The organism is Chamaesiphon sp. (assembly GCF_041737865.1).
Lineage (GTDB): Bacteria > Cyanobacteriota > Cyanobacteriia > Cyanobacteriales > Chamaesiphonaceae > Chamaesiphon.
Genome location: NZ_JBGSQZ010000140.1, coordinates 57,672 through 114,221 on the forward strand (window position 1 = coordinate 57,672; position 56,550 = coordinate 114,221).

The window sequence follows — 56,550 nt, forward strand, 5'->3', positions numbered from 1 at the left end:
ATCTACTATATCAATCTGTCTGTATTCCAGTCAGCACCTGATAGTTGGGCGATCGATCAACTGTTCCCGATCATGCCAATTCATCGATTGGATGAAGAACCCACCCGACGCGGTATCCTCGCCGATCTCACCTGCGACAGCGACGGCAAAATCGACCAATTCATCGATCTCAAGGATGTCAAACACGTCCTCGAACTCCATCCCCTCGAAGCCGAAAAACCCTATTATTTAGGCTTATTTCTCGGCGGTGCGTACCAAGAGATCATGGGCAATCTCCACAACCTCTTTGGAGATACCAATGCCGTACACATCAAGCTCACCCCCAAAGGCTACAAGATCGAACACGTCGTCAAGGGCGATACGATGAAGGAAGTTGTTGGTTACGTTCAATACGATGTCGAAGACTTGATCGAGAGCATTCGCCAAAAAGCCGAACAAGCCCTCCTCGACAAACGCATCTCGATCTCCGAAGCCCAACGCCTATTACAAAACTACGAACATAGCCTATCCCAATACACCTACCTATCTCCATAAAAATCCTCTCCTCGAAGGGCACTCGTAAAAATCCCCTCCTCGGAGGGGATTTTTTATGGAGTACACGACCATCGATCGCGATCTTCGAGTGGAAGCGGAGGTGAGATATAATTGAGGATGAGCGATCGCCATGTAACTCTCTAGTCAGAGGCTGCATCGACGATACATCGCCACCTTCTCCTGTGCTGACTAAGCCAAAATCTATGAATCCCGACGGAACTGCAAAGCCCAAACCAGTCAGATCGTCCCCACAACCAGAAATAATTGATGTCCAAGTGGTGGAAATCTCGTCAGTACCGGAGCCACTTGAAGATGCCTGGGATAGTGACGAAGTTGCCGATCCTCAACCCACAGTGAAGGCGGAGGAATTAGAGTTAGAATCGATCGCCACCGAAACCCCCACACCGGAAGATAATTGGGCAATTTTGCTAGAGAAAATCAGTCAGGATTCAGAACCAGAGCCAAATATCGAGCCAGTGGTAAAGAGTCAATCAGTACGGATTGATGATGTCCAGCTCGAACCATTACTCCGCACCGAGGCAGAAATTCAGAGCCAAATCGCCACCCTCCAAGCTACCCAATCCCAACTTCAACAACAAATCGTCGCTACTCAGACAAGTTTCGGGCAAATTATCCAAACTTCGATCGGCGATCTCGAACAGCGTCGCCAAAAACTCCAACTCTCTGTCGAACAACTCGAACGTAAACGCGATCGCCTCAAAGAAGAAATTAACAAAAGCTTTGCTGGTGGCTCCCAAGACGTCGCCATCCGGCTCCAGGGATTCAAAGATTACCTCGTCGGTAGCCTCCAAGATTTAGTCGTCATCGCTGAAGAAATCGAATTTCCCCAACCGCCACCCGCCCAAATCCGCATTCAAACGCCCCTAGCCAAAACACCAATCACCACCCCTTCACCCAGAAACCAACCGCCCCAATTTACCGAACCTGCATTTAAAAGTACCGCTAGCAAAGTCCGCACCTCGATCGATCGCTATCGGAATGCACCCGATTATTACGCCCCCACTTGGCAACTTCGCCGTACCTTAGAAGCCGTTCATGCTGACAAGGTTTCGGACTGGTTTTTTAACAAAGATGGGCGGGGGGCGATTCGGACGATGGGGAGTCGCTTACAAAATATTTTAGTGGCTGCTGCGGCTGTATCTGCCTTACGAGAGCTGTATGGCGACTATCTCCGTACACTCGTCCTCGCCAACCTCCCCGAACGACTCGGTGACTGGCGTAGAGGCTTTCAGGACTGTTTGGGGCTGTCCAAGACCGATTTTGGTGCCAATGGGGGGATTATTTTATTTGAAGATCCTGAAGCTCTAGTATCGAAAGTCGATCGCATTGTCGCCAACCAGGAAATGCCCCTAATTATCATCGATAATTCTGAAGGGCAAATTAGTCTTTCGATCCTCCAGTACCCACTCTGGCTGGCATTTGCCCCAGATCCTAGTCAACAGATGGATGACTATCGGGAGTATCGGTAGAGGAGGCTTTAGGGTTTAGGGTTTAGGGTTTAGGGTTTAGCTTTGTATGGTGGGCAGATGTAGGGTGTCTTAGGCACAAGCCGTAACGCACCAGTATTTGACTAAGGATCTGATTTAGGCTTGCTATAGTTGACAGTTAACAGTTGACAGTTGACAGTTGACCGTTGACAGTTACAGTTAGTAAAAATAAGGAGCAAGTAGCGCAACCGACTGTTTGATTCTGACTGTGTGTACAACTCATCACTTCCATATGCTATCTAATATTATTATCGCTACAGGTATTTTTACAGTTGCCTATGTTTTTGGCTCGTTTCCGACTGGATATCTAGCTGGGAAATTGTTAAAGGGTATCGATATTCGCGAACATGGTTCGGGTTCGACAGGTGCGACGAATGTATTGCGAACATTAGGCAAAGTGCCAGGATCGATTGTTTTACTCATCGATGCGTTTAAAGGTGGATTAGCAGTCTCGATCGCAAATATTATCTTTACCATCACTTTATTCCCGACACTCCCCGCCGAATGGCAAGCTTATTTAGTGCCGTTAGCAGCAACAGGAGCGATTTTAGGACATAGTAAATCGATCTGGTTGAATTTCGGTGGTGGGAAGTCTGTTGCTACCAGCGTCGGTGTTTTACTGGCGATGTCGTGGCAAGTTGGACTCGCAACTATTGTTGTTTTTAGTATCGGGCTGGTGGTAAGTCGGATTGTGTCGGTTAGCTCGATCGCGGGAGCAGTTTCTGCTACGATTTGGATGCTAGTATTCGATCGACCTTTGCCATCAATTATTTTTGCGATCGTCGGCGGGATTTATGTAATTTGGCGACATAGTGCCAATATCCAACGGATTATCGCTGGTACCGAACCAAAATTAGGGCAGAAATTAGAATCGAGTACTTAGATTAGTCGAGAAATAATGCGGAATTAATCCGATGAGAGTTGTTGTATTTATAACTAGCAGCAAATACCTATGAAACCTAAAAAATCTCTAGTAAATATACCAACGCTAGCGGTTCTGACGATCGCTACTATAGTTAGTATCTATTCTGGATTACCAGCACAGGCTCAAGAAATATCTGGTAAAGCTTGTCGAGTTACAGATCCAACTGGTACACCGCTCAATGCGAGATTGCAACCCAACGGTAAAGTTGTCAATAGACTTAGAAATGGTAGAACTGTGTATGCCCAATCAATTTCTACAGATAATCAGGGCAAACCTTGGGTTTTAGTTGCAATCAAAAGTCAGGGTACTTACAAAATCATGGGATATGTATTAAGAGAATTTGTGAGCTGCTACTAGTCGATCGATCGTTGAGTTTCTACTTTAGGTAAATCAATCTAGACTAAAAGATGAATAGGTGGAAATATGCGATCGCAGCATTGTATTGCTGGCTATTAATTGTGAGTAATCGAGAAATTGCGATCGCTAAAAATCCGCCGCAGTCTCCATCCGATCCTCGTCAATGGACGGAAATATCTGGAGATAAACAGATCGATCTCGATTTCACTTATGCAACTACTAACAATTTTGTCAAGACCAAACTTTATCCATGCCCACGTTGTTTTCTCCGCACTGATGTCGCCATAGCAGTACGGCAAGCAAGTCAACAATTGCAACAACAAGGGTACGGTGGATTGAGACTATTTGATTGTTATCGTCCGCAACCGATTCAACAGAAAATGTGGAACATCAAACCCGATGAGCGATATGTCGCAAATCCGAACAAAGGCTCGGATCACAATCGTGGTATTGCTGTAGATCTGACAATTTTGGATCTGAATGGGAAACCGTTGGATCTGGGGACACCATTCGATGAATTTAGCCCCAAAGCTCACCATACTTATCGGGAATTATCGCCGCAAATCTTGAAAAATCGATCGCTATTGAAAAAGACAATGGCATCTGTCGGCTTTCATCATATCGATACCGAATGGTGGCACTATGCCTGGAATGGTAGTAAGCCAAATGTAGGCAAATGGGTATGGGATTGTCCAAAATAAACACACTATAGCAATCCTAAATGAGAAAATAGATTGAGGTAGGGTATGTTAGGCGACAGCCGCATGAGCACCACAATCGATACCAAAGGATGTGATTTAGGATTGCTATAGCTACTAGGTGCAGTCACAGGTAACTGTTGAGAAAAATCTAAATTTTGGCTCGGAATATGGTTGACAGTCTACAATGATCCTTAGCTTCTTCATCTGGAATTGACGATCGTGGAAAATACGCCAGACTTATCGATTGAACATCAAAATGTACCCGCCAATCATCAGGGTTTGCACGACTTTTTGTATAGTGCGGCTGACGAACATGCGGTAGCAACTAGCCAACCACAGTTAAATCTAGATAGCAACAGCGTTTTAACCCTGACAGATTGGCAAGCACTGGCGGAAAATGCTCGTGTTGCTGGGGTATATGCCGTTCTAAACAGTGCTAATCAAACTCAATACGTGGGATACTCTCGCAATGTTTTGACCTCACTCAGGGGGCATCTTGCCGAGCATGGCAGCGAGGTTTGCGCGCTGGTGCGGGTGCAACCATTTAAGTTTCCCAAACGGGAAGAGATGGAAAATTTGCGCGACAGTTGGATTGCTGAGTTGGACACAGTACCACCTGGAAATACTGGCATGGGTGGAGTTTGGGCAACCACTGTCGGTGAAATCGCTTCATCTGCGATGTCCGAGCAGGAAAAGGCTGTATATGAAGAGAAAAAGCTGAAACTGCGCCGTGCGATGGCGGATAGCGATCTGAGTCGAGAATTAGATGCTGCTGCTCTGAGCGATGAGAAAAAGCGCGATAATTTTATCGCAGCGATAACTGACGATAACTGGAGTGCAGTAATTCAAGCACAAACAGCAGAAACGATCTAGCAGCTCAGACGCAGATCCCCGACTTCTGTGAGAAGTCGGGGATCTGTCCCAAGCCATCATTAATAGTCGCTTTCAGCTACGCAGATACCTTTACATTTGATACCGTTACTGGCAGTACGTAGGCAGTGGGGACATAAGATCGGCTCATCCTTGGCTTCACTACGCGGCTGACGATTAGTCTCAGGTGTCAACTCTTCATTTTTGCGATCGCTACCGTCATCCTCCTGGGGAGACGTTGCGCGAACGGGATAGACTTCAAACGTCATAAATTACAGGCTTGAAAGATGTACGATGGGCGATCGTTCGCGAAGCGTGGGCTTTGCCCAATCGCTGTACATATCTTAACATATAGCAATTTTTAAATCGGTACCCTGGTGCGTTACGGCTTGCGCCTAACACACCCTACACTCACTTACTGCAACAAATCGCTTTTATAGCAGTCGCTCACGAGCGATTAAGATACTTTAGATCTTACTTAGTCCGCGTAGCGAAAAGTGCGTTCTTGGGGTTTCCCAACTGGGCGGGTGACCCGACCAGACAAGTGAAGCACCTTTTCAAGACAGGCGGACTTTGCTTCATGTGCGACGATTTCAATCGTTGTGCTGTCAACTGTTTAATCTACATCTGCGGTGATGACTGCTTTGACAGCATCTTTAGCTGTAGTGTGAAACTCGCGCACATTAACCCGATCGAGCAACTTAACCGCTACAATCATTGCTAGAGCTTGGAGACTAAATACTAACCCGTAAGCAACGACAATATTCGGGAAAATTGACTTGCCAATATCTAAGGCTACACCACCAAAAACTGTCGCCAACCCCTTGGCTAAAGCTTGCGACAAACCCCACGCACCGATAAATGTCCCCGCAGTTTCGGGAACGGTGAGATCCAACATCAGTGTAATTGCGCCAGTCGTCACCAATCCCGAACAGATCCCAAATAATAGCAGAGCCAGTTGGAGAAACACGGGATTGTGAGTAAAACCAGCAACAATCACCCATAGCATCGATGCCGCTACTAGCATACAACCCAATCGAGCCGTTTTCTGTTTACCCAGCTTGGGAATAAACCAAAATCCCGCCGCACTCAAACCCAGCAACGTGCCGCCGCCCCAAAAAGCGTTTAGTGCTGCTGTTTTGCCGACGGGAAGATCGAACACTTCACCACCATAAGTTTCGAGGATCGGATCTTGGATGAATAATCCTAGTGTCATCACTACCAAGAAGGTAAAAAATACCTGAGTTTGACGACTGGCTGTAAGAATGGATAATGCACGTCCTAATGATAAATGCGATCCCGTCTGCGTTCCTACCCGATTAGTAAACCGAGAATATTTCTTTTCGACTCCCCAAGTACTGACAAAAGTTAAGATCCAAACGATCGCCGGAATGATGATAAATAACCGATCGATTTGGGCTTGAACTTGAGCAATTGTCGCGTTAATTTCTAATGACTTGAGTAGTACACCGATCGTAATCGCCCCGACAATTGTACCGCCAATTAACATCGACCAATCGACTGCGACTAAGCGCGATCGATCTTCCTCGTCGGTAATATCTACTAGTAAAGTAGCAAATGGTGTCGAACACATACTCACCGACAAGCCATACAAGGCAAATACCAAACCGAGTAACCCCGCCCAGCCATAGGTAGTCACCGCCCACCCTACCTCCTTGAGGCTTGCGCCGAGTTGCCACATCACCTGTACGGCAATCCAAGCACTTGTTACCAGCCCAGCCGCTCCTAGCCAGATATAGCCAGTGCGATGATAACCAAATAACGGTTTGGTGTCGGAGAGTTGTCCAAAAATAATTCTCGCTGGAGCTACAAACAGTGTGAGGGCGAGTATTACAGTCGCGATCGTACTCGGTACCGCCAACTCTCTAATCAATACCCGATTTAGTACCCCAAATACCATCACCGACATCATCCCCAAGCCCATCTGAAAAAATCCCAGCCGGATCATCGTGGGTAACTTGACTTTAGGGAGGGGTTTACTGTGACTGGCTCGACTCAGTTCTGGACTAGATAAATCGCCAGTAGTCATAACATTTAAATATAAAAAATAGATCTAAGTCTGTCTAATTTAAACCACATATCTGAGAACTACCAATGACAGTGTTAATAAAACTTTAGATTTAGATTATTGACTAATAAGAGGATTTGTGCATTTGATGATTTGTCGATCGATAATACTTGAATAGCACAGCAGATCCCCGACTTCTTGAAGAAGTCGAGGATCTTTGATTTACACCCGCGCACACTTGACGATCGCACTAATCACACAATCCCAATCTTCATCGGACAAGTTAGAGCCAGAAGGCAAGCAGAGACCTCGATCGAATAGATCTTCCGCCACTTCACCCCCAAAGCAGTCGCAATCTTTGAAGATCGGCTGCATGTGCAGCGGTTTCCAGACGGGGCGGGCTTCGATCTGTTCTGCGGCAAGTGCTAATCGGATCTGTTCGCGATCCGCACCAAAAGCGGCAGAATCGATCGTCAGGCAAGTCAGCCAGCGGATAGCACTCCCCCAGGGAGCTTAGGGCATAAATTCGACCCCTGGTAGACTGCCCAGAGCTTTTTCATAGACTTCACAATTATGCCGTCTGGCGGCAACTCGATCGCTTAGGACGAGCAATTGTCCGCGCCCAATTCCGGCGAGAGTACCTCGGAGGATGAGATGGGGAGACGGATCGCGGGCTTGGGTTGCCAAAAACTTGGCTTTGGATGTGATGCTGGCATCTTCAGACGATTAGTGACAAGTTAAGCTTCAATCGCAATTGTCAAGCAGGTTTGACAATTTAACGATCGACCGTTTCATCGGACATTCAGCGATTGAATACATTAGCACTATCGATCGAGATTTTTGATATATAGCAGTCGCCAAGGCGATGAGGACAGCGATTGAAATCGCCGCTCAGAATGCAAAGTCCGCCTTCGCGGACTAATCTCCTAACCAATGTGGCGACTGCTATATGGTGCGATTTAACCGACAATTAAGCTACATATAGGTGTTGACATTCGATCGAAAACCTTAACTTGTCAGGAATCGGGGTACCCTACTGCAAGAGCGCGTCGCTGGTGCAAGATGTGAGTTAACTAGTTTAAGCTAAGTACTTAAACTAAATAGGGGTATACCCGAAGGCACACCCCTATTTTTGAAATAGATCGAAGACTAATCCTAAGCTGCGACTGGAACGGGATAAACGCTGATTTTTTTACCGTTTTTGCCTCTGCGCTCAAAGGTAACAACGCCATCAACTAGAGCATAGATGGTGTAGTCTTTACCCAAACCGACATTGTTACCAACGTGGAAAGAAGATCCGCGTTGACGTACGATGATGTTGCCAGCTCTGACTACTTCACCACCATACTTTTTGACACCCAATCTCTGGGCGTTTGAATCTCTGCCGTTTCTAGTACTACCTGTACCCTTCTTAGAAGCCATAATTACCTCGGATTACTAAAATTATTTTGCGATTGCTCCCCTCCAAGGAGGAGCTAGGGTGCGTTTCGGCTATGCTGCGACTGCTACAGCTTCAGTGGCGACAGCTTCAGCGATAATTGCACCATTGACACTGATAGAGTCGATCATCAGACGAGTCATTTCTTGACGGTGCCCGCGTTTTTTACGAGTTTTCTTTTTGGGCTGCATCTTGTAGACGATGATCTTGCGCGCCCGATAGTGACGCATGATGGTACCTTCAACGGTGACACCAGATACTAGTGGTTGACCGATTTGGATGCTGCCGTTATTTTCAAGTAGGAATACTTTATCGATCGATACGGTGCTTTCGACTTCACCAGGTAACAATTCGATATCATAAAAACGACCTGGCTCGACACGCATCTGCTTGCCACCAGTTTCAATAATTGCGTAAGTCATAGATTTTAGTGATGTGAAATGCCGTACGGGTAGTCTCAATTCATGTGCTGAGACATTTGTAAGCTTGCGACCCGATCCGAGCGTAGTTATAGACAGCCCCTTATTATGACAGATCGGACTCGATCGCGTCAATAATTTAATATCGATCGACCTGCATCTGAGCGGCATCAGAGAGTTGGGGAATTTCTGTATACTTACCCAATGCTGACATAACAATGCCATAAATAGCGATCGCCCACGTACCAAAGAACGCCGTGTTCATCAATACTTGAGTTACGGCTCCCGTGCCGAGAATGGGCAGCAATACGTATCGCAGCAATAATCCACACAAAGAGATCAAAATGCCGACCAGAATTGCCTGGAGCACATTAAACCGGATGAATCGACTAATCTTGGGATTGATTGCTACACCGAGGTATAGCCCAAAAAATAGCACGAAGCCGCCAATTTGATTATTATTTATCGCCAGCAATGGTGCTAATGGTTGATACAATTGCTCCACGATCGGAAATTGTTGAAAGACGAACGAACCAAAAAAGTATACATCAGCGATCGGGAGTAAGTAGACTAAACTCCCAAAAAATCTGTCTGCCGCTGCCTCTGAACCTTGCGAACTCATCCACTGATACTCCCAGATCTAACTACAACGCTCTCTTATCAAGCATACCGCACTTACTTCGACAGAACATTCCGAGGGAAAAATTCAGCCTTGGCAGAGAGCTTTTCTTTAGCCTTTGCGACTTGAGCGATATCTCCAGGATTGGTTGAAGTTTCTGATGCGCCCCCAGTACTATCGTATTTAGCCTGTAGCTCGACTTTGATACCCGCTAATGTTTTCCAGTTCATCGCTGGGTCTGTGTACGCAGTATTAGAGTTAAATTTACAAATATATTGAGGATTTGTCTCGGTTGCGTCTGTAGCTTGTGGATTAGTTACAGCTTCAGGTGGGGTTGTCGGTGAATAGCAGATGGGGTTTATTGTAGTAAGAGCAGTAGTGCTTGTTGCTACGGGATTGACACCAGTACCTGCTGGTTTAGGGTTAACGATTTGCTCTGTAGAATTAGTATAGGTTTTAGCTGAGACTATAAAGTTATCAATTTTTTTGGTTAGAGTTTTGGGAGCCGATCCGTTTATTGACAATTGAAAATTTCCTAGTTTACTTAGTGTATAAACTCTTTCTTCGATGACGTAAATTGGGCTACCGATCGGATACGCAACTTTTCTATTTTCATCGTTATTAGCTGTTGCAGTTGCGTTTAATCCCGTAGTATTAGTTATAATGCCATATTTTTTCGCAGTAGCAGTATTATTAGCATCCACTGTCTCGTTAGTTTGATTGAAAATCAGAAATTGCCCACTTAGATTGGATACAGCTACCCTTGTTACTTCTAAGGATGAACTATTACAAAAAGTATCAGTTGCACGGCTTATGTCGTCATAGGCAACAGTTGGATTAAGATCGTCGAGTTGGCAGCGGTAATCGCGGGCTTTTCTCAAAGCCCTGGGGAGAATGAGATCTAGAGTAGCCAGAGATGGCGATGGGACGGGATCTGTTGTCGCTGTTAGCGCATACTCTGTAGAAGGTCTAGCTGCAAATAATTTGCTCGATGAAGTTCCAACATCGCAATTAGCAGAAGATGTAACAATTGCTGGTGTATTATCAGCGACAATAAGTGAAAGCTTTGTGGTCGGATTTGCATTGGCAGGAATGCTCTCACACAAAGTTAATGGATCGATTACTGCTCTGCGGACGATGATTTTGGAAGATCCCATCTTCGGTCTAATGTCTTCAGTTAGGGCTATATCTTCAATAACCACTGTGTTGAATTCGATCGTCGGAAAGTTATTATCGCTGATGTTTTCGCCAGCTTGCTTGATATCATTACCAATCATATCTAAAATCACAGACATGTTTTGGTTAGACTCAATATTTCTCTTATCTTTACTGAAACCAGCATTAGCCTCAACCAAAGCATTCATGGCTAGACCGCTAACAATCAGCATAATTGATAGACCGACGATTAATTCTATTAGCGTAAAGCCTCGATCGGATTTACGTACTTTGCTGAAAATCTGTAAAGCTACCTTCAAGATCGTATACTTTAGTGCCATTATAAAATACCTCTACTTTGAATTGTCGATACTTATTAGAACAAACTGTCGGATCGGCTGGAATTGCTGGAATCGATCCGCGTGCAGGCGTTATAGCTAGTCCTTGGCAAAAAGTAACAGATGTGCGATACTGCCGTCCCATTGCTTGAGTGAGTATTCGCTCATCAGCAGTTATACTATTAAAATTATTGGGTGTGAGTAAAGGATTGGCAGTTGCGATCGGGGTAGCATTCACACAATTTTTAAAATCAACTACACTTCCATTGCTAGTATCTATTCGACCAAGACCTGCTGTAATAGAAAATTGACAGCTAACCAAATTATCATTATTGAATCCATCGGTTAATGGTAGATCGCTAATTTTTCGCGATCGAATATTATCAAATACTCGCTGAGACACAATTAAAGCACCCGTCCGAATCTCACTTTTAGAGTTATTAACCTTAGCGTATAAAAATAGCGGCATTGCATAGGCAAGGCAAACTCCCAGTGTTGTCAGGGCAATGACTGTTTCAAGTAAACTAAAGCCCTGTTCTGGGGGCTTTATTTTTACAAAGGTTTGACCTCGATATAATTTTAGGCTCATATACTTATTTTCTATATTTATTTTATAAGAAACTTAAATTTTAACTTACATATTAAACGTCACTAAAGTTATTAGTTTAATTACTATTAAAAGTCAGGATTACCTTGACTACTCAGGGGAATTAAAGTGAAAGTAGAAGGCGTACTCTCAGCATAAGTACTGATATCAATATTACCAACTTTAGTAATATCGAATGCTACTATTTTTGCTTTATTGTCGCCTCGAAAATCTTTGACAATTACTCTAGGAACAGTGTCATCAAGGATACCTCTATTGTCAAAACAAATACTCTTTCCAGTCCATTCCGACAAGGGATTTGTGATAGAACCTATTACAGGTAATGTAGTGGGTGTTTGTGGGATTCCGATATTTGGTGGCAAATCGAGATCGAGTTGTGATGCCATTTGCCAGCCATCAGTACCACCCGTAGCTGTTACCCTACAATTAGCTGCATATTCGACAGTAAAATTACGTGCGATCTCTCCTGCTGCAACAGCCTTAGGTCTGAGGCGATAAGCTTTGTTGCTAGAAATTGCTTTCGATCGAATCAGACTCAGTTGACTCTTGAACTGCAACGATCCGTCGCGGAGTGGTTTGTTTAGTGACAGCAACGAAGGTGTGGCAATTCCCATGATGATCCCAGCAACGGCGATGGTTACGATCATTTCGATTAAGGTAAAGCCTCGATCGCTATATTTAGGTAGTCGAATCGCCACAGTCAATGACTCCTCAAGAAAGTTAAGAATTTATAATTACCGATCGCATGGGCGAATGCACATTCAATACTCGATCGCCAGTATCACTACTAATATGCCCAGATATCGAGCATGAATTACTAATCGATCTTTATTTTTTTTAGATATTTTCTATCCAACCGACTATTTAGCAATAATGATAGATCGATCGATAGATTTAATCAGTGCAAACTCAATTTTAATACCTCAATCTGAAATTCAAGGTGACTGTCATCACTCAGTATTTTTACTTAGAAATGAGGATTAAATAACTTGCGTAGGTTGGGTTGCGGATGCAATCGCGCTGAGGTTTCCTCAGCGTGCGTTGCACCAAGCAGAGCCTCGAAACCCGACGCTCCAGGGATGTTGGGTTTCGAGGCTCAACCCAACCTACAAATATGTATATTATTAAATCCTTATTCCTCAGCCGATTTACTTATAAAGATAAAGTTCAGTAAATTCACGGACGATCGCATCTAAGTATAAATAACTAGTACAATCATCTTCGAGGATGAATATCGAGATTTAACATGATAAATTTAACTACTACTAATGAGTATCGGTGTCGAGTCGATCTCGATCTCTATAGTTCCCCAATTTGTCAGGGATTAGCTACTCAAGCTTCAGCGCATCGACATCTACGGATTGAATCTCTGACGCCAACGGAGCAGGCGATTCCGGTGCGATTGTGTGAGGATGATTATCCAGCTTGGTTGAAGCTTGCAGATGTCGAGCATCTGGAATTAGCTACAGATATTTATCAACCTGTAACGATCGATCGATCGACAATTGCCGCTAGCATCCCGCAAATTATCGCTTTTGCTCAAGCTGCCATGCAGGTGCCCAATCAGTACTTGTGGGGCGGTACTGTGGCACCTGATTACGATTGTTCGGGGTTGATGCAGGCGGCATTTCAGTCCCAAGGGATTTGGCTACCGCGTGACTCTTATCAGCAGGAAGCTTTTGTAGAGCAGGTGGCGATCGATAATATGTTACCTGGAGATCTGATATTTTTTGGTACACCCGAAAAAACCGATCATGTTGCGATTCATTTGGGTGACTTGTATTATATTCATAGTTCGGGGATGCAAATGGGTAGGAATGGGATTGGCATCGATATTTTGACCCCTCTGGCTGAAGATCCGGTAAGTTACGGTTATTATGCTAAGTTGCGTTGCTGTGGGCGAGTAATGAACAGCTTTAGGGGATCTTCTAGATAGGGGTACGCGGAAGAAGGGATTAGAACCCTACCTAGTCGATGATGATTTAGACTCTAGACAGGTATTAACTAAGGCAGGGATAATGATAAATGATGATAAGCTGCAAACACCTGCGACATTATCCGATCGAGAAATAGAAATAATCGAACTGGTAACGGCTGGCTTGACTAATAAAGACATTGCCGATCGATTGGAAATCAGCAAACGCACTGTGGACAACCACATTAGCAATATTCTCGAAAAGGCCGATGTCGATAATCGCGTGGCATTAGTCCGGTGGGCACTTCAGTGGGGTAAGGTTTGTCTACATGATATTAATTGTTGTTCGTTGCCAAATCGGGAATAGGGATTGGGTGTTAGGGGTGAGGCATTAGGGTAAGATCGTTAAAGCACGTTGAATGGGTATTTAAAGGCGAATGACGGCGATCGGTTCTTAATCAAGTTAAATACTTATGGATTTTAATAATTTAGTTACCCAGCTAAATGCTGGGGCGATTCTGCCAGAAGGAATCGTCATTATTACGCTGCTGGGAGTTCTGGTGGGAGACTTGATTTTGGGGCGGACGGCTGCCCGTAGTCTATCCTACTTCGCGGTGGGCGGTTTGTTGACTTCGATCGCCGCTCTAGTATTACAGTGGGACAATCCCAATCCCGTCGCATTTATCGGGGCGTATAGTAGCGATCCGCTCAGTGTAGTGTTTCGGGGAATTATTGCGCTGTCTGCTGCGGTGACAATTCTGATGTCGATTCGCTATGTGGAGCAGACTGGTACTGCTCTAGCTGAGTTTGTCACGATTCTATTGACAGCCACTTTGGGCGGGATGTTACTCTCTGGAGCAACCGAATTGGTGACAATTTTTGTGTCATTGGAGACTCTGAGTATCTCATCATATCTGATGACTGGGTACATGAAACGCGATCCGCGATCGAATGAAGCGGCGTTAAAATACCTGTTGATTGGTGCATCGAGTTCGGCGGTATTTCTCTATGGTGTATCCCTGTTGTATGGACTATCTGGCGGCGAAACTACCCTACCAGAAATCGCGATCGGCATTGCTAATGCTAATGGTAGTCTATCATTGGGCTTGGTCGTATCTTTAGTATTTGTCATTGCCGGAATTGCGTTTAAAATTTCGGCTGTACCCTTTCACCAGTGGGCACCCGATGTATATGAAGGTTCGCCAACTCCAGTAGTTGCGTTCCTCTCTGTCGGTTCCAAGGCTGCTGGATTTGCCTTAGCAATTCGACTATTAGTCACCGCTTTTCCACAGGTAATCGAGCAGTGGCATTTTGTATTTACTGCGCTGGCGATTTTGAGCATGATCTTGGGAAATGTCGTCGCGCTAGCTCAGACGAGTATGAAGCGGATGCTAGGATATTCCTCGATCGCTCAAGCTGGATTTGTGATGATTGGGATGGTAATCGGTACTGAAACTGGTTATGCCAGTATGGTATTTTACCTATTTGTCTATCTATTTATGAACTTAGGTGCATTTGCCTGTGTGATTTTATTCACACTGCGGACGGGTACCGATCGGATTAGCGATTATTCTGGTTTATATCAAAAAGATCCCTTTCTCACGCTCGCACTCAGTATCTGCTTGCTGTCGCTAGGTGGAATTCCCCCCTTGGCTGGTTTCTTCGGCAAAATCTACATCTTTTGGGCGGGCTGGAAGGCTGGTGCTTATGGTTTAGTATTGCTAGCACTAGTAACTAGTGTTGTATCGATCTACTACTATCTCCGCGTCGTCAAGATGATGGTAGTCAAAGAACCCAATGAAATGTCTGATGTTATCAAAAACTACCCCGTCACAAATTGGAATATTCCAGGAATGCGATCGCTCCAAGTCGCCACTCTAGCGACATTGATCGCGACTTCCCTCGCAGGTATCCTCTCCAATCCACTATTTACGATCGCCAATAACTCTGTGAGCAATACCCCGATGTTGCAAGCGAGTTTGGAGCGACAAGTGGCAATTAAATGAGGTATTAGGCTTTAGGTTTTAGGTTTTAGGGCTAAGAATTTAGGCTTTAGGCTGGAATGTGGGGGCTAAGTGGCGATAGCAGAATAGTTAGAAAGAAGTTGTCAACAACTTTCAGATTTCGGCTTATTTCTCAAAGCTTAATCCCTAGAGCCTAAAGTCTAAAACCTAAAGCCTTCCCCCTAACGCCTAACACCTAAAACCTAAAGCCTAAAGCCTTCCCCCATGCGAATCGTCTTCTTCGGTACTCCTCAATTTGCCGTCCCCACACTAGAAATCCTCCTCGCCGAAGCCCAGTTTCAGGTGGTGGGGGTGGTGACGCAGCCAGATAAAAATCGGGGGAGGGGCAATAAATTATCACCATCGCCGATCAAAGCAGTGGCGACGGTGCATCAATTGCCGATTTGGCAACCCGCACGGATCAAAAAAGATCCCGAAACGATCGCGGCATTACGCGATCTCGCGGCAGATATATTTGTAGTGGTAGCCTACGGACAGATTTTGTCTCAAGAGATTCTCGATCTCCCCAGATCCGGCTGTATCAATGTTCATGGTTCGCTGTTACCTCAGTATCGCGGGGCTGCACCGATTCAACGCTGCTTGACTGATGGGGTGACGCGCACGGGGATAACCACCATGTTGATGGATGCGGGGATGGATACTGGGGATATGCTCCTCAAGTATGAAACCCCTGTCAGTCTATGGGACAATGCCGATCGATTGATGGCAAAATTGGCTGTGGCGGGTGCTAATTTATTACTAAAGACAATCGTCGAACTCGATCGGATTACACCCATCCCCCAGGAGCATACAGCCGCCACTGCCGCACCACCGATTCAGAAATCAGAATACACGATCGACTGGACTCGATCGCAGATCCAATTACACAATCAAATTCGCGGCTTGTATCCCAACTGTGTCACTACCTTTCGCACACAGCCGCTCAAAATAATGGAGACAGTACCATTAGCTACTGAGCTGCAAGCGGAACTACCTATAGAAATTCACAAGTTGCTACCAGAAATAGCCAGTCTCGATCTCAGCACTAGCGTACCTGGTACCGTCGTCAAAATTGTCAAAGGTTTAGGCCCAATTGTTCTCACAGGCTCTGGTTGTCTACTCCTGCGGGAAGTGCAACTAGCTGGCAAACGTCCCCAATCTGGCACCGATCTTGTCAATGGGATGAGATTGGCGGAGGGTGAGGTATTGGGTTAGTGCAGATCTTAATGTAGACGTAGGGTGTGTTAGGCTGCTGCCGTAGCGCACCAGTATTCGATCCTCACGCAATCTGTAGATGTCGATCGAATAAGAGTATTTTTACCTGAATCCATATTCTTGATGCTAGTGTAGAGGGCTAGATGTCTGTGTCGCTGTGTACTGTAAGATGTGAGTAAATAGACTCTAAACCTCTGTCGATACCTGAAGATATCGACACCCCAAGAATTATGTCCCAACTGTGGAAATATGTCTCCCCAGGCATTCCCGATGAATTATTCGAGCGATTGCCTGGGATTCCGATGAGTCAGCGCGAGATTCGATTATTGCTGATTTCGGCATTGAGATTGGAAGCAAATTCAGTCGTGTGGGACATTGGGGCAGGAACGGGGACAATTCCGGTAGAAATTGGGTTACTATGCCCTCAAGGACAAATTATCGCGATCGAGCGTGATGAAGAAGTCGCGAATCTGATCCGACTCAATTGCGATCGCTTTGAAGTGAAAAATGTCCAAATCGTCACTGGGAGTGCGCCGGAATGCCTCAAGCAGATTGCGACAGTGCCACACCGAGTCTGTATTGAGGGCGGTCGATCGATTAAACCTATTTTGCAACAAGTTTGGGCATATTTACCATCCACAGGGCGGATCGTGGTGACAGCCGCTAGCCTTGAAGCTCTCTATGAAGTATCGGAGAGTTTTACGCACTTACAGGCCCGCAATGTCGAAGTCGTTCAAGCTGCTGTCAATCGTCTCGAAACCAGAGGGAATAGTCGCCGTTTGGTTGCTGTCGATCCTTTGTTTATTCTGAGTGCCGAAAAGTTAGTATAGACATTTACCAGTTTTATCCATTTATCCATCCAGAAATGTCTTTAGCCCGTTTGATTAGCACCATCGTAGCGATTGCCCTAGCCTTGGCGATGTTAGTGCTAGGTAGTTGGTACTTTACGCTCGGGATCTGTATCATTGTCTATCTGGGTCAAAGCGAGTATTTCAAGCTAGTGCGAGCCAAAGGCATCGAACCCGCCCAAAAAACTACCCTAGTCGTCAGTCAAATCATGCTAGTAGTGGGCGCAATTGGCAATGGTATCGACGATGCACTGTTTCCCATTGCAGGTACCCTAATTTGCTTTTACCTGCTGTTCCTGCCCAAAATTGCCTCGATCTCGGATATTTCTACTTCCTTATTCGGTCTATTTTATGGCGGTTACTTGCCTAGTTACTGGATTCGGCTACGATTGGGCGCAGATCCACTCGAGACAAATTCTTTTCCCTTTGCTACTGATTGGTCGAGAGTATTGCTAAATTTCGATCTGACGCTCTTACCGCCAGCTTTTACGATTACTTTACTCTCATTTATGTGTATTTGGGCGGTAGATATCGGCGGTTATTTGTTTGGCAAATGGTTGGGACGGACGCGATTGTCCGAAATCAGCCCCAAAAAGACGGTGGAAGGGGCGGTCTTCGGGCTGATGGGCAGTATTGGAGTGGCGATGACTGGTGGGTGGGCGTTACATTGGCATCATTGGTACATCAGTGGTGTGGCGTTGGGGAGTCTGATTGGATTGACGAGTATGTTGGGCGATCTCACCGAGTCGATGATGAAGCGCGATGCAGGGGTCAAGGATTCGGGGGAACTGATTCCTGGACACGGTGGTATGCTCGATCGCACGGATAGTTATATTTTCACTGCGCCGCTGGTTTACTATTTTGTCAAGTTAGTTTTACCATTGATTTAAGTAGCCGATGGGCGCATCTAGCGGTTGTGGGAGGGGTCAATTTGCCGGATAGAGACATGAGGGAATAAGGAATCAAAACGATGATTAACCCAATCAAGTCTCAAGTGAAGTAGATGATTGAAACCATCCTCACTCCAACGCATCCCAACCCCTTTAAATCGTTGTTGAATTAGCCATTTACAGGCACTTTCAATCATGCCACTACCAAGGGGACATTGCTGTCGTTTAAAGGAGTGGTAGCGAATATGGAGCTGATGAGTTTGAAAATAAGCTTGAACCTGTTGAACTGTCTCTAAATTCTCACCCTGGGCAAGATCGGAACTAGCCAGTGAAGCTAGAGAATCGAGCACAGTTTGGTGGTGTCCATGTCGCAGAAGAGAACGCCAACGTTTAAACCAGTGGATGGCATCAGGGGAATGACCATCAAACAGAGCAACAGTAGCACGCCACAGATGCCCAGCAGCATGGTAAAAGTCGAGGATGCCAATGGCACAATCGGCAAAACATTGACGATAGACCCGCCAAAAGCCACGCCCACCGTCACTGAGCCAAATCACTTGTGGCACACAGGCATAAGATTGAAGCTGTGCTTCCAATTGGATGCGGGTGATAAAAGTATCAATATCTCCCAATACAGCAACGAGTCGGCGACGACACAACCGAGTTACCTGTTTACCTGCACGAGTAATCCTGTGACCTAATCGGACTAGTAAACCAACCTTGACCTCACGCCATTGAATTTTACCTTTAGGCGTTTTGGGATTGGGTCTAAACGGCACCATGACTCCATCTGCGGCGATAGTTAGACGCAGCGCGGCTGTCACCTCATCTATACTTTCTCTTGGCATTGATTCGCCCTGAAGATATTGCTCTAGTTGCGCTTCTAATCGAGACTTGGATGAAGATCCATATCGCTCAACCCAGTTCCATAGAGTACTGGCACTAACCGCAATCCCCGTGCATTGCTGCAACATCCAACTTGATAGCTCGTAAGGCATGACAATACTGAGCAAGCATCCTAAGCGGATTAGTTCCTCACTACTAACTTGATTTGGTGTAATTCCTAATGCCTCATCCAACGGCACACTGAGACTGACTTTACAGGTTTTCGTTGTGCATTTTCCGACTCTTCGCTTTCATTTGATACACCCAATCAAAGTGGACATTTGGCGTGGACGGAATCCTTTTGACCGAACTTGTTTTTGACAGCCAGGGCACGATTGCCAATTCGTTCTTACTATGGCGCGGTTGCTCAGTTCTTGTTCCACTGCCAACCGGGCAAATAGCAATCCCAGTTGTAATGCCATCCAAACTAAGTCTGGCAGTGTAATTGCTTGCCTCAACTGTTCGCAACAAGATAACCATTCCGCTCGATCTGAATATAGGTGCTCTAGATGTTGTACAGTCATAGTCAATTTGTTTTTGTTGCGGATGGAGTAATTCTCTCATCCTTTTTTACTTTTTGACCCCTCCCACAACCACTAGATGCGCCCTGCGGAAACCATCGAGAATTTTCTTAACTTCATCCCTAGAGAATGCGGGGACTGGTTGCACTGGCACCGAGTCAAACCGCGTTGCTATCTCATCCCAAGGGTTTGGATCGGGCAATTGAAACTTATCTTTTCCCCAATCCCACGCGGCTTTAAGCAGCCATATTCTTTGTTTGGCGGTATCTGGCTTGAGTTTTTGGCAGACCAATGTGAAAGCATCGATCGTTTGTCGATCGACACTGGATGCCGGAATGTCCAAATGCTTCTCTAACATCACCTTCAAGTACTTGTACCGAGTATCGATCGATGCTTTGCTCAATGCTTTACGCGATCCCCCGTACTTCTGTTTGTACTGGGTGAAGCGATCGAATAGCTCTACTGTGGTTAATTCAGTCTTGTTCTTCCCAATGGTTTTGGGGCGGTACCTTACCAGGGTTGGATCGTATTCGCCGTGTTTGATGTCACTTTCGATTCGATCCTTTAACTTCGTTGGGTTTCGCCCGTCAGATGCTTCATTAACAGAAATAGATACGCGCTTCCGCGTCTGCGGACAAACCCATCTGAGTAGGTGTCCGGTTTTTTTAGTTTCGATCGTGACTTTCATGTGGTGGTAAAAAAGGTGGTAAAAACGTCATGTCTTAACACCCCTAATCACCCTTTTACGTTGCCTGAATGACAACAAAAGGGCTTCAGCAAGGTCTTGAAAACCTTACCGAAACCCTTTTCTAGTGCTGTTTTTTCCCCTAGTCGGGATGAGAGGATTTGAACCTCCGACCCCTGCTTCCCGAAAGCAGTGCGCTACCAAACTGCGCCACATCCCGTCGATCGCGATAGCTATGCTCAACATCTTACTGACAGATTATAACATTTTGCTAAAAAAGCTCCCACAAACTATGGGAGCTTTTTTACTTACAGCCGCTCTGAACACTGAGTAAGTGTCAACTAGCAGTATTCACAATCTTGGGTGCTCGGAGCAACTCACCCATAGCCACAGGATCGGATTGTTGGTGAGCGATGGTGGGTACGGAGTCGCGGAGATGTGCTGTCAGTGCAGTAGTAGTCGGATCGTAAATCTGAGTGAGCAGTTTGGGATAGAAACCGACCCCGATAATCGGTACCAATAGACAAGCGATGATAAATACCTCTCTGGGTTCGGCATCGACTAGTTCTTCATGTTCGACTAGCTCTTTATTTTCCGCACCATAGAAGATTTCTCGCAACATCGAGAGCAGATAAATCGGTGTCAGGACGACGCCGATCGCGGCAATCAGCACCATGATCGCTTTAAACTGAGGATTGTAGGCATCGCTAGTGACAAAGCCGACAAATACCATCAGTTCGGCAACAAAGCCGCTCATCCCTGGTAATGCTAGCGAAGCCATCGAACAGGCGACAAACATCGCAAAAATCTTTTTCATCTTTTGACCGACACCGCCCATCTCATCGAGCATCAAGGTGTGAGTGCGATCGTAAGTAGCCCCAACGAGGAAGAATAAACTCGCCCCAATCAAGCCGTGTGAAACCATTTGCAAGACTGCACCACTCATCCCGATATCGGTAAATGACGCAATCCCAATCAACACAAATCCCATGTGCGAAATTGAAGAATAAGCAATTTTCCGTTTGAGATTGCGTTGCGCGAAAGAAGTCAATGCCGCATAGACGATATTTACGACTCCTAGCACGATCAATACTGGTGCGAATGTAGCATGAGCATCGGGCAACATCCCTGCATTCATCCGAATCAGGGCATAACCACCCATCTTCAACAAAATTCCCGCCAGCAACATGTGTACGGGTGCAGTTGCCTCTCCATGTGCGTCTGGGAGCCAGGTATGGAGCGGGATAATCGGTAGTTTCACACCATAAGCAATCAACAACCCCGCATACATAAATAGCTGGAAATTGTGGGCATAATTTTTGGCAGCTAATGTCCGCATATCAAAGCTGATCGTCTCACCATAAAATCCCATCGCTAAGGCAGCGACCAGGATGAATAAGGAGCCACCAGCCGTATATAGGATAAATTTGGTCGAAGCGTACAATCGCTTCTTTCCGCCCCAAATTGACAAGAATAAATAGACTGGGATCAGTTCGAGTTCCCAGACGAGGAAAAATAGTAACATATCCTGTACGGCAAATACAGCTACTTGTCCGCCGTACATGACCAACATCAGGAAGTAAAATAGTTTGGGCTTGAAGGTCACAGGCCAAGCTGCTAAGATAGCCAACGTACTGATAAAGCCTGTGAGCAAAACTAGCGGCATAGAGAGACCATCTACGCCCACCGACCATCTCAGATCTAGCTGGGGTACCCACGCATAGCTCTCGACCAGTTGTAACCGATCGCTCTGCATGTCATAGTGATTGGCAAATGTATAGACAATCAAGATAAAATCGAGTAAGCCCACAATCAGGGCGTACCACCGCACTGTCCGCCCATCTTTGTCTGGAATGACCGGAATGGCGAGGGATGCGAGGACTGGAAATAAGATAATCGTTGTCAGCCAGGGAAAGCTATTCATAGGCATTTAAATCGGGATGCACCCGATAGATTAATTAATATATTTCGGGACGCTTGAAATGTAGGCGAATAGGTCGAAAATTCTCACAGACGTTGCCGCATGACAGACGATCCGCGATCGCGATTGCAACGATCGCCAATGGCAACATTAACTGTTAATCTAACAAATTATGCTGGCGATGCTCATCTCGATCGGTTACACCAATGATTTAATCCGGCGATCGATTATAGACAGCTACTTTGAGGCATCTCTCCTAGCCACTATATGCGATCCCCATCGGGTGGGACTGGGATCTCATAATTCCTTAACAAATTTTTTGGCTTGGTGATTGCGTTACCGCCTACCGCAACCCAACCAAAAAACCCGACTTCTGTTAAAGAAGTCGGGTTTTTTAGTAGACCCAACCGGAATAAAACTGGGTCTGTCAATCGCTGCTATGGCCAGCGTCGGACTCGACCATGTGGAAATAGGCTAAAACCTGCTATGCTTGGCAGTACTCAGTACAAATACGTATAAAATCACATGGCAGTCCCACAGATTGACCGAAAAGACCTTAGCTACGACGGAATGTCGGAAAGAAGACGACAAGGGCTGCTCAATAATATCACCAATATTAACGAGGATCTGAAGTATGAAGGATATAAAGTAACGCTACAAGTTAAGGGGAAGAATGTGAATATACGTTACGCTGTAGCACCTGGAAAATGGAAAGATCGGTCACCTAAAGATGTGGAAATGTCCGCCCATGGCATTGAAACAGCCAGACGTTTAGCCTTTAAGATTGGTAACGCTGTTCGGGATGGACTATATACAGAAGATTGGTATCAGTCGGAAATTATAGGCAAAATGCCAGATAGTGCTAAGCCTCTGACGTGGCAAGCTGTTATCGCTGGCTTTCCCGATCTGTGGCTGAAGTATCGGAGTGGGGACACTACCAGTACCGACAGGCAAAAAGCCGTCAGCCTGAAGCGATACACAGTGCAATTGCGGTTGATGGATGAACGCCACCCCTTAGAGCCTGACACTATATTTGATGGCAAGGCGATAAATACTCTACTGGCTTTGGATCCCGAAGGTACTGATAAGCGATTCCGGCTACGGGAAACTCTATCGATAGTCTGCACCATATACAACATCTCGTTTAACTTCAAAAATATCGGTAAGCGACCAAAGCCAGCGCGGCGGGAGATTCCCAGTGACGAACTAATCTTAGCCACTTACAAGTCGTTCGAGGGCATCTTGGCTCACCCTCGCAGTAACGACGCTACAGTACTAGGCTATCGCTGGCTGTTCGCAGTGCTAGCGAGTTACGGACTCAGACCACAAGAGCTGTTCGCAATCGATTTAGACAAAAGCTTTCGGGCTGACAAAAGCTACTGGCTGTGTCTGGATGAATCGCTTACTGATGGACTGAAAACTGGAGACAGGTGGGTAGCTCCCATTTTTGCCGACTGGGTGCAGTTGTTCGACCTGCCTAATGCAATGTACCCACCGCTCAAGTCCGACGCTCTCAGTCGGAAAGTTTCCGCTATTAGCGATTACTTCCGCTCTCACAAATTTCCGTTAACACCCTATTCCCTGCGCCATGCTTATGCTATCCGTGGTCGGATACTGGGGATAGAGCTAATGGATATGGCAGCATCGATGGGCCATGATATCGCAATGCACGTCAAAATCTACCAACGTTGGATCGGTGTGGATGAGCGGATTAAATCGATTGAATCTGCACTCACTCGCAACCGCTAGCATTTATCGGCGATAAATATAGGCGATAATTATCGCCTATAAATCAAATGCTTGAGAAGCCCACCAGTGACAACCATCACCAGTAGTATATGACCGCTATCACTACTACAATTTAAATGGGTCTAGGGTGGCTGATAATTAGTTTTAGGTGGGAATGTAAGGTGTTGCGGTTCAAGACTTGCTAGTGGAGGTATCACTCTCCTTTCGTGACCTTGCGCAACTTCCAGCCGTGATTTACGTCACAGCAAGCCTTTAGCCTTCAGTCTAGCAATCGTAGATCGAGTTGCCTGATAGCTCAGCCCCAACTGGGATGCTAGCCACTTGCGATCCACTGTGGCGATATCTACCTCTAACACCTGACAAGCTGCCAGCACATACCCACCACCTGTTAACAAGCCGCTAGTGCGCTGTTGCCTTAAATCTGCGAGTAAGTCTATGTCCATATATATAGTGTGCCCAAAAGGTCAATTTAAAAGCTTGATTGAGATCGCGTCAAAACTCGATCCATATCACATTCATTGTTCCCAATTCAGAACATAATGGACACATGGCAAGCAAAACACACCGACTGAGGCTTAGAGCTAGCGAGTGATGTGGAGCTTTCCAGTTAACCTTGCACAGTGATTATCATGATACTAAATAAAGCACAAGTCAAAGATAGGCTTTTAATGGGTAGACCAGTTTACGCAATGCTTTGGGCTAACAGCTTTTTCGCTGTTGACAACAAACCTACGAAAAAGCGGGTTATCGGCTTAAATGGTTCGTGGGTAAAAGTTATCGATATGGATAAAAAAATTCCTACTAATCACTTTGCCGAATATACAGACAATTAGCCAATAAAAAAGCGGTAAGGACACTAAGCCGCTACCACTCAATCAAAATAAACATTACCTCAATTATACCCAATGGCACACCTAACCACGTCAGAACAACAGCTAGTAGACTCACTCATCAAAATCAGCAGAGACAAATCCTACTCGCGTGAGTATCGGGGAATGGTTCTATGCTTGGTAGCCGATATAGTGCTGGGGGTAGCGCAATGAGTCTAGAGGACGCCTTAGATGAGCTAGACAACCGTACCAACCTACTGGAATGGATCGACAACTATCTAGCCAGTATTGAGTTTGAACAATTAGCAATCGATCTACAACTATCAGGAGAATCAAGTTAAATGACAGACTTACAAATCATTAGCGGAATATCAAAAGCGACGCGAATTAGTGAAATTGAATTTTTGCACGATAGCGGTGTGGGTGATGACGCCGACAGGCTAGCCGTGACAATCTCTCAAGCTGGGACAGTCTACCTCTACCGTGACTCTATTTGCATCATCAAAATTGGATATACGCCTCTCCACTTGAAACGGAATCACGACGACCTAATTAAGGTAATTATCCAATATTTAGATAAGTGGTAAACGAGATTTAGCTTGATTACCCAAAATATCCCACCTGCTCTTGATTGAATAGGTGGGGTATTTTTTATTTTGGCTCTGGCTGTGGGCTTCCCTTCATCTGCCTATTTATTGGCGATATTTATTGGCGATATTTATTGGCGATAAATTAAATGCTTGAGAGATTACGTGATTTATCGGCAATATTGTCTAAGCCAGAGTTCTGAATCCACCTTGCCAGCGGATGTTGAACTGCCTACCAGATATCCGGCTGAGGCGACCATTGCTATCCTGGTAATCGCTTCTCAGACTGCCATAGGGATCTTGCGCTAACCATTCCATCGAATCCGATAGCCATCCACACAACAGGATGATATGCCCACCTCTCGGAGCCTCTAACCTGCCTCTGTGCAAGATGTTCACCACAACAGGGATGCCGCTACAAACCAAGGATCTGAGGATATCTCGATCCTCCCGAATGTTTGCGACAACATTCCACACAGTATTCCATCCATAGGATTTAAGCGCGACGGTTTGGTTCTCATGATAGATAGTGTCTCCAACGCTTAGCACTTTTCGCAGATACCCATCATCCCCACCTAGCCTCTTGCCTGTTGTAGCCGCCATTAACCAATCAAGGTACATTGCGTTAGCCGAACTGTTGCAAGTACGGTGAGGCATCGTATAGTTATCACGCTGGCTAAAATACGTGGTAGTGGTATCCAAGTTTGCGAACGATGATGAGTAGTTATGTAATTTGTCAATCTGATACTGTAAGTCAAACATGTTTTATCCTCTTTGATATATGAGTGAATCGGTGGATGATGCTATTTTTTCCCAGTTTAATTTGTCTCCCTTTGATAAATCTCTCCAAGTGACAGGGAGATAATCATTCGATATTCTTACGTACCTTCCATTTCTTTTTTCCCCAGTATTATTAGAGTTATATGATTCAAACAATATTTGTCCGGCTGATTTATTTTGTTTGATTATCTTCATGTTGTACAAACGGTTTTATCTATCATTTCATAAACTACTTTACCAGTGGCAATGTCAATAATCCACCAAATTTCATACACGGTATTTCCATCGATAAAAACATGCCACGCTTCATACTGAGTATATCTATCGTATTCGTAGTATTCGGTTAAGGTATCAGCTTCCCACATAAACCATTCACTGGAACATGTAAGATATGTGAGAATTGAATCTATATCATATTCTTCAGTTTCTTCTACAGCCATTTTTTTAAATAGTTCATGGTTGTCGATTAAATATTGTCGCCTATTTGCAAAGGTCATTATTTCATTTTTCATCGCTTCATTCTCTCGCTTCATTTATTTGTTTCTCAATTAATGGTTTTACGTCCAATCCCAAATTCTTTATATTATCAACCTCCTTCTGTTTCTGAGCTACGATTTTATCCCTTGCTTCAGTCTCTGACTTTATCTCTTTGTCTACTTCCTCGCTTGTTTGAATTTCACTGGTAAGCTTTTGAATGTTTTCCTTTAAATCTGGATCGGTGGATGCCTTAGATTGTGCATCAACAAACTTATCCACTTTCTCGCTGTATTGATTCCAAGGGCTGTCAGGTGGAATAAGCCCACCTTCTTTCAAGGCATTGTTAGCGGTGCCCAGACTAAATGCCACTTCATCGATTTTGCTATTGGTGCCACGTCTACCGCTTTCTATTTTCTCTAGTAATTTAGTCATGCTTGTTAAATTGAGAATCCCTTGCGCGAACGCCGCTTTAGCTTGCTCATAATTTTCCTTACCAAATAATCCATAAGCAATACCATTGACAGTTTTTTTAATCTTGTCGGTGGATTTGGGATATCCGAATAGAGACAATCCTGCATCAGTCATGGACAGGTATGTGGTGACAATATTGTTGACATTAGTGAACATAGTGGTGACAGTTTGAAGCCAGTTAAGGGCTACAGTAAGGAACGATAAAGGCACTAGGACAGCTACCACTGCAATAATCGCTACCATACCCGTGATCGCTGCAAATAAGCTTGCTAGGCTGTTTATCTCCCCAGTGCCCTTCATTTTATCAATTGCATCCTTTAGGTTTTTAATCTCAGTTTTGGGAGCATTCTTCTTGTTAGCGGATTGCAACCTAATAGGAGTGGATGCAGCTAAATTAGAACTGATATCTAACGCTCTACCATCTCTAGCGATACTGTTGGCAGTTTTCAATACCCTACCATTCACGTCGAACAAAAGGGCTTTATTCCCCAATGTGCTATTAGGATTATTCGGATCGAAGTCATCATCAAAAGGAGATGGGGGAACTTGAAATTTAATTATAGTGTTTGTATAGTTACCCTCCCTTATATCTTGATTTTGATTCACCTTAGACTTGCTTAAATTACTCCCCTTAATCAATCCTCTCTCTGGAAATTTAAAAGGTATCTTTCTAGGTGATGACTTTAATTCTTTCGGCTTATTAGCAAATTTATTAAGTTGCAAAGATTCGCGATAATCAGCATCCCTACTTCCCTTAGCACATTGAGTATCCTGTCCTACTTTGCTTTCCTTATCAAGCTGACATTTTAAATCTTTTAAATCTTTAGTTTGTTTATCCTCTATCTCATCAAGTAGTTTGAAAGTAGCAGGGGGAAGTATTTGCCTAGCACTATTCAAAACCTCATTCATCAGATCGGGTAGATCTGGTATCTCTTTAGGCCGAGGTAAGAATTTCTTTAAAAGGGGTAGTATAGCCATATTACTTACTTATATATATTACTTACTTATCGTGTGTGTCTATAGGGTGTATTATCTCTCTTGCATAATGAAATACGTTATAGGTAATACATGATATAGATAGCTATACCATTAGTCTCTTGACCCATTCTCAATCATCACTCTAAAAATTTGGTTAACTTTCTTACCTTGTCTCTCGTGAATAGTGATTTTATAAACATATCCTTTTAATCCAGTTGTATCTACTTTAGGGGTATTTTTAGGTTTGCTAACAGTTAGAATATTATCTGCTATTTCTCCTTTTTGATGAGTAGTGGTGTCAGTGAATGGTAAGAATAAACTTATTAATTCAATTCCTTTTGCTTGAGTGCTTACATGTTCTAATCTTATTTCCTTACCATTATTGAAATTATAAGTGCAATAATTGTTACCGTAAATCATAAACACGTCCTTAAACGCTTTAGCTATAGATTCACTGTCTATTTTCGCTGGGTCGATATTGCTAATCTTTATCCTACGCTGTCCAATTGGTTTAAGCACTCCATCCACTTTTATATACCGTTCCTTAAATTTCAGATGAATCATCATCCAAGGGTACGCAATTCTATCTTTAGCCAATGGTTTATTTCTTAAATGTATTTTTTCCTCAAATACAGGAGTGAAGTTAGATAAGGTGAAAAAATAGGTTAACTGTTTAAACACCATTTCAGGCATTGTGTCCCAGTCTTGTATTTTGCAAGCATCCATTAAATCGGTGTTGTCACCATATCTCTCCACCACTTGTTGATTGAATAATTTAGTACCAATTCCCCTAGATAATGCTCTAATAGCGATTTTATTACTATCGTATGCTGTTTGAGTCATGGAGTGTATTTAATGTGAAACGATTTAAGTGTGATTTTATTAGTCATTAGGGTGTCAAATGTATTTGTATAAACCGTTAACCCTACAATCTCATCTCTGGATAAAGGGATAAAATTGAATAAATCATAACTAAGATTTATATTAGGCAGTTGAAATAACTGAATAAAAAATAATAGTGATTTAGCAAATTTAGGCTCATAACTATATTTAGTTAATATATTCAATTGTTGCGTTAGAGTGTAGGTTTGAGCATCAATGATTATTTTGGGAATATAATAAGATGCTACGTTTGGGTCAATCCAATTCATTAGAACGGGGGAATTATATCGCTAGCTAATAGGGTTGTAACGTCAAATTCTGTAAGAACTAGTGAATCAATTAAATTATTACCTTGAGAATGTTTGTTTTTATCCACTTTCAAGATTAGAGCAAAACTCAAGCTGCCATCATTTCTAACTTGATTGATATTGATTTGTAATTGATTGTCCACTGGTAAGTATTGAGTAGGTAGCATAGGTTAGCAAGGGGGTAAGGAATTGTTGGGGCGGTCTGGGGTTAGTGGTGATGTATTGCTGCTTGACGGTTCTGATAAGGCTCTGGCATCATTTGTGGTCTCGCTAAAAGTATTGGAAGGTGTTTCTACATTGTTGTTGCCGTTACTAACTAAACCTGAAATAGTGCTTGATACATCAGATTGATTGTCATTCATTACAACTCCCAGCGGCTCTCGTGGTGCGGGCTGTTGCCGTGCTTCATTGATTGTGTCTGCAATGTTATCAACTAATAAATTAAAATCGATGGGAGGTAAGAGGATTGGATCGGGTTTTTGCATCTCTGCTACTACCCAGTCAGAGAGATCGCTTAGTCCGCTAATTGTTGGCAACAGACGATATAAATCGGGATATGTTGTATATAGATTACTCAGGCAAGTGCCGATAATGCTACCCACCCTCACTATTGGGTCTATCTCGTAAGTGTAATCCCATCCCACCGTGCCAATTACCGCGCCTGTAAATGTGGCTGTGCCGCCTGTTGTTGTGGCGGTTGCCGGAACCACTTCACCTATGATTGGAGTGGCTATGTTCCGTGTACGCACCAATTCGCTAGCAAGTCGAGTGTAATTTAAATAGTTGTATAGCTGAATTAAATAGTTGCGTTTTTGTTGTAGCAGCAGCAGGTAGGCTAGACGTTTCTCTAACACTAAAATACCATTGGATAGATTAGTGGCAATTAGAGGCACCACTACAGGCGTTAATCCGGGCCTAGGGTCAAAACCCGCTACAGGCAAACCTAAGATATCGCTAAACATTGAGGCATTCTCGCTGTTAATAGCTCCTATTCGGCTAATTAGAGATGGTTTGGTGATTAGATAGCTTGATTCTGCCAGTGGCAACACTCCATTGATGGTGAGAAAGTCCCCATCGAATGAGAATGTAGTGGTTTGAGAATTGTCAGTGGTGAGTTGATTTTTATATAATGCCGCTCTTTCGTTGCCTGCCTGAAGCAGACAGGATGACAGCACTATCTGGGGAATTACGCCATTACAGTTATCAAAATAGGTGGAATCGTAGATCATGAATAATGTGGATTATCGGCGATAAGTGGGCAAGTTCAGAGATAATTGATTTATCGGCGATAATTATCGGCGATATTTATCGGCAATAATTCAAAAGGTAAAGGGAACCCCTTATTTCTCGTTCTTTTTTTTGCTGAAAATACGCTCTAGAGGATTGCGGGGATCTTTGGGTCTAGCGATTAGGTTGCCTACCAGAATACCTACGTTAATTTTGAGCGTGGTTAGGTGTGTCAGGATAGACCCTTTATCACTTTGATGACCGATACTCCGAATTTCCCCGTACCTATTCCACAGCGTCTTATAAACCATGGGGATACCCACACCACTCCACAATTCCCTCAATTCATGAGACATCACATACAGCAAATTAAAACTCTGCTTGCTGTTAAGCTGCATCTCGGTAATTTTGGCGTGAATGTCTAACAGCATTGCCAACTGGTTAGGATAGTAGTCAATCTTGTCCGTGGTAGGATTCCGTACTCTAATTTCAGTACCTTGTTGAATCCCCACAGACCTATTCACATGTTCAAAACACGCCTCGATCATCTGGGGAATATCCGCCACTTTATCCCAACTATCTCTACCGTTTGAATTAGAGAGATGTGGAGTCAATCGCCCAAATTTGCCGAATGAATTTTTAGAATATGCCTGCCTGTCATATTGAAGATTGTCAAAAATTTGGCGTAAATATTTAGATTCCTCCAGTTGGCTATCAATCCTACCATCGTCATCAAACCTCAACCCTAGCACTCTGGCGATATTTTCTACATACCATCCAATATTAGTGATTCGGTTATCATTTTTCTTAATGCGATTGTTAACAAAAGTGTCTCTACCCAACGCCTTCCACACCGACACTAATTTAGGATTATTAAGAATATACCAATCTAGTTTGTGTTGAGCGGGAGTTTCGGGATTTTGCGCTGTCCCAGTGCCGATATTTTCTGGCGTCTCCAATAAATATTGGCTAGCATTTAACGCTGTGTGTATTTCAATTGTGCGCGGGGAATCCATAATTAATGTACCTATTCCTTCGGTTTGTGGTGCAATATGCCAGTCATAGGCGCGAACATCATCAACTATAAACATCGGATGCAATGGATCGGGATTGACATCAACATTACTTGCTAAGTTCGCATTGTTCCATACGTCATTATTTGCAGCTATTTTATGCAATTGTCTAGATACGGGAACAAGGCTCAAGGCAGGTAAAGTTGTGTTTCTAGCATCATATAACGTCATCCAATAATCGAATAAGCTAGTGATAGATTGAGGTAGCAGATCTATCCAGTCGTAAGCCCCTGCCACGGGTGGAATCTGCACAAGGTCAGCTAAAGTTTGTGGATCGTCGCTGTATAAAGTTCCCAGCACACAATCATTAATAGGTAGAGTGTAAGGAATATTTTTAATCAAAGAACACTTATAACTCATCCAGCAAATAGATTTTAAATCAGGTATTGATTCTAATTTATTTTGGCGGTAATAACTAAGGGTTATCTCTTTTGACACGGAAGGTATAACAATGGGATTTTCTGGGATGATTCGATTATCTAGGCTATACCCACTCACTAAATCTCGATAACAAGGCGCGTCAATAATTCTATTACCAGGAGATCCGTAAACATCGGCACGAACTACAAAAGCTTGCTCGTAGTAATCGCCCCACGCTGGATCGATTTGATAAGGCACATTAAGAGACAGCCACGATCCTTCGTTAGCTTGCCCACCCTGAAATTGAAAAGTTACGCCACTACCAACATATACCAGCAAATATACAATCTCAGTTGGAATCATATATAAATCGGTATACCCAGATTTTCGCAAGCTGTAAGCGTAACTACTATTTATATCTGTGTAAACAGTAGGGGCAACTATTCGACCTTGTAATTGTCCTAAATTGGTCAAATATTGAGCATGGTTACCACCGACAAAAGGAGTGATGTAAGCTTGGGCAACGTCGATATCAAGCCCTGGGTAGGTAACGGGAACCCCACCAGCTAAAACTTGATAATTCCCGATAAACTGGTTGGCATCTGTCGTTACTGGCATGATAATTAAGGGTGCGCAATTGCAATCGCAGTAAAATCACACAGAATATTCCCTAGTGGACTAGCAGCTTCTACCGCTAAAAAATGTTGAAAAATAACGTTTTGATTATCCGAGAAAATTAAATCAGTGCAATATAAATCGTGTATTTGATAGTTATCGTATTGCTGTAGATCTGGCTTTGGTACTGGTGGGGCATAAGGATCGGGATTCCCAAATTGGTCTATGAGGTAATCTGATATTGGTTGTGTCATATGAAAAAAAGTAGGGCTATAAACCCTACTTTAAATTTAGTTAACTTGAAACAAGCCGATTGTTAGCCTAGGGAAATCATACGATCCTACTGTTAGGTCGGATTGCGTATACCCATAATCTAGGTTGGCTTGATTTAGGTAATTTAATACAATTTCAACCGCCGCAACGCTAAACCAAGTAGAGCCAATTAATGGAATGCTTCTCCATGCTGGATCATTGGTGCCACTAAAAAATAGTGCTACATCTGCCTCAGAAATCGCATAAGGAATCTGTTCGTTGTTCCGACCGTTAGTAATCCAAGCTTCTTGCTCAACTACATCAAGAGCGATTGCTTGTGCTAGTACTTGTTCTGGTGTCATTACGGTAACAGTTACGTTGGTCATCTTATCCAGTTGCAATGAATCTGATAATGGATCGAACCCAGCCATCGGGGCCATCGTCACTGCGATCCGTTTGCAGCTAATCATTGAGCCGTTAACATTGCGAACAACATCAGCAATGGTATGAGTGCAAAGTAGAGCATTTTTATACAAGAATTGCTCTAGAGTATCTGTAGCAAGATCGACCCCAAAGTACGAATATCCACTAGTACCAATAGGCGTAGCTAGAGTATCCAGCCATGCTGTTGCTTGAAGATTGCTAGGGGTAATTTCCCCGATTACCAGCTTGTTAGACCCAGCCAGACCGACGTTTTGCGCTGTGGGTAGCTCTACTACTACCGTTAGCTCTGTAGCAGATTGGGTAATCGTAATTGCATCCTCGTAACCCTTGACCGCCACTACAGCGGGAACAGTGATTGCAGCAACAGCAGGGACAGCCACAATAGCAGGCACAGCAGCAACCGCCGCGCTAGCTGGTTTTGCTGAAATAGCGGGAATAGCGGTGCCGATTGGGTAGGCTGGACTGTTGAGGTAGAGTGCCCCAAAAGCATAGCCTACGGTATTCGCACTGGCTAAGACAGGCGCGCTAGCTGCTCTTGCAGGCTTAGCGGTTTGTGCTACTACAGCGGGTTTAGCCACTACAGCAGGGACAGCGTCCCGAACTTTGATCGCTGGACTGTTGGTGGATGCCGCTAGTAATACGTGTGCTGCATACCACAATTTTTGAGCTGGGTTCGTGAATCGGATTGATTGCTGTAGCGTTAGGTTGGATTTCATTTAGCTTTGCCATTGAATACCCGCTAATGTAGCATCATATCCATAGGTGTGCAATAGCTATATTTATATTTTTTAGCTATGGATTTTGATAGCAGAGATTTTAAGCAAGGATTTTTTGACATCTATAGAGGCGAAAAAAATAGATGTTGACCTTTGCTAGAGCGGATTATAGATTGATTGCATCGGGACAAAAACCCACACCGCAAACATTCCACTTAATCAAAATAAGCATTTAAAATCATGGCAGCAGCTTTTGGCAACACTAAGTATTCAGAGTTCGACGGCGGTGACAGCATTCTAGTTGGTACATCGTTACTATCCGCTACAAATCAGGCAATTACGAGATATGGTAAAGCCCTAGTTTCGTACAATGCAGCTAACGCCGCGCTGCCTTTGCCGCTTTTAGACACTCTTAACGACCCAGAGGCTTCACTACGTACCAACACATTTACCTTGTTAGCGACTAAATCTTACAACGTTGCTACCAGTAAATTTGAAAGCATGTTCGCCACTTATGTGGAACCTTACGCCAACTGGGTTGTCCCAACTACTGGGAATCTCGCGGGCTGTCCTTCACTTGCTGAAGCCGTGCATCTCCTAGTCCATGCCTGCAAACTCGCTTACGACTTGTTACAACCTAACATTTTCCTAGCAGATCCTTCTGGTTTGGTATCCATCACCGACAACTCGGACGGTGGTATTGAGCACTCGCTCCAGTATTTGATGATTGAAAACCTCGATCCTATCACTGGTGAGACAACTTACAAAATCAATGACCTTCTGACCATTGTTGACGAACAACAAGGGGTATAAGTGATTTATCGGCGATAATTATCGCCTATATTTATCGCCGATAATCTACTTTAGAGGTATGGTTTACGCTTTCCATAAAAAATAAAGCAGTGGTCGCTTACATGAATACTGTATATAGGTTACAAAATGGCAGAATTAGGATTAGTAGTAATTGATAATACCGCGCCCGATCCAGCGGCGGAATTAAAGATTAAAAGAGACGCGGCATTTGCTAAGTTAGAGGCTAGAAAAGAGAAGGCAAATGCAGCGGGCTTCAGCCAACAAAAGCGAAAGAATCAAGCCCGCAAAGCGCAAGACGGTGCAATTGCCGCCACCGCCGTTCGTAAATATACCGCTTTCTCCTATGTCACCAAACTGAAAGGCGCCCGCCTAGTTTATATGACTCCCAAAACTGCTACACAATGCGGTATTGAGTTGATGGATAAACCATTTGCAATCCTAACAACAAATGGAAGGTTGCTAGGTGCAAAACAAATCAGTGACATGAAATGTAAGAAAATTTACGTTTCATACGGACGACAATTCCAAGATCGGCGTACCGCCACCGCTGGTAAAAAAACTGGGCGAACCGGACGTAGCCGCGCTCTAACTAAGGCGTTAGTGCAAAAATTCATTACAGTTAACGTGCCTCTGGATGCCAGTAATCTAGATATCCTAGGCTGGATCGCTACGTGGAAAAAAACACCGCAATTAGTGAAGATCGGACAACAGCTGTTTCCGCTAAGAGACAAAGCAGCAATCGCAGCTAGATAACAATGAACAATGACTGGCAACAATCTATCACTCGATCCTGTAGGGGTAATGCCAGTTATAAGTTTGAGGGTAAGGTGTTTGATTCGGACGTTTTGCGGCTAAAGATTGAAATATTTTTAGCTAATAAAGCAATTCAGACTCAAATACTTTCCCCTACTTTAACGGTGGTTTATAACGAGAATATTGATGATGACGTATTTGCCCTTAATATTGGTGACACTAAACCATCCCTCACTCTAATTGAAAACATTAAACCTTACCCGTTCAGTGTGCGATTAGATAATCCGAATAAATCACCAATTACCGCCTTACTGCAACTACCCAAACCTGCTAAGAAAATAAGCAAGATGTCAATTTATAACTCTTTAGATATCACTCCAATTGTGACCGCCGTGGTCGAGACAGGGACACCTGTGCCTAGAGTATTTCCAATTATTTCTAAGTCCAATGTGTTGATGAATCCTCAAGAGTTTTATCAATGTGTAGCTGCCAACGAATCAAACACTGGGATTATCCTTACCTCGGTCGTTGACGCGCCTGTCCACATTTGGTTAACTGAAAGCGAACCACCATCGTTTCCTTTTGATGTCTTTGGGACTAGTGAATGGTTCTCTGTATCTGGCTACAGTTATGCGATGACAGGGCTAAATAGTGTGGTCGAAATTCCCCGTGAGTTTGCGAGTTGTGCTGTGTGGGCAATCTCTAGCGCGTCCGCTGAATTGTCCGTAGTGGTTACCACTAATGGAGTTTTGACCCCACCAATGCCATCCTATATTGAGGCACCAACTCAGCCAATTGATAGTAGCGTAGCCGTATAACTCTACTATTTGATTTATCGGCGATAAATATAGGCGATAATTATCGCCGATAATTATTTTATCTCAGTTCACACTCCTTCCAATGTTTGAAAATTTTAAATCTATTCCGATTGACAAGCTGATAGTTCTCTCTATTTCAGGTGTAAATATTCTCGCCACTGGGTACGTTTTTAATCGTCCCAACTTAGAGGATAAGCTATTTGAACTATACACTGGATCGGTAATCGGCTTGTATAGTGGACGAGTGTTGCAGCAGAGATCGGAATCGAATTATCCACCAAGTAAACGAGAGAATGAAAGAGACGGGAACCTATGAAATACTCAGACGATCCAGCGACGGTTTTGCTACCAACACGAAAGCTATCTCGCAATGTTCACTTAGCATCAATTCTAGTCATTCTCTGCCTGTCCACCGCCTCGGTACAATCGATTAAATTAGCGATGACCGAATGGATTCAGCCAGTGCTGGCAGATGTATTGCGTTAGATTGCATTAATAAAATAAACCCCTACAGCCATTTAAGGTTATAGGGGTTTATTTTTGTAGCTTTATTTACTGGTTGCCATTGACTATCTCCCTTAAAATGCACTCGATTGTATACTCTTGGACTCCGAATCTACGCGCAATATCAGCGATTGAATTACCTTCAAGCCATAAGTTGTATAGTGATTCAATCAGTCTTTTTTGCCAGTGTTCGCTTACGTTTGTTTCTGTTAGTTTCACTTGTAAAATACTCTCTCAGCAATTGTTCTATTTCTTCGTAGTCAACATCATAATCAACAGATAATGAACCTAACGAATCACCAACCAACTCTAAACACATCTGATTTCTAATCTTCCTCCACTAATTCAATTAAATCAACAATTTCATCTAATAAATCATTCATCTTACTTGCCATTGTGTCATCCACACCTTCCAACTGGAAAGTAGTTTCAATCAATGACTCTACCAGTTTCAATTGGTCAATTGTCAAATACAAGCCGTGTTTAATCATTGTTAATTCTCTCCACTGCAAATAGCTCATTTACTTGTTTAGTTTTGCCTAACACTTCACAATAGGCAATTGCCGCTTTGCGGGTAACAAACAGCCCCTTAGTGTGTCGGTCTAGTTTCAACAATTCATCTGTAAAAAACTTAACTACTCTCCATCGATAATGACTCATTACATTAATGCCTCTCTAATGATGTATTCGATGTCTAACATGGGTATCTTATAAAGTTCGGTAAGTGAGTACATTGATTCCCCGTCTATAAAATCCCTTATTATTCTCGCTTTCCAATAAGCTGATAAAACATGACATATACTCATTCACGCAACATCCCGTAACCGTTATTCAATAGCAAAGCTAGCTCTTTTAATTCCCGTCGTAAACCCGTATGATTTGGGTCGCTGTTTGTTATGGCTGTTTGAATGCGAGTTTCTAACTCATCAATTTGAACAAGAATATAATCTCGCTCAGCTTTAAATCCCGTCAACAATTCATCATTTTTAATTGTCACGTTTCTCCCAAGTGCCCTTAATTAATCGATATCCCATCCCTTTCATGATGTCCGCTAGTTGTGGAGTGGTAAGGAGTGTGTCTAGATGCCCTTCTTTTTTCAACATCTCCAAGTGTCCATTTAACTTTTTCCCACTGAACATAATCGGTCTACCGTGCATTACGGAGGCGTTAATTTCCAGGTCGATGAATGCCTTAATTTCCCGAATAGTGGATGATTCCATATACTCGCGCTTCAATCCAATCCACTCCCAATACTTACCCACACATTCAATCGCTTCATCTGTGCCACTCCACACCCCAGTAGAGCAACCAGCAGCAAGTAGGGCACCTGATATTGCTGAATGGTGCGAGTGGAAGGGTAGCTTATTTTTAGATGCTCGATTTTCCAGGACGCGATAGCAGCGTGAAAAGTCATCACAATTACTATCTTCATGCCAAAAATCTTTTAGCTTAGAATGTAAACCACCCCAGCCAATAGAGTCTGGATTGAGGACACTGGCATTTCTCATTGCTATGGTTCGGATTGTCAGCATCCGCCGCCTCAACTCGCTAAATTCCGGTATCGAATCGAACGGGGTGACACTGCTAAATCCCCTTCCACCATAAACTCTAAACTCGATGTTCTTGCCTTCCTTATCAGCGATTTTAATAGTGTCCGCACCACGTTTATACCCAGCTTTAAGCAGAGCATAGAGGTAGGGGTTTAGCGTAAATTGATTCGGTAAAAGGTCGTCAAAAACTACGCCATGCACCACTTTCTCGTAAGCTGAATTTTCAGGATCTTCAAACTTGAAAGCTTTGATATCGTTGCGTAACGCCACCCCAGTTGTGTTGCTAGTGAGGATAGTTTTCAAATTCCAAACTACCTGTAACAATTGTAAAATCTGAGTTTTGCCAGACCCAGACGCTCCGTTACAAAATAGGATAGGGATAGTGTTAGTAAGCGCGGTAGGAACTGACATATACGCCGCTATTACGGGCACTTGCAGCTCTGCCTCTGGCAACAATACCAGTTGGTTTAGAATTGATTCCAAGAGCTTGCCAACGGGTAGAGAAGCGTCGAACAGCGATTGCCATGAATCTTGAGAGTCTAAGCGAAAATGGGTGAAATCCTTGTATTTTGGCGCGCTAGCGACGCGATACTTTTCAAGGTTGGCAGCATATTCGGTATCGTACGGAAGCCGCCGCGCCTTATCACACAGCGTATCAATAGCCTTATCTAACAATGCAATTTTAGCAGTCGAGACGGGACTAGGAGTGCTAGACAAATCTGATTTCAATACTTTGTAGCTCGCCTTAATCTCTGCCTCTGTAGCGGTGGTGGGTAGTGACAACAGTTGATAATAGTCGGTAAATTCTAGTTCGTTCATATTGCCGATAAGTGGGGTATGCTTTCAGATAAAATGATTATCGGCGATAAATATAGGCGATAATTATCGCCGATAAATCAAATGGTCTATCGAAGGATCGTTTTAATGAAGTCGTTAAACGTCATTCCCTGATCTACCCCTACTTCTTTGCTAATAGTGTTAATCGCCATAAAGCCTTCCAATAAATCCGCTGCATTTTTAATTTCACCTAGACTTTTAATGTAGGCAACGCGATCTGCGATAATCTCCACTTGCTTTTGTCCACCGCCACCGCCGTATCCTTTCCCACCGCCGGAACTTTTGGGAGCATCTCCTAAAGTGAACTCTCCTGTAAAGACATTTAATCCAAAGAATTTAACGCCTAGCCGATTCAAATCACCCTCGCCAGTGGATGCGAAAGCCAAAATATCAGGGCTTGCAGGTGCTATATCAATCTCACCGGACAGTTTAGCTGGTAGCTCAATTTTGGATTGTTCCACAAACCGCATCAATGCTTGAGTGGCATACAATATTTCTTTCTCTTTAGTTTCAGTTGCAAAAGTAAAATTGATTTTCATTGGATATTTATCCTTTGGAATGTCAATCCATTTTTCATCAACTTTCATTTTGATACCAACTGATGACGTGACATTAGCATATAAATTCAATCCTCCCTTATCATTTTTGCTTAACAAAGCTTGGTCAAAGTAAATGGTAAATGATTCCGCCTTGCTATAATAGCTCGAAAAAATACCGCCATTGTCATTAAGTAAGATTGCCATTTTGTCCTTCTGTCCTTTAGTAATTTAATTCGATTAATTTAGCAATCAGATCCCGCTCTCTAATCACCATTTTGTTACAGACCGCGCTTCTTAATATTGCGGGTACGGTTACATCACCGTTAGCCGTAACTATCAATGTGCGACTAAATTCGTCTGGTTGATGATATTCGAGCATCTGTAGCCGTAGTAAGAAACTATCAGTGCATAAACCTTTAGCCTCAATGTTTAGGTGTCCTAGTGATGGATTGGATTTGGAGTAGATACGAAAGTCAACACACCAATTGATGGGAGGAAAGTTCGCGGTTTTAGGCTTCACTAATAAATTCCGCTGTCTTAATATTTGTAAGGGAATTGCAAGCAAAGAACGATACACCCTCATCTCTAGTAATGATGCAAAATAAATTGCATGAGCATCATTTCTATCACATTCCATCCCACTGTATTGATTCACCCAAACTTGAGTAGAGTGATTAGTTTGGATTCTGGTCATTTACCATCTCCCAAACCTTTTCAATGATTGTGAGAAATTTATCCTTTTGCACATAACGAGCAAAACTGAATAGGGTAGAGGATAACTTATACATTGCATACTCGCTGTTATACGAAACTTTGTATAGGCGCGGTGTTTCGTGGTGTTTGGCTCCCTTTGGTTTTGCCTCCTTAATTGCTACATACCCATTATCTGAAAACATATCTGGATGTACTGGTTGATTGTTCCATCCTTTCCCCAATTCTTTCCAATCCACTTGGTCTAGTTCGTTTTCCATTTTTTATACAATGTGGATTGCGTGAGGGATGATATCGATAATTAAATCGTAATTGAAGGAATAGAAAGATTGACGTTCTAAAGCATCCTCGTAAGAATTGCAAACCTCAACAGCAGTGTTACCGCAATAAAGTAGGTAGCAGCTTAATGTGCTTTTAACTACTTGCTTAGACATCAAATCCGCAATTACATTTTCGTCCTCTTTCGTTAACTGCAAGCCATCAATAAAAGGTTCTCGCACCACTTGCAACTGTTTTAACTGCAAATATTTTACCGCCATTGCAATCTTGTCTAAATTAATACTCATCTCTGTTTATTTTGATTGGTGGATGGTGGATGGTGAATGCGGTTAGTGACTTCCCGCGATAATGATGGTTAGACACCTAAACCATCATCTTGACTGTCATAGCTTTCGACAGTTTCGTATTCAGTCATGGTTATGTCAGATTGGACAATCACCGCTTTAGCTTTGCGTCCGCGCTTTTTAGCTTCCTTAACTACGGGATTTTGAATGGCTTCCAAGCGTTCGGGCGAAAATTGTTTAGCTAGCATAATCTCGATGGGAGTGTAGCCGTAAAATTCAAGGCGTTTCCCGATTGCATTATCAGTTAGTTTTGGGTTAGCGAGTGCAGCACCTTGCATTAAACCAATTGCAAAGTCTAGGCGATCTGATGCGATTGTTAGGGTAATGTTTGACATTTTGTTAGTGATAGGGTGAATTTTTGGACACGCTGAAGCTTTGCTATTGAAATAATCAATAATCTGGTTTACAAACCAATTCTTATTTAACTAAAGATTCGATGCGAAGCTGGGTAGTGCGTTGTTCGACTTGTTGGATGATGGCAATGGATAACGTGGTGCTAATAACCATCATTAATATCCATAGAATCATTTGAACGGGTAATAGATTTTTTTGCATTGCAGACAGTAGCGAGTGCTAATGGATAATCGAGTTTGTTTAACTTGTCGAGTAGATTCTAGAATAGCGATTGAGTGATGACAGCGATAATAAAAAGTAAGCCAGATAGTTTTATGCTTTTTCTTTGGTTTCTGTTTCACCGTTCATTAATTGCGTAATTGCTAATTCTCGAACGAGGGAAGAGTGAGAGCGAATACCCTTAGTTGCTGATGCTTTGAGAATCGCAGATGTTAACGATTCATATTCCCCTTCGGTAAAGGAGACGTAAACCCGTTTTGTTAATTCTCTGGATCTTCTGGCTGGCTGAATAGTTTCGTCGATGATTGGTGGAGTGATGTTTGACATTATGATTTTGGATAATGCCCAAACCCTCGCAGCAAAATTAACTACGTGATAGTAGTAACAGGATTGGAGTAAAACAGCACAATTGCGCTAAGTGTAAATACTCAATCGGTTCGACCGAACCTGTAATTAAGAATGCTTTGATAGAATGGGAATATGTATTTTTTGTGTTTGACTGTCTCGGTTTTCCGTGGCGGTCATTTTTTTATCGACTCTCGACTGCCAACTGCTCAAACCCATCTGGGAGGCGGTGGCTGTGTCGTTTGTTTCGATGCAATCAATCTAACACTGTGGCTTTGTGAGAGTCAATCAGTGAGACTACGGACACGCTGAATATCGCAAAACTGTTACACTGACTACGCTCTAGCTGTTGCCTGTAACATTTGGTAGCGATTTATACCGTAGGATCGCCGTATGGTAAGGGGTAGGGGACGCAAGGGGCAATGGAAGCCGCCTCCGTTAGCATGGTTTCTGTAACTTATTCTTACACCTACAATCACATGGCAGTCACACAGTGAGGCTGTAACTGTTGCCTAGTATGGACAAAAAAATAACCCTTGAAGATTATCTCTCCAAAAGCTATGTAATTTATTTTCAAGTCTAACTGATGGTGTCAGCGAGGCTTAGTGACAGTGTGTATGGGGTTGATGCCTGTAGCTGATATGTCGCAAATCGCTGATTGCACCTGCTAAAAATGGCCAGCGTCGGACTCGAACCGACACGCTTTCGCGGATGATTTTGAGTCAACTGCGTCTACCAATTCCGCCAGCCAGCCGTATTTATAGCTTGCTTATCATAACGCATATTGGGGTTGTTTAGCAAGGACTGATAATTATCAGTTTGTGACCAGAGATCGATCTCCTTTGCCCGCAACACGGGGACGGGATGGCTGAGTTGTGAGGTTTGGGTGGTTGTAAGCATTTTGCCAAAATCGGTACTCCCGATCGCCTCATAGTCACGAGCCTGAGCCAAAAACGCATCGACATTCAGCAGTGGTGCCAGCAGTGGGGAACCACCAGAAAGTTTCATCAGGACGGAGATGACTGTCTGGGGATCTTGACTGACGAGCAGAGCCGCGCGATCGCAACTAAACTCGGCACAGCGTAACCATTGTAACATCTGTGCTTGCAGATTTTGGGCGATCGCATTGCCGACCCCAGGCAATAATCCGCCTGTGGCGAGGACGATAATATTGGCGAGGGTAAGGTAGACGCCATGTTCGCACTTGAGATGCCCCAATTCATGGGCGAGTACCGCCTGGAGTTCTTCAGGGGTGAGTAGATCTACCAGTGAGGTATGGACGACAATAAATGGTTTTTTACCCCGTACTGCCATCGTGTAGGCATTTGGAGCTGGATGCTGTTTGAGGTAGAGTTGGGGTACTTCCAGATCGAGGATCTGACAGGCTTCAACCAGTAATTTGTGAATGTGGGGTAGTTGCTGTTCGCCAATCAGTACACTGGCGGCAATATTATTTAGATATAAAAAGTCTTCGGTGACACCACCGAGTAAATTGCGAACCAATAGATCCAAGCCTGGGAGTCTCCGCAGGCTGGTAGTTGCTTCCAAGTCTAGGGGGTGGCGAAACCTGTCGGCTTGTAAGCCAATTAATTGAGTCTTAGTGTTTAACATATTTAGAGATGATGAATGATAGCTTGGGAATTCTGTCACCCAGATCGGCGTTCACAATTCACGAGGCGTACTGATGAATAATCGAAATATTAGTCTGCAAATATCAACTTTTCGATCCGTTTGAGACTTGCCCAGTCAGGTTTGCGGGCAAATCCATCCTGAAAATTGGCGACTACTTGTTCGCGAACTTCTGGAGCAGCCTCAACGAGACTTTTTGCCATCTCAATATGTTCGCGGACTCCAGATTGTTTGGTTTCGAGCATCGCTGCGGCGAGATTGATTCGCGTTTGGGCATCGAAGGGATCGATTTTCATCGATTTCTGAGCGGCTTTGATCGCCAGTTGGGGCTTATCTTCGAGCAGGTACAACCAGGCTAAACACGTCCAAGCACTATCAAGTTTTGGCGATCGATTACAAATATCTACGAAAATCGGTAATAGCTGTGCCGGACTTTTCTCACCAGCCTGATAGTCCTTAATCGCGTTGTCAAATAATTCAGCAGGAGCGATCGTTTCAGCCATAAGAGTTGAGAGATGGGAGATGAAAGTTGAGAGATGAAAGTTGGGACTGGATCGCCACAGAGCGATCTGCTAACTGTTCCAATCCCTAAAGCCTGCAAGGTTGCGCTGTCTTGTCGTTTTTTTATTCGGGGGGAACCCTAGACATAAAAACGCCGCTGTCTTGAAAAGGTGCTTCACTTGGGCAAAGCCCAAGAACGCACTTTTCGCTAAACCGTCGGGGAACAAAGGCGGGCGCGCATCCGCTAAAACCTAAAACCTAAAGCCTTCCTAAACTGCAAAAGACTTACCACAGCCACAGCTTTGAGCGGCATTGGGGTTGGTGAATTGGAAACCACCACCGATCATGGCATCGCTGTAGTCTAGGACTAAACCGTAGACATAGAGCATACTCTTGCGATCGCAGACTAGCTTGAAACCGCTATAGTCGCAGATTTCGTCATCAGCGCGGATTTGACTGGGATCTTCAAAATCCATGACATAGGACATTCCCGAACAACCACCTTGGCGGACGCCGACGCGCAAGCAGAGATCCTTATCTTGTTTGGCTCGCAGTGCTAGTACATGCGTCAGCGCATTGTCAGTCATTTGGATGCTGGGGGGTTTGGCTGTAATTACTTCAGTCATGACCTTCGATCGACTCCTAGTAAACAATCTAGTGGAAAATTTGAGATGTTAAATAAATCGCATCTTTAATCTATGTTAACTTCTCTAGCCAGAAAGGTCATGACTACAGATTAACGAATAAGATCGGGATGGCAGCGATGCTAACTTAGTATGAAGATATATTTCAGATTTTAGCGGATATGGCGTAAATAACTAGTGGCGACTTATCGTGGCAATGCTGTGGCAATTTTGGTAACAAGCCGCTGTGGCGATTACCTAACGGTAGGCTACGCCAACGCGTCTCGATCGACCGTCGCCAGATTAGCTCTACATTTTCCGCTGACGCTAAGGTTTCTAGGTGCAATTTGATTATGACAGCGATTAGTCCTTCCACTCAGCGACGGCTTCAACAACTCCCTCAAGTTCCCAGCGTCTGGGAGGGAGACAGACGATATGTAGCGCAGTTGATGGCAGAAGCGGAATTAGCAGATGACGAGCGACGGGAATCGATCGTCTGGGTAGACGGGGTGGAATGTGTCGTGCGCTCGATGGAAGTAGTCAACCAGACGATGGGGATCGAAGCGATCGTCAGGACGCTGATCAAAGCGATGGAAGCACCACAACCGCCCTCCCAGCCAGCACGTCCCGAGAAAATTATCGTCCGCGATCGCCAGTTACAATTTTACCTGCGGGGCGTACTGCAAGAATTAGACATCATCGTCGATTATGTGCCCCAATTGCCAGTGATCGACGAATTATTCAATCGCTTTGCCCAGATGGCTGGCGCACGCGCCCCCAAATTGCCGCGCAAATATCTCGATTTGCTCAGGGCAACCGCTCGTGAAATTTGGGAGCTAGCTCCATGGTCGCTGCTAGCTGATTATGAAGCAATCTCGATCGAGTTAAATCAGTGGGATATCGAAAAATTCTACGTCTCAGTGATGGGGATGCTGGGAATGGAGTATGGGGTATTGCTATATCGATCGGTCGATTCCCTCAAAAGGTTTCGGGCGATGGCTCTCAATGAAGACGAAGGGACTCAGATGGAGTCAGCCTTTTTAGCTCAAGATTGTATCTTCGTGACTTTCGACGCCCTCGCGCCAGATCGCGATCGCGATCTGGATGCCTTGTCGGCGGCGGAGATCGTGCCCAACTTCGGGAACATTCACCCAATGGAGGGGATGCGCCCCTTCCTGTACGAGGCAGAAGCGATCGCGACTCAAATCGCCTTAGCGGCACTCAAGGGGTTTATCACCGCTTTTGGGCAGCAATTACAAGCAGACGATCTGCCGAGCCTGAGCACTGAGATCGAAGTTCAGAACCCCGATCTCGATCGGATCGAGCAGATATATGTCGAAACACTCCCCGAACTCTCCCAAGAGTTGCTCCAGATGCACTTGGCGATGAGCGGCGATGATGAGTTCGATCCATCAGAGTTACAAATTCGCGAAGACTTGATCCCGCATAACTCATTTATCAGCTTGGGGATGATGCCCTGGGATCGAGTCGAAACAATTCGGCAGTCAGCAACTTATCATCAAACCAGTGAAGTCAGACAAGCTGGGGAAGGATTGCCAATTATCCTGATCCAAACCACCCGCCCCAAAGCTCGCGAAATCATCGAGCGGATTCAACAAGCTGGCGGCTTACAGGGGATTTGCTTCAATCCAGGCGAAGATCCGATCGCGGGCGATAGCTTTGACTTGGGTATTCTCCAGTTGGCTGATGGGGAAATGCAGCTATTTGGCGAGTTTCATCATGAAAGTGCCGTCCATATCGAAGCTCGCAAAAAGTGGCACCAACGCAGCAAAAAAACTCAGGGCTATTGCGGGTTGCTCGTCGCTCAAGGGCTGACAGGTAAAGCGCGGGGCAATCCTGGCATCCGCGAGACGATCGCCTTTCTCGAAACCAAATCCCTATCGAATGACGATCTGGGACTGGGGACGTTACAATTGACGCCTCATTTTGAGTAAGCCGAGAGTTGCAGTTGAGCCAGCAAAATGGGGAGGATTAGCTCTCAAGTCTAGAATGCTGTATATTGGCAGATGTTTGAGATGGCGATCGGTTGACGGTACGATCGTGGGTGTGTAATGGCGTCAATGCTATCGCTCAGGATCGGCAAAAAATCTCGAAATCACGGCGATGGAGTGTGAATTTGAGTCGATCGCATGGGAAGTATAGAGATTAGAGTATTTATTTTTGCTAGATTGCATCAATCCGCGACTAGTGCATGGCAAACTAGATGTAGTCTTCGTCAAGTGAGCCGTCAAGTTGAGTTGGCTCTGAGGTGAAGCCAACAGAGCTAGTTTGTAACGCGGTGAAGATCTGGAGAAAAATCCTCAACCTGTGAGAATGCTCAGATCCACACCCGTTGGCATCGCCGTACCGAGCGGTAATCATCAACTGCGCCTGTGATGGCACCTCCAACTCAACACCCGCAACTGTGATGCGGCGATCGTCCATCCATCTGTGCACTGCTATCATCTACCATGCTGACCTGCCCCTACTGTCGATCGCCAAATCCAGACCACCACAACTTTTGTCAAGGTTGTGGTCGATCGCTCAAGCATTATATCTGTCCGACTTGTAACAGTAATGTGGAAGTTGATGCCCAAAGTTGTCCGCAGTGCCAAACAATCAGCGGTACTTACTGGCAGGCGATTATCGAACCGACAGTCACAGAGCCAACCACAGCAGTAGCGATTTCAGATCCAGATCCGCTAGCTGCCATCCAGGCTCAAGCGCGATTGTCACCGCCACCGTTGCCCACAGATATCGCTCCTAGCACCAGCGATCTCCAGTCAGAATTCGAGCTGAGTCCGTGGGATCTGCCGTCACCAGTGCAAGAAGCTAGCCCAGTGGAGATCGCCCCAGCCAACTTGGCGGCGGGCACAATTGTTGATGATTTGGAGACTAGTCCTTGGGACTGGGTATCGCCACCGACTCCCAGCCGCGCCGATAGCCTGCCTCAGCCCGCTGGGCAGGAGGCGATCTCGACAGATCCGAGCATGACAGACAGCCAACCATTGGTAGCGACTACCTATCTCGATCCTCGATGTCAATATCGACTACTCGATCCGGTAGTCATCCAACTGCTCGCACCGACTGACTCTAGCCAAGTCCTGGTAATCGATCGTCAACCTTTCTGTAATTCCCCTTTGGAGATATTGATGGAGCAACAACCCGTCACATTAAATACCCCTGTTGACGATATCGTACCGCGACATCCAGGTGCTGCACCCGCCCCAACACATCGTCAATGGGCATTCTGGAACGATCGGGGTATTCCCAAAGTTGCCCAGGCATACATCGCGCTCCAAGTCAGTTTGCCAGGGACGATTCCGGCAATCCGCGATAGTTGGGAAAATGATGGCAAAACAGTGACGATCGTCGAGGATCGGAGTAAGTGGACACAGTTGAGTAGTGGTTGGAACGATCCTAGCATTCCAACTTCCCAAACGATCTACTGGCTCGACCAAACACTCAAACTTTGGGTCACGTTAGAGCCGTGGCAAATGCGCCAAAGCTTATTGGAAATCGGCAACCTGCTCCTAGATGAAGATGCCCGCATCTGCTTTCAACGTCTGTATCCAGAAACAGATCGCCACCTCAAGCTAGCTGATTTGGCGCAGATGTGGCAAAAATTGTGCGATCGTGCTTATCGATTTGACACTGACGCCGCATCAGCGCAGAAATCTCCGACAGTCGCGATCGCCAATTTGATCGAATCGATCCAAAGTGGTGAACTCGAACGCGTCGAAGAAGTCCGCTCCAGGCTTCAGCAAATTGCTTACGAACTCGAACCAAAACAACTCAGCGCACCCCTGCAATCTACTGCCTCCGGTGATTTGAGCATTCCTCACGATGCACCGACAATTGGCATCGCCAAAAAATTGATCGGTTTAGAAGACGCGGCTGCTACCCATACAGGCAAAAAACGCGACCACAACGAAGATTGTTTCGGCGTTGTCAGCCGGATCGAGCGTCAAGATAGTCCCAAAGGCAAAACGATCGCGGCACAGGGTTTGTATATCCTCTGCGATGGCATGGGCGGACATGCTGGTGGGGAGATCGCCAGCTCCATGACAGTAGACATCTTACGAGACTATTTTGCGACGCGATGGGGCGATACGCTCCCTGACGAGCAAACAATCCGCGAAGGGATCGTTGCCGCGAATGAAGCCGTACATGAAATCAATCAACAAAATGCCGCACATGGCAGTGGGAGAATGGGTACCACACTAGTACTGGTACTAGTTCAAGACCAAAATATTGCCGTCGCACATGTCGGCGACTCGCGCTGTTACGGGATTACCCCTACTCAGGGTTTGATCCAGCTCACCCTCGATCATGAAGTCGGACAGCAGCAAATTTTGCGCGGTGTCGATCCGGAGATTGCCTATGGTCGTCCCGATTCTTATCAATTGACTCAGGCGATCGGACCACGCGATCGCAATTATATCGCACCGGATATTAGATTCTTTGAACTGCAAGAAGATACGCTGATCTTACTCGCTTCTGATGGTCTGACTGACAATCAACTATTGGAAAATTATTGGCTTACCAATGTCGCCCCATTGTTGTCCCCTAATGCCAATCTCCAAGATGGGGTCGATCGACTTATTGATTTTGCTAATGAATACAATGGGCATGATAATATCACTGCGCTGGTGGTTCGGGCGAAGCTGGGTTAGATAGTTGACAGTTGACAGTTGACAGTTGACAGTTGACGGCTATAAATTCACCCTTCAAGTTTGGCAGGCTCAATTTTTCTCAGGGAATATTGCTAAAATTGACACAAATATCGTGAGCGAGAGCTTGACTTACAATGCTAACTACTACTGAGATCTTTTATCCAGACAGTGACGGGCAACCGATGGCAGACAATACCAAGCAATTTCGGTTGATTAGTGTCATCAAAAACAATCTCGACTGGTTATTTCAGGATGAAGAACTCGTGTTTGTGGCAGGGGATTTATTATGGTACCCCGTTGAAGGTAATCCCAAATATCGAGTGGCTCCAGATGTGATGGTTGCCTTTGGGAGACCAAAAGGCGATCGAGGATCGTACAAACAGTGGCAAGAAGATAATATTGTCCCGCAGGTGGTATTTGAGATCCTGTCTCCAAGCAATACTGAAGGTGAAATGGAGCGCAAATTACAGATTTATGCGCGGTGTGGTGTGGAAGAGTATTATATTTACGATCCCGATCGCTATCTCCTCAAAGGCTACCAACGTGAGGATGATTTCTATCTCGCACGGATCGAGATGATGGATGGATGGACTAGTCCACGGTTGGGGATTAATTTTCAGTTGAGCGAAGGTGAATTACAACTTACCCATCCTGATGGAAGACTGTTTAAAACTTTTGAAAGTGTTGCCACCGAACGCGATACGATCTTGGCGGAGAAACAACAACTGGAGAGTGACAAGCAGCAACTGGAGAGTGACAAGCAACAACTGGAGATCGATAAAAATAAGCGAGATGCCAAACTTCGAGAATTAGGCATCGATCCAGATACCTTATGATCTTATTCTGCCGCAATCATGTTTAGTGGTCTCGATCCGATTTGGTTATTTCTAGGTGGCTTAGTCTTGCGCTATGGCGGCGATTTGCTCAAAACGATCGGTCAGTTTGGACTACAAAGACTAGTGTGTCAAATCACGATCGCCGAAACCAATCCGATCTATAGTGCGATCTGTTGGGAGCTAGAACGCACGGGTAAAGTTTATGACTTTAGCGAACTCATCTATACTTCCACCCCTTTAGTGCCCCCAGCGATCGAATCACCAACACTCAAAACCAAGTTAGAACCGCGTTCGGGGTGGATTGGCATTGGCTACCACGGCGCGTATATCGGCATTCACCGTCATGATTTTAAAGTCACTGAGTTACAGAATACCCAGTTGATCGCCTTGGCAACCCTGCGGTGGTGGCAACCCCAACTACTCGCATGGCTAACCGAGATCGAGGCGAATTATAATCTCGAAGCACCACTGATCGTGCGGCTAATTGGTGGTAACATCTCGATCGTGCGGACTCAAACCAAGCGACGGAGGGAAACTCTGGCGATCGATATCGTCACCGAAACCGAATTATTTAAAGATCTCGATCGATTCCTCCAGAGTCGGGATCTCTATCGTCAACGGGGCATCCCCTGGCGGCGCGGCTATCTGTTCTACGGCCCCCCAGGTACGGGTAAAAGCTCATTGATTCAAGCGATCGCTAGTTTTTATGGGAGACAGCTTGTATCCCTGTCCCTGACCGATATGGATGATAGTGCCCTCCTCCGCGCCTGGTCGGAAATTACTGCAACTTCGATCGTCGCCCTCGAAGATATCGATAGTGTCTTTTCCGGTCGCCAACCCTTGGGAGAGTTATCATTTAGCGCGCTCCTGAATACCCTGGATGGCGCAGGAGCAGTCGAAGGCAGCATTACGATCCTGACTACCAATCATCGCCAACAGCTCGATCCTGCCCTGATTCGCCCTGGTAGATGCGATCGCGAGTTTGAGTTGGGGTATCTGAATCAGGACAGTTGCGCCAAGATGTTTGTCTGTTTCTTTCCCGATCCCAACTTAGCAGCGATCGTCTCCGCGCAGTTGGGTCGCTATCACGTCTCGCCAGCGGCATGGCAAAATTATCTCCAGTGTCAGGATGATGCCGCAGCAGCGGTTGCTAATTGTAATTTTGCCGCTCTTGAGGTTGTGGAGTAGCAGATCCGCAGCTCCCCGACTTCTTCAAAAGTCGGGGAGCTGGTGCGGCTTTAACTTACGACCGCTCTATTTTGCCTGTCGAATCAGCTCCATCGTTTTGGCATAATCGGCAGTCTGTCCTTGGCGACGAAATAACTCAGCACCTTTTCTCAGATCGGCGAGCGCACCTTTTTTGTCACCCATAGTTAGTTTGACTGCACCCCGATTGGTATAAGTTTCGGCATCTTGGGGATTAATCGCGATCGCCCGATCGAAATCTGAAATTGCTCCCCGACTGTCCCCTAATTCAAACTTAGCGACCCCCCGATTGTAATACGTCAGTGCATCCTGAGGATCGATCTCGATCGCCCGACTGTAGTCATTTATCGCCCCCTGTCGATCGCCCAATCCGAGTTTAGCGACAGCTCGATTGGTATAAGCTTCGGCATATCTGGCATCAATGGCGATCGCTCGATCGAATTCTACAATCGCCCCCCGCGCATCGCCCTGCTGATACTTCGTCGTACCGCGATCGTTGTATGCTACCGCAGGCTGGGGAGTGGGTGATGAAAAACTAGACGAGCAAGCAGCCAGGGGAATCGAGGTGGTAGAGAACAACAGCGTCAGGAGCACAAGCGTGGCTTTCATGGAAAATATCTGGCAAGTCAATAAGTTAAAAACATTAGTTGAGCAATCGTTGTCATACTTCGGCTACCCTCAGCACAAGTAGCCGCGCGATTCGGCAGAGCCGACGCTGTGCGCGAGCGGCAGGCTTGTGCCAACGCGAACGAAGTAGGTAATCGACACTCACTCCCCCACTCTAATTGTAAAAAAGGCGATCTGGTTTGTGGTAGATCTGCGCTAAAAATATATGTGTTTGAGGAAGGACTAGGTAAAAGGTAGACGGATGTAATGCGAACGGGTTCCCAGCGGAAACCTACTCCCTTCCTAGTGCAGAATTAGACATCTAATGTAAAGGTGAATGATGAATGGTGAATGATGAATGGTGAATGGTGAATGGTGAATGATGGATGGTGAATCAACACTGTCTATTTCTTGGGTGGGAGGGTTATAGTTCGCACAGGTTTGGGTCACTTTCATCGCCCCAATTATATGAGGCATCATAGCCCCAACTACAACCCCAAATCTGCGGCGATCCGGTGAGCGCAAGCAAATCCTGAAAATGCTACAGCATTCAAACCTTGCCCTGGAAAGGTACTATCGCCCACACAATATAAGTCAGGTACTGCCGTGCGATTGAAGGGCATATTTAATAATCCTGGTAACTTCCGCCGTGGAATCGGGCCATAACTCCCATCCGCACGACCGAGAAAGCGTCTGTGTGTGCGCGGTGTACCGATTTCCATAAAATCTAAACCCGCATTTAACCCAGGGAAAATCCGCTCCAATCGATCGAGTAATACCCCCGCTCGTTCCTCTTTTTTGGCTTCATATTCACTCGGTGATAAACCTTCCCAATCACTCATCCAACTGGGTGTAAAGGCATGAACGATCTGATATCCCTCTGGTGCCAAGCTCGGATCGAGCAAAGTCGGAATCGACACAAAAATCGTCCCCTCTGGCTCCTCCATCTGCGTCCAATCTTCGAGCAGCACATGGTGACACTCAGTACCCGCAGGCAATACACTCGCATCTACACCTAAATGTAGACTCAAGAACGCTGGTGACTTCTGATAGCGTTCCTGCCACTTCTGCTCCTGCTTAGGCATTTCCGTCGCTGGTAAGAGCTGCTCGAATGTATCCCAGCGCGTGGCATTGGATACGATTTTCTTAGCGTACAAAGTCTTACCATTTGCCAACTTCACACCGACAGCTTTGCCTTGCTCGGTGACGATTTTGGTCACCCGCGACTTGTAGTGAATGATCCCGCCAGCTTTTTCCAAGCCAGTCACTAATTTTTGGGCGATTTGTCCGACGCCACCTTTGGGATAATTAATCCCCCCATAATGTCGATCTGAAAATACCATCCCCGCATTGATCATCGGGGTCATTTCCGCAGGTACCACCGACCAGATATAGCACTCGATATCGATAAATTTAAGTACGTTTGAATCTTTGATATACTTGCGGGCGATATCACCGACATTCAATGGTAAATACTTGACTAAACCCAGACAGGCACCTGGATGTTGAAAAAATACCCGCATTAGATACCGCAACTCTTCTAGCGATAACAAATCCATCGCATTCAGGCAATTAAATACCTGCCAACACTCATCATAAAACTGTCTAATTCCCTTCGCTTCATGTGGAAATCTAGTAAATAGTTCCTGTAAAAACTGCTCGTAATCCTGATGAACTTTGATATCCAAATCGTCAGGTAAATGATACTGCACCTGCACCGGATCGGGAATTGTCTCGATACTTTCACCCACGGCGGCTAGCGCACGCGTCAACAAATTGGTCGTACCCTGCTTCCCAAACCCAAAAATCATCGAAGCACCAACATCAAATCGATACCCCTCGCGATCGAAATACCCCGAACTTCCACCTGGAATCAGATATCGCTCCAATACCAAAACCTTCGCACCCTTAGCCGCCAACTGAGTCGCCGTCACCAATCCACCAATGCCCGAACCAATAATAATGGCATCAAAAATCGTTCGGTCATCCAGCAACGCAGTAGTTTCAGCAGTAGTACTCACAGTCATAAACGAATCTTAAAAAAATCTAAAACGTCATTCTATCTTCAATTTTACCCCTTTTCTCGAATAAGCCAAACCAAAACTCACTTGATATTTGTCCGCGCCCGTCACCTCCTACTGCTGCTCTTAGTCAAGGCTACGAGATATATACCCTGTAGCCTCAATTACTGCATACCCAAGACCTAATTCTAGTATGCTGATAATTAGTACCCGCTAACCGATGACTGAATATGGACTGGCAAGAGATTTCTGGGGGAGTGACTGCACCGCGAGGCTTCAGAGCGGCGGGGATTACTGCGGGGTTAAAGGCTTCAGGGTTACCAGATTTGGCGTTGATTCTGTCTGATGTAGACGCGATCGCGGCTGGAGTCTTCACGACGAGTCAGGTACGCGCTGCTTGTGTCGAATACTGTCGCCAACAACTTGCTGTCAAACCGAGTGCGCGGGCAATTCTCTGCAATTCGGGACAGGCGAATGCTGCTACTGGCGAAGCTGGTTGGGGTGACGCAATCGACTGTGCTAATGCGCTGGCTGATGCCCTCAGGATCGCGCCAGAAGGGGTCTTGCTAGCCTCTACTGGGGTAATTGGTCAGCGGATTAAAATGGATGCCTTAATTGCTGGAATTCCGCGTTTGGTGGCAGCGGCGGCTCCAGATGGGGGCGATGCTGCGGCGAAGGCGATTATGACGACTGATTTGGTGAGCAAATCGATCGCCCTAGAGACGACAATCGGCGATCGCACCGTGCGAATTGGGGGGATGGCGAAGGGTTCGGGGATGATCCATCCAAATATGGCAACTCTACTGGCTTTTGTAACTTGCGATGCAGCGGTATCGACAACGCTGTGGCAACAAATGCTAAGTCGTGCTGCGAATAAGAGTTTCAATCAAATTACTGTCGATGGTGATACTAGTACGAATGACACGCTCATTGCCCTTGCGAATGGGGAATCGCGGACGCCAGCGATCGTTCAAGCTGGAGCAGAGGCGGACAAATTGGAAGCGATGCTCACGGCTGTTTGCCAGTATTTGGCTAAATCGATCGCTCGCGATGGTGAAGGGGCTACTTGTCTGATTGAAGTGCGAGTATCGGGGACAGGAAGCGATCGCGAGGCGCGGCAAATAGCGCGTGAGATTGCTGGATCTTCATTACTTAAAGCGGCAATTTTTGGACACGATCCTAATTGGGGACGGATTGCGATGGCGGCTGGTAAAGCTGGGGTACCCTTCGATCAAAATAATTTGGCGGTACGTTTGGGTGAGATCCAATTGATGGCAAACGGGCAACCTTTGACATTCGATCGAGTTGCTGCGAGTGATTATCTCAAAGCGGCAAGTCAGGGGGAATACCTCAAAACAGATATTGTGCTCATCAGCGTAGCTGTTGGGAATGGTGCTGGTGTAGGCATTGCCTGGGGCTGCGATCTTAGCTATAACTATGTAAAAATTAATGCAGAATATACAACATAGGATTAATGATTGGGGGCATCGATATTGTGCTCACGAGTTAAAATTTTTACTATAGATCGTTGCTCATGACGGAGCGACACCAGCGGCTAGTCCAATTAATTGCATTAATCAATTATGTTTGACTCTCTCTCAGAGAAACTACGTCAGCACCTAAACTTCCTCGATCGAAACACAATTATTATCGGTGCTGCGGTGGCTATAGGTAGTATGGCACTCGCTGGTGGTGGATTTTTTTATTCACCTTACATCACCATCAATAACATTAAGAACGCGACGACTAATCGTAACTCTGATGCCTTATCCCAAGAGATTAATTTCGCAGAACTACGGACTAGTTTCAAAGAAAATATCAAAGCTCAAGTAGTTAAACAGCTCGGTGAAGCTAATGACACTCGATCGCCAAAAATGACTATAAGTACGATTGAAAAAACAGTAAGTCTAATGGTGGATAGTTTAATTACACCTGAAGGCATCGAAAAATTGATGCTGGATAAAGTACCTGAAGCTAAAATAGATCTTAGTAATCTCGAACGAGATCTGGCTCGTTCGGAGATCGCAATGGGCTACGAGTCATTCGACCGCTTTGTCGTTCGGATCATCGATAAAGTCGATCGAGCTAAAGATGTCAGCTTGATTTTGAAGCGCGATGGCATCGCCTGGAAACTAGCTGGAATCGACATTTCTCAAACCTAATCCTCTAACTCGATCCTCAGGTGAACTAGATCTTCGAGTACCTGACGAATGTGTAGCTCAACTTGTTGTTTGCGCTCGGCTAAATCCTTTAA

Annotated in this window: 62 protein-coding genes, 2 tRNA genes and 3 pseudogenes (2 of these 67 running past the window's edge); 28 read left to right on the forward strand and 39 right to left on the reverse strand. The window is 45.0% G+C overall.

The window, feature by feature from the left end:
- The 6 genes from speA to ACEW9J_RS10160 all read left to right on the forward strand — a co-directional run.
- On the forward strand, positions 1-534 hold the end of the coding sequence (speA, locus tag ACEW9J_RS10135) for a biosynthetic arginine decarboxylase (protein WP_373544999.1). It extends 1,479 nt beyond the left edge of the window; 534 of the gene's 2,013 nt are visible here — the last part of the coding sequence; its start codon lies beyond the left edge, outside the window; it ends in the stop codon at positions 532-534.
- Positions 535-737: 203 nt separating this feature from the next.
- The gene (locus ACEW9J_RS10140; RefSeq protein ID WP_373545000.1) at positions 738-2,024 is read left to right on the forward strand and encodes a DUF3086 domain-containing protein; all 1,287 of its coding nucleotides are present in this window, start codon (positions 738-740) and stop codon (positions 2,022-2,024) included.
- 250 nt (positions 2,025-2,274) lie between these two features.
- On the forward strand, positions 2,275-2,925 hold the full coding sequence (plsY, locus tag ACEW9J_RS10145) for a glycerol-3-phosphate 1-O-acyltransferase PlsY (RefSeq protein ID WP_373545001.1): 651 nt from the start codon (positions 2,275-2,277) through the stop codon (positions 2,923-2,925).
- A gap of 69 nt (positions 2,926-2,994) precedes the next feature.
- Entirely contained in the window at positions 2,995-3,324 is a 330-nt protein-coding gene (locus tag ACEW9J_RS10150) for an SH3 domain-containing protein (RefSeq protein ID WP_373545002.1), read from the forward strand.
- 50 nt (positions 3,325-3,374) lie between these two features.
- Complete coding sequence (locus ACEW9J_RS10155; RefSeq protein ID WP_373545003.1) at positions 3,375-4,025, forward strand: M15 family metallopeptidase; 651 nt, start codon at positions 3,375-3,377, stop codon at positions 4,023-4,025.
- 219 nt (positions 4,026-4,244) lie between these two features.
- Positions 4,245-4,898 (forward strand): GIY-YIG nuclease family protein, encoded by a 654-nt coding sequence (locus tag ACEW9J_RS10160; protein ID WP_373545004.1) that lies wholly within the window; start codon positions 4,245-4,247, stop codon positions 4,896-4,898.
- Positions 4,899-4,957: 59 nt separating this feature from the next.
- Here the strand turns inward: ACEW9J_RS10160 and ACEW9J_RS10165 are convergent, their stop codons facing one another.
- From ACEW9J_RS10165 to ACEW9J_RS10205, 9 genes and pseudogenes are all read right to left on the reverse strand, one after another.
- A complete protein-coding gene (locus ACEW9J_RS10165; RefSeq protein ID WP_373545005.1) occupies positions 4,958-5,164 on the reverse strand; it encodes a hypothetical protein in 207 nt (68 codons plus the stop codon).
- Positions 5,165-5,511: 347 nt separating this feature from the next.
- Positions 5,512-6,945 carry a BCD family MFS transporter gene (locus ACEW9J_RS10170; protein WP_373545006.1) on the reverse strand — a complete coding sequence of 478 codons (1,434 nt, stop codon included), beginning with the start codon at positions 6,943-6,945 and terminating at the stop codon, positions 5,512-5,514.
- Positions 6,946-7,146: 201 nt separating this feature from the next.
- Positions 7,147-7,647 (reverse strand): annotated as a pseudogene (locus tag ACEW9J_RS10175) (DegT/DnrJ/EryC1/StrS family aminotransferase); the annotation flags it as partial.
- 432 nt (positions 7,648-8,079) lie between these two features.
- Positions 8,080-8,346 (reverse strand): 50S ribosomal protein L27, encoded by a 267-nt coding sequence (gene rpmA / locus ACEW9J_RS10180; protein WP_373539033.1) that lies wholly within the window; start codon positions 8,344-8,346, stop codon positions 8,080-8,082.
- Between the two features lie 69 nt (positions 8,347-8,415).
- Entirely contained in the window at positions 8,416-8,784 is a 369-nt protein-coding gene (gene rplU / locus ACEW9J_RS10185) for a 50S ribosomal protein L21 (RefSeq protein WP_373545007.1), read from the reverse strand.
- Positions 8,785-8,920: 136 nt separating this feature from the next.
- Positions 8,921-9,403: a Tic20 family protein gene (locus tag ACEW9J_RS10190; RefSeq protein WP_373545008.1), complete on the reverse strand. Its 483-nt coding sequence runs from the start codon at positions 9,401-9,403 to the stop codon at positions 8,921-8,923.
- 53 nt (positions 9,404-9,456) lie between these two features.
- A complete protein-coding gene (locus ACEW9J_RS10195) occupies positions 9,457-10,896 on the reverse strand; it encodes a PilW family protein (protein ID WP_373545009.1) in 1,440 nt (479 codons plus the stop codon).
- On the reverse strand, positions 10,838-11,482 hold the full coding sequence (locus ACEW9J_RS10200) for a hypothetical protein (protein WP_373545010.1): 645 nt from the start codon (positions 11,480-11,482) through the stop codon (positions 10,838-10,840). The genes ACEW9J_RS10195 and ACEW9J_RS10200 overlap by 59 nt, the downstream gene beginning before the upstream one ends.
- A gap of 86 nt (positions 11,483-11,568) precedes the next feature.
- A complete protein-coding gene (locus tag ACEW9J_RS10205; RefSeq protein ID WP_373545011.1) occupies positions 11,569-12,198 on the reverse strand; it encodes a Tfp pilus assembly protein FimT/FimU in 630 nt (209 codons plus the stop codon).
- Positions 12,199-12,746: 548 nt separating this feature from the next.
- On the opposite strand from ACEW9J_RS10205, the gene ACEW9J_RS10210 reads away from it, so the two are divergent.
- The 6 genes and pseudogenes from ACEW9J_RS10210 to ACEW9J_RS10235 all read left to right on the forward strand — a co-directional run bounded on the left by ACEW9J_RS10210 (position 12,747) and on the right by ACEW9J_RS10235 (position 18,371).
- Positions 12,747-13,436 carry an NlpC/P60 family protein gene (locus tag ACEW9J_RS10210; RefSeq protein ID WP_373545012.1) on the forward strand — a complete coding sequence of 230 codons (690 nt, stop codon included), beginning with the start codon at positions 12,747-12,749 and terminating at the stop codon, positions 13,434-13,436.
- A 49-nt stretch (positions 13,437-13,485) separates the two neighbouring features.
- Positions 13,486-13,782, forward strand: a pseudogene (locus ACEW9J_RS10215) (LuxR C-terminal-related transcriptional regulator); the annotation flags it as partial.
- A 106-nt stretch (positions 13,783-13,888) separates the two neighbouring features.
- Positions 13,889-15,421: an NAD(P)H-quinone oxidoreductase subunit N gene (locus tag ACEW9J_RS10220; RefSeq protein ID WP_373545013.1), complete on the forward strand. Its 1,533-nt coding sequence runs from the start codon at positions 13,889-13,891 to the stop codon at positions 15,419-15,421.
- Between the two features lie 222 nt (positions 15,422-15,643).
- Positions 15,644-16,633 (forward strand): methionyl-tRNA formyltransferase, encoded by a 990-nt coding sequence (gene fmt / locus ACEW9J_RS10225; protein ID WP_373545014.1) that lies wholly within the window; start codon positions 15,644-15,646, stop codon positions 16,631-16,633.
- Positions 16,634-16,863: 230 nt separating this feature from the next.
- The gene (gene cbiT, locus ACEW9J_RS10230) at positions 16,864-17,463 is read left to right on the forward strand and encodes a precorrin-6Y C5,15-methyltransferase subunit CbiT (RefSeq protein WP_373545015.1); all 600 of its coding nucleotides are present in this window, start codon (positions 16,864-16,866) and stop codon (positions 17,461-17,463) included.
- Positions 17,464-17,498: 35 nt separating this feature from the next.
- Positions 17,499-18,371, forward strand: coding sequence for a phosphatidate cytidylyltransferase (locus ACEW9J_RS10235; protein WP_373545016.1), 873 nt, complete (start codon positions 17,499-17,501; stop codon positions 18,369-18,371).
- A 17-nt stretch (positions 18,372-18,388) separates the two neighbouring features.
- Here ACEW9J_RS10235 and ACEW9J_RS10240 read toward each other — a convergent pair.
- The 4 genes and pseudogenes from ACEW9J_RS10240 to ACEW9J_RS10255 form a co-directional block, all read right to left on the reverse strand.
- A pseudogene (locus ACEW9J_RS10240) lies at positions 18,389-19,780 on the reverse strand (ISKra4 family transposase).
- Positions 19,781-19,826: 46 nt separating this feature from the next.
- Complete coding sequence (locus tag ACEW9J_RS10245) at positions 19,827-20,465, reverse strand: hypothetical protein (protein ID WP_373545017.1); 639 nt, start codon at positions 20,463-20,465, stop codon at positions 19,827-19,829.
- 143 nt (positions 20,466-20,608) lie between these two features.
- Positions 20,609-20,682 (reverse strand) — tRNA-Pro (locus tag ACEW9J_RS10250).
- A 117-nt stretch (positions 20,683-20,799) separates the two neighbouring features.
- Positions 20,800-22,386, reverse strand: coding sequence for an NAD(P)H-quinone oxidoreductase subunit 4 (locus ACEW9J_RS10255; protein WP_373545018.1), 1,587 nt, complete (start codon positions 22,384-22,386; stop codon positions 20,800-20,802).
- 522 nt (positions 22,387-22,908) lie between these two features.
- Between ACEW9J_RS10255 and ACEW9J_RS10260 the strand changes: the two genes are divergently transcribed.
- Positions 22,909-24,132, forward strand: a complete 1,224-nt coding sequence (locus ACEW9J_RS10260; RefSeq protein WP_373545019.1) for a hypothetical protein — start codon at positions 22,909-22,911, stop codon at positions 24,130-24,132.
- Between the two features lie 239 nt (positions 24,133-24,371).
- Here ACEW9J_RS10260 and ACEW9J_RS10265 read toward each other — a convergent pair whose 3' ends face one another.
- Positions 24,372-24,575 carry a hypothetical protein gene (locus ACEW9J_RS10265; protein ID WP_373545020.1) on the reverse strand — a complete coding sequence of 68 codons (204 nt, stop codon included), beginning with the start codon at positions 24,573-24,575 and terminating at the stop codon, positions 24,372-24,374.
- 186 nt (positions 24,576-24,761) lie between these two features.
- Here ACEW9J_RS10265 and ACEW9J_RS10270 point away from each other — a divergent pair, with 186 nt between their 5' ends.
- From ACEW9J_RS10270 to ACEW9J_RS10280, 3 genes are all read left to right on the forward strand, one after another.
- Entirely contained in the window at positions 24,762-24,965 is a 204-nt protein-coding gene (locus ACEW9J_RS10270; protein ID WP_373545021.1) for a hypothetical protein, read from the forward strand.
- Between the two features lie 206 nt (positions 24,966-25,171).
- Complete coding sequence (locus ACEW9J_RS10275; RefSeq protein ID WP_373545022.1) at positions 25,172-25,303, forward strand: hypothetical protein; 132 nt, start codon at positions 25,172-25,174, stop codon at positions 25,301-25,303.
- Positions 25,304-25,549 (forward strand): hypothetical protein, encoded by a 246-nt coding sequence (locus ACEW9J_RS10280; protein ID WP_373545023.1) that lies wholly within the window; start codon positions 25,304-25,306, stop codon positions 25,547-25,549.
- A gap of 186 nt (positions 25,550-25,735) precedes the next feature.
- Here the strand turns inward: ACEW9J_RS10280 and ACEW9J_RS10285 are convergent, their stop codons facing one another.
- The 7 genes from ACEW9J_RS10285 to ACEW9J_RS10315 form a co-directional block, all read right to left on the reverse strand.
- The gene (locus tag ACEW9J_RS10285) at positions 25,736-26,311 is read right to left on the reverse strand and encodes a C39 family peptidase (protein WP_373545024.1); all 576 of its coding nucleotides are present in this window, start codon (positions 26,309-26,311) and stop codon (positions 25,736-25,738) included.
- Between the two features lie 209 nt (positions 26,312-26,520).
- Positions 26,521-26,862, reverse strand: a complete 342-nt coding sequence (locus ACEW9J_RS10290) for a hypothetical protein (protein WP_373545025.1) — start codon at positions 26,860-26,862, stop codon at positions 26,521-26,523.
- Positions 26,846-28,255, reverse strand: coding sequence for a hypothetical protein (locus ACEW9J_RS10295; RefSeq protein ID WP_373545026.1), 1,410 nt, complete (start codon positions 28,253-28,255; stop codon positions 26,846-26,848). The genes ACEW9J_RS10290 and ACEW9J_RS10295 overlap by 17 nt, the downstream gene beginning before the upstream one ends.
- A 111-nt stretch (positions 28,256-28,366) precedes the next feature.
- Complete coding sequence (locus ACEW9J_RS10300; protein WP_373545027.1) at positions 28,367-29,098, reverse strand: hypothetical protein; 732 nt, start codon at positions 29,096-29,098, stop codon at positions 28,367-28,369.
- A 517-nt stretch (positions 29,099-29,615) separates the two neighbouring features.
- Positions 29,616-30,674 carry a hypothetical protein gene (locus ACEW9J_RS10305; RefSeq protein WP_373545028.1) on the reverse strand — a complete coding sequence of 353 codons (1,059 nt, stop codon included), beginning with the start codon at positions 30,672-30,674 and terminating at the stop codon, positions 29,616-29,618.
- 111 nt (positions 30,675-30,785) lie between these two features.
- Positions 30,786-32,723, reverse strand: a complete 1,938-nt coding sequence (locus tag ACEW9J_RS10310; protein ID WP_373545029.1) for a hypothetical protein — start codon at positions 32,721-32,723, stop codon at positions 30,786-30,788.
- A gap of 287 nt (positions 32,724-33,010) precedes the next feature.
- A complete protein-coding gene (locus tag ACEW9J_RS10315) occupies positions 33,011-34,132 on the reverse strand; it encodes a hypothetical protein (protein ID WP_373545030.1) in 1,122 nt (373 codons plus the stop codon).
- A 240-nt stretch (positions 34,133-34,372) separates the two neighbouring features.
- Here ACEW9J_RS10315 and ACEW9J_RS10320 point away from each other — a divergent pair, with 240 nt between their 5' ends.
- The 4 genes from ACEW9J_RS10320 (at position 34,373) to ACEW9J_RS10335 (ending at position 37,002) form a co-directional block, all read left to right on the forward strand.
- The gene (locus tag ACEW9J_RS10320) at positions 34,373-34,945 is read left to right on the forward strand and encodes a hypothetical protein (protein ID WP_373545031.1); all 573 of its coding nucleotides are present in this window, start codon (positions 34,373-34,375) and stop codon (positions 34,943-34,945) included.
- Between the two features lie 126 nt (positions 34,946-35,071).
- Positions 35,072-35,698 (forward strand): hypothetical protein, encoded by a 627-nt coding sequence (locus tag ACEW9J_RS10325; RefSeq protein WP_373545032.1) that lies wholly within the window; start codon positions 35,072-35,074, stop codon positions 35,696-35,698.
- Between the two features lie 2 nt (positions 35,699-35,700).
- The gene (locus ACEW9J_RS10330) at positions 35,701-36,516 is read left to right on the forward strand and encodes a hypothetical protein (protein ID WP_373545033.1); all 816 of its coding nucleotides are present in this window, start codon (positions 35,701-35,703) and stop codon (positions 36,514-36,516) included.
- Between the two features lie 312 nt (positions 36,517-36,828).
- Positions 36,829-37,002: a hypothetical protein gene (locus ACEW9J_RS10335; RefSeq protein ID WP_373545034.1), complete on the forward strand. Its 174-nt coding sequence runs from the start codon at positions 36,829-36,831 to the stop codon at positions 37,000-37,002.
- Positions 37,003-37,346: 344 nt separating this feature from the next.
- Here the strand turns inward: ACEW9J_RS10335 and ACEW9J_RS10340 are convergent, their stop codons facing one another.
- The 14 genes from ACEW9J_RS10340 to ACEW9J_RS10405 form a co-directional block, all read right to left on the reverse strand.
- Positions 37,347-37,541: a hypothetical protein gene (locus ACEW9J_RS10340; protein ID WP_373545035.1), complete on the reverse strand. Its 195-nt coding sequence runs from the start codon at positions 37,539-37,541 to the stop codon at positions 37,347-37,349.
- Positions 37,542-37,822: 281 nt separating this feature from the next.
- Positions 37,823-38,017 carry a hypothetical protein gene (locus ACEW9J_RS10345; RefSeq protein WP_373545036.1) on the reverse strand — a complete coding sequence of 65 codons (195 nt, stop codon included), beginning with the start codon at positions 38,015-38,017 and terminating at the stop codon, positions 37,823-37,825.
- Positions 38,007-39,389, reverse strand: coding sequence for a J domain-containing protein (locus ACEW9J_RS10350; protein WP_373545037.1), 1,383 nt, complete (start codon positions 39,387-39,389; stop codon positions 38,007-38,009). The genes ACEW9J_RS10345 and ACEW9J_RS10350 overlap by 11 nt, the downstream gene beginning before the upstream one ends.
- An 86-nt stretch (positions 39,390-39,475) precedes the next feature.
- Complete coding sequence (locus ACEW9J_RS10355; protein WP_373545038.1) at positions 39,476-40,150, reverse strand: hypothetical protein; 675 nt, start codon at positions 40,148-40,150, stop codon at positions 39,476-39,478.
- Between the two features lie 16 nt (positions 40,151-40,166).
- A complete protein-coding gene (locus ACEW9J_RS10360; RefSeq protein ID WP_373545039.1) occupies positions 40,167-40,640 on the reverse strand; it encodes a hypothetical protein in 474 nt (157 codons plus the stop codon).
- Entirely contained in the window at positions 40,621-40,917 is a 297-nt protein-coding gene (locus ACEW9J_RS10365; protein WP_373545040.1) for a hypothetical protein, read from the reverse strand. The genes ACEW9J_RS10360 and ACEW9J_RS10365 overlap by 20 nt, the downstream gene beginning before the upstream one ends.
- 3 nt (positions 40,918-40,920) lie before the next feature.
- A complete protein-coding gene (locus ACEW9J_RS10370) occupies positions 40,921-41,223 on the reverse strand; it encodes a hypothetical protein (RefSeq protein ID WP_373545041.1) in 303 nt (100 codons plus the stop codon).
- 68 nt (positions 41,224-41,291) lie between these two features.
- Positions 41,292-41,615: a hypothetical protein gene (locus ACEW9J_RS10375; RefSeq protein WP_373545042.1), complete on the reverse strand. Its 324-nt coding sequence runs from the start codon at positions 41,613-41,615 to the stop codon at positions 41,292-41,294.
- Positions 41,616-41,697: 82 nt separating this feature from the next.
- A complete protein-coding gene (locus ACEW9J_RS10380; protein ID WP_373545043.1) occupies positions 41,698-41,835 on the reverse strand; it encodes a hypothetical protein in 138 nt (45 codons plus the stop codon).
- A gap of 111 nt (positions 41,836-41,946) precedes the next feature.
- The gene (locus tag ACEW9J_RS10385) at positions 41,947-42,180 is read right to left on the reverse strand and encodes a hypothetical protein (protein ID WP_373545044.1); all 234 of its coding nucleotides are present in this window, start codon (positions 42,178-42,180) and stop codon (positions 41,947-41,949) included.
- Positions 42,181-42,872: 692 nt separating this feature from the next.
- Positions 42,873-42,952 (reverse strand) — tRNA-Leu (locus tag ACEW9J_RS10390).
- A complete protein-coding gene (locus tag ACEW9J_RS10395) occupies positions 42,931-43,809 on the reverse strand; it encodes a M48 family metallopeptidase (RefSeq protein WP_373545045.1) in 879 nt (292 codons plus the stop codon). Before ACEW9J_RS10395 ends, ACEW9J_RS10390 begins: the two co-directional genes overlap by 22 nt.
- Positions 43,810-43,898: 89 nt before the next feature.
- Positions 43,899-44,330, reverse strand: coding sequence for a hypothetical protein (locus ACEW9J_RS10400; protein WP_373545046.1), 432 nt, complete (start codon positions 44,328-44,330; stop codon positions 43,899-43,901).
- Positions 44,331-44,597: 267 nt separating this feature from the next.
- Complete coding sequence (locus ACEW9J_RS10405; RefSeq protein WP_373545047.1) at positions 44,598-44,954, reverse strand: HesB/IscA family protein; 357 nt, start codon at positions 44,952-44,954, stop codon at positions 44,598-44,600.
- Between the two features lie 195 nt (positions 44,955-45,149).
- On the opposite strand from ACEW9J_RS10405, the gene ACEW9J_RS10410 reads away from it, so the two are divergent.
- From ACEW9J_RS10410 to ACEW9J_RS10420, 3 genes are read left to right on the forward strand one after another with little or no spacing between them, the layout of a single operon-like run.
- Complete coding sequence (locus ACEW9J_RS10410; protein WP_373545048.1) at positions 45,150-45,302, forward strand: hypothetical protein; 153 nt, start codon at positions 45,150-45,152, stop codon at positions 45,300-45,302.
- 2 nt (positions 45,303-45,304) lie between these two features.
- Positions 45,305-46,906 carry a hypothetical protein gene (locus tag ACEW9J_RS10415; RefSeq protein WP_373545049.1) on the forward strand — a complete coding sequence of 534 codons (1,602 nt, stop codon included), beginning with the start codon at positions 45,305-45,307 and terminating at the stop codon, positions 46,904-46,906.
- A complete protein-coding gene (locus ACEW9J_RS10420; RefSeq protein WP_373545050.1) occupies positions 46,899-47,024 on the forward strand; it encodes a hypothetical protein in 126 nt (41 codons plus the stop codon). The genes ACEW9J_RS10415 and ACEW9J_RS10420 overlap by 8 nt, the downstream gene beginning before the upstream one ends.
- 147 nt (positions 47,025-47,171) lie before the next feature.
- Here ACEW9J_RS10420 and ACEW9J_RS10425 read toward each other — a convergent pair whose 3' ends face one another.
- The gene (locus ACEW9J_RS10425) at positions 47,172-47,417 is read right to left on the reverse strand and encodes a hypothetical protein (protein ID WP_373545051.1); all 246 of its coding nucleotides are present in this window, start codon (positions 47,415-47,417) and stop codon (positions 47,172-47,174) included.
- 5 nt (positions 47,418-47,422) lie between these two features.
- Here ACEW9J_RS10425 and ACEW9J_RS10430 point away from each other — a divergent pair, with 5 nt between their 5' ends.
- The 3 genes from ACEW9J_RS10430 (at position 47,423) to ACEW9J_RS10440 (ending at position 51,651) form a co-directional block, all read left to right on the forward strand.
- A complete protein-coding gene (locus ACEW9J_RS10430; protein ID WP_373545052.1) occupies positions 47,423-49,627 on the forward strand; it encodes a serine/threonine phosphatase in 2,205 nt (734 codons plus the stop codon).
- Positions 49,628-49,761: 134 nt separating this feature from the next.
- The gene (locus tag ACEW9J_RS10435; RefSeq protein ID WP_373545053.1) at positions 49,762-50,463 is read left to right on the forward strand and encodes a Uma2 family endonuclease; all 702 of its coding nucleotides are present in this window, start codon (positions 49,762-49,764) and stop codon (positions 50,461-50,463) included.
- Positions 50,464-50,481: 18 nt separating this feature from the next.
- Positions 50,482-51,651 (forward strand): AAA family ATPase, encoded by a 1,170-nt coding sequence (locus tag ACEW9J_RS10440; RefSeq protein ID WP_373545054.1) that lies wholly within the window; start codon positions 50,482-50,484, stop codon positions 51,649-51,651.
- Between the two features lie 66 nt (positions 51,652-51,717).
- Here ACEW9J_RS10440 and ACEW9J_RS10445 read toward each other — a convergent pair whose 3' ends face one another.
- The gene (locus tag ACEW9J_RS10445) at positions 51,718-52,278 is read right to left on the reverse strand and encodes a tetratricopeptide repeat protein (RefSeq protein WP_373545055.1); all 561 of its coding nucleotides are present in this window, start codon (positions 52,276-52,278) and stop codon (positions 51,718-51,720) included.
- A 485-nt stretch (positions 52,279-52,763) separates the two neighbouring features.
- A complete protein-coding gene (gene crtH, locus ACEW9J_RS10450) occupies positions 52,764-54,302 on the reverse strand; it encodes a carotenoid isomerase (protein WP_373545056.1) in 1,539 nt (512 codons plus the stop codon).
- Between the two features lie 224 nt (positions 54,303-54,526).
- On the opposite strand from crtH, the gene argJ reads away from it, so the two are divergent.
- Entirely contained in the window at positions 54,527-55,765 is a 1,239-nt protein-coding gene (argJ, locus tag ACEW9J_RS10455; protein WP_373545057.1) for a bifunctional ornithine acetyltransferase/N-acetylglutamate synthase, read from the forward strand.
- A gap of 114 nt (positions 55,766-55,879) precedes the next feature.
- Positions 55,880-56,458, forward strand: coding sequence for a DUF2939 domain-containing protein (locus tag ACEW9J_RS10460; protein WP_373545058.1), 579 nt, complete (start codon positions 55,880-55,882; stop codon positions 56,456-56,458).
- On the opposite strand, the gene ACEW9J_RS10465 is transcribed toward ACEW9J_RS10460, so the two are convergent.
- A protein-coding gene (locus ACEW9J_RS10465) for a hypothetical protein (RefSeq protein ID WP_373545059.1) crosses the window boundary here: on the reverse strand, positions 56,455-56,550 show its 3' end. The gene runs 429 nt beyond the window's last position; only the last 96 of its 525 coding nucleotides appear in the window; the start codon falls outside the window, past its right edge; it ends in the stop codon at positions 56,455-56,457. The two genes, ACEW9J_RS10460 and ACEW9J_RS10465, sit on opposite strands and share 4 nt — an antisense overlap.

Excerpts from the sequence above, each read along its gene's own strand:
- ACEW9J_RS10140 (WP_373545000.1), top strand. The coding sequence starts at position 738 with ATGAATCCCGACGGAACTGCAAAGCCCAAACCAGTCAGATCGTCCCCA.
- plsY (WP_373545001.1), top strand. The coding sequence starts at position 2,275 with ATGCTATCTAATATTATTATCGCTACAGGTATTTTTACAGTTGCCTAT.
- ACEW9J_RS10150 (WP_373545002.1), top strand. The coding sequence starts at position 2,995 with ATGAAACCTAAAAAATCTCTAGTAAATATACCAACGCTAGCGGTTCTG.
- ACEW9J_RS10155 (WP_373545003.1), top strand. The coding sequence starts at position 3,375 with ATGAATAGGTGGAAATATGCGATCGCAGCATTGTATTGCTGGCTATTA.
- ACEW9J_RS10165 (WP_373545005.1), bottom strand. The coding sequence starts at position 5,164 with ATGACGTTTGAAGTCTATCCCGTTCGCGCAACGTCTCCCCAGGAGGAT.
- ACEW9J_RS10170 (WP_373545006.1), bottom strand. The coding sequence starts at position 6,945 with ATGACTACTGGCGATTTATCTAGTCCAGAACTGAGTCGAGCCAGTCAC.
- rpmA (WP_373539033.1), bottom strand. The coding sequence starts at position 8,346 with ATGGCTTCTAAGAAGGGTACAGGTAGTACTAGAAACGGCAGAGATTCA.
- rplU (WP_373545007.1), bottom strand. The coding sequence starts at position 8,784 with ATGACTTACGCAATTATTGAAACTGGTGGCAAGCAGATGCGTGTCGAG.
- ACEW9J_RS10190 (WP_373545008.1), bottom strand. The coding sequence starts at position 9,403 with ATGAGTTCGCAAGGTTCAGAGGCAGCGGCAGACAGATTTTTTGGGAGT.
- ACEW9J_RS10195 (WP_373545009.1), bottom strand. The coding sequence starts at position 10,896 with ATGGCACTAAAGTATACGATCTTGAAGGTAGCTTTACAGATTTTCAGC.
- ACEW9J_RS10200 (WP_373545010.1), bottom strand. The coding sequence starts at position 11,482 with ATGAGCCTAAAATTATATCGAGGTCAAACCTTTGTAAAAATAAAGCCC.
- ACEW9J_RS10210 (WP_373545012.1), top strand. The coding sequence starts at position 12,747 with ATGATAAATTTAACTACTACTAATGAGTATCGGTGTCGAGTCGATCTC.
- ACEW9J_RS10220 (WP_373545013.1), top strand. The coding sequence starts at position 13,889 with ATGGATTTTAATAATTTAGTTACCCAGCTAAATGCTGGGGCGATTCTG.
- fmt (WP_373545014.1), top strand. The coding sequence starts at position 15,644 with ATGCGAATCGTCTTCTTCGGTACTCCTCAATTTGCCGTCCCCACACTA.
- cbiT (WP_373545015.1), top strand. The coding sequence starts at position 16,864 with ATGTCCCAACTGTGGAAATATGTCTCCCCAGGCATTCCCGATGAATTA.
- ACEW9J_RS10235 (WP_373545016.1), top strand. The coding sequence starts at position 17,499 with ATGTCTTTAGCCCGTTTGATTAGCACCATCGTAGCGATTGCCCTAGCC.
- ACEW9J_RS10245 (WP_373545017.1), bottom strand. The coding sequence starts at position 20,465 with ATGAAAGTCACGATCGAAACTAAAAAAACCGGACACCTACTCAGATGG.
- ACEW9J_RS10255 (WP_373545018.1), bottom strand. The coding sequence starts at position 22,386 with ATGAATAGCTTTCCCTGGCTGACAACGATTATCTTATTTCCAGTCCTC.
- ACEW9J_RS10260 (WP_373545019.1), top strand. The coding sequence starts at position 22,909 with ATGGCAGTCCCACAGATTGACCGAAAAGACCTTAGCTACGACGGAATG.
- ACEW9J_RS10265 (WP_373545020.1), bottom strand. The coding sequence starts at position 24,575 with ATGGACATAGACTTACTCGCAGATTTAAGGCAACAGCGCACTAGCGGC.
- ACEW9J_RS10270 (WP_373545021.1), top strand. The coding sequence starts at position 24,762 with ATGATACTAAATAAAGCACAAGTCAAAGATAGGCTTTTAATGGGTAGA.
- ACEW9J_RS10275 (WP_373545022.1), top strand. The coding sequence starts at position 25,172 with ATGAGTCTAGAGGACGCCTTAGATGAGCTAGACAACCGTACCAACCTA.
- ACEW9J_RS10280 (WP_373545023.1), top strand. The coding sequence starts at position 25,304 with ATGACAGACTTACAAATCATTAGCGGAATATCAAAAGCGACGCGAATT.
- ACEW9J_RS10285 (WP_373545024.1), bottom strand. The coding sequence starts at position 26,311 with ATGTTTGACTTACAGTATCAGATTGACAAATTACATAACTACTCATCA.
- ACEW9J_RS10290 (WP_373545025.1), bottom strand. The coding sequence starts at position 26,862 with ATGAAGCGAGAGAATGAAGCGATGAAAAATGAAATAATGACCTTTGCA.
- ACEW9J_RS10295 (WP_373545026.1), bottom strand. The coding sequence starts at position 28,255 with ATGGCTATACTACCCCTTTTAAAGAAATTCTTACCTCGGCCTAAAGAG.
- ACEW9J_RS10300 (WP_373545027.1), bottom strand. The coding sequence starts at position 29,098 with ATGACTCAAACAGCATACGATAGTAATAAAATCGCTATTAGAGCATTA.
- ACEW9J_RS10305 (WP_373545028.1), bottom strand. The coding sequence starts at position 30,674 with ATGATCTACGATTCCACCTATTTTGATAACTGTAATGGCGTAATTCCC.
- ACEW9J_RS10310 (WP_373545029.1), bottom strand. The coding sequence starts at position 32,723 with ATGCCAGTAACGACAGATGCCAACCAGTTTATCGGGAATTATCAAGTT.
- ACEW9J_RS10315 (WP_373545030.1), bottom strand. The coding sequence starts at position 34,132 with ATGAAATCCAACCTAACGCTACAGCAATCAATCCGATTCACGAACCCA.
- ACEW9J_RS10320 (WP_373545031.1), top strand. The coding sequence starts at position 34,373 with ATGGCAGCAGCTTTTGGCAACACTAAGTATTCAGAGTTCGACGGCGGT.
- ACEW9J_RS10325 (WP_373545032.1), top strand. The coding sequence starts at position 35,072 with ATGGCAGAATTAGGATTAGTAGTAATTGATAATACCGCGCCCGATCCA.
- ACEW9J_RS10330 (WP_373545033.1), top strand. The coding sequence starts at position 35,701 with ATGAACAATGACTGGCAACAATCTATCACTCGATCCTGTAGGGGTAAT.
- ACEW9J_RS10335 (WP_373545034.1), top strand. The coding sequence starts at position 36,829 with ATGAAATACTCAGACGATCCAGCGACGGTTTTGCTACCAACACGAAAG.
- ACEW9J_RS10340 (WP_373545035.1), bottom strand. The coding sequence starts at position 37,541 with ATGAGCTATTTGCAGTGGAGAGAATTAACAATGATTAAACACGGCTTG.
- ACEW9J_RS10350 (WP_373545037.1), bottom strand. The coding sequence starts at position 39,389 with ATGAACGAACTAGAATTTACCGACTATTATCAACTGTTGTCACTACCC.
- ACEW9J_RS10355 (WP_373545038.1), bottom strand. The coding sequence starts at position 40,150 with ATGGCAATCTTACTTAATGACAATGGCGGTATTTTTTCGAGCTATTAT.
- ACEW9J_RS10360 (WP_373545039.1), bottom strand. The coding sequence starts at position 40,640 with ATGACCAGAATCCAAACTAATCACTCTACTCAAGTTTGGGTGAATCAA.
- ACEW9J_RS10365 (WP_373545040.1), bottom strand. The coding sequence starts at position 40,917 with ATGGAAAACGAACTAGACCAAGTGGATTGGAAAGAATTGGGGAAAGGA.
- ACEW9J_RS10370 (WP_373545041.1), bottom strand. The coding sequence starts at position 41,223 with ATGAGTATTAATTTAGACAAGATTGCAATGGCGGTAAAATATTTGCAG.
- ACEW9J_RS10375 (WP_373545042.1), bottom strand. The coding sequence starts at position 41,615 with ATGTCAAACATTACCCTAACAATCGCATCAGATCGCCTAGACTTTGCA.
- ACEW9J_RS10380 (WP_373545043.1), bottom strand. The coding sequence starts at position 41,835 with ATGCAAAAAAATCTATTACCCGTTCAAATGATTCTATGGATATTAATG.
- ACEW9J_RS10385 (WP_373545044.1), bottom strand. The coding sequence starts at position 42,180 with ATGTCAAACATCACTCCACCAATCATCGACGAAACTATTCAGCCAGCC.
- ACEW9J_RS10395 (WP_373545045.1), bottom strand. The coding sequence starts at position 43,809 with ATGTTAAACACTAAGACTCAATTAATTGGCTTACAAGCCGACAGGTTT.
- ACEW9J_RS10400 (WP_373545046.1), bottom strand. The coding sequence starts at position 44,330 with ATGGCTGAAACGATCGCTCCTGCTGAATTATTTGACAACGCGATTAAG.
- ACEW9J_RS10405 (WP_373545047.1), bottom strand. The coding sequence starts at position 44,954 with ATGACTGAAGTAATTACAGCCAAACCCCCCAGCATCCAAATGACTGAC.
- ACEW9J_RS10415 (WP_373545049.1), top strand. The coding sequence starts at position 45,305 with ATGACAGCGATTAGTCCTTCCACTCAGCGACGGCTTCAACAACTCCCT.
- ACEW9J_RS10425 (WP_373545051.1), bottom strand. The coding sequence starts at position 47,417 with ATGATAGCAGTGCACAGATGGATGGACGATCGCCGCATCACAGTTGCG.
- ACEW9J_RS10430 (WP_373545052.1), top strand. The coding sequence starts at position 47,423 with ATGCTGACCTGCCCCTACTGTCGATCGCCAAATCCAGACCACCACAAC.
- ACEW9J_RS10435 (WP_373545053.1), top strand. The coding sequence starts at position 49,762 with ATGCTAACTACTACTGAGATCTTTTATCCAGACAGTGACGGGCAACCG.
- ACEW9J_RS10440 (WP_373545054.1), top strand. The coding sequence starts at position 50,482 with ATGTTTAGTGGTCTCGATCCGATTTGGTTATTTCTAGGTGGCTTAGTC.
- ACEW9J_RS10445 (WP_373545055.1), bottom strand. The coding sequence starts at position 52,278 with ATGAAAGCCACGCTTGTGCTCCTGACGCTGTTGTTCTCTACCACCTCG.
- crtH (WP_373545056.1), bottom strand. The coding sequence starts at position 54,302 with ATGACTGTGAGTACTACTGCTGAAACTACTGCGTTGCTGGATGACCGA.
- argJ (WP_373545057.1), top strand. The coding sequence starts at position 54,527 with ATGGACTGGCAAGAGATTTCTGGGGGAGTGACTGCACCGCGAGGCTTC.
- ACEW9J_RS10460 (WP_373545058.1), top strand. The coding sequence starts at position 55,880 with ATGTTTGACTCTCTCTCAGAGAAACTACGTCAGCACCTAAACTTCCTC.